The sequence below is a fragment of the Pseudoalteromonas ardens genome, from assembly GCF_030125445.1.
In the GTDB taxonomy this organism is placed as follows: Bacteria; Pseudomonadota; Gammaproteobacteria; order Enterobacterales; family Alteromonadaceae; genus Pseudoalteromonas; species Pseudoalteromonas ardens.
Map to the genome: position 1 here is coordinate 1 of NZ_JASJUV010000011.1, position 57,671 is coordinate 57,671.

Genomic DNA, 57,671 nt, shown 5'->3' on the forward strand with positions numbered 1-57,671 from the left:
CGTATACTTTTGCAAGTACGTTAGTGATTGCTGCAGTTAGGGTAGTTTTACCGTGGTCAACGTGGCCGATAGTACCAACGTTAACGTGCGGTTTCGAACGTTCAAACTTTTCTTTTGCCATTTTAAAAATTCCTATAAAGAAATTAAAGTCCAGCCCTAAGACCGGACCGAACTAAAATTACTTAACAGCGCGAGCTGCAATAATTGCGTCAGCAACGTTTTTCGCCGCTTCTGCGTACTTGGAAAATTCCATTGAGTACGAAGCTCGACCTTGTGTTGCAGAACGAAGATCAGTTGCATAACCAAACATTTCAGACAGTGGGACCTGAGCATTAACTTGCTTCAGACCACCAAATGAGTCGTCCATACCTTCGATTATGCCTCGACGACGGTTCAGGTCGCCAACGACATCACCCATGTTTGCTTCAGGGGTGGTGACTTCTACCTTCATAACGGGTTCAAGAATCACTGGCTGCGCATCAAGCGCGCCCTTCTTAAAGCCCATTGCGCCGGCAATCTTAAACGCCATCTCGTTTGAGTCAACATCATGGAATGAGCCATCAAACAAGGTAGCTTTCACACCCAGCATAGGATAACCAGCAAGAACACCTTGCTTCATCTGTTCCTGGATGCCTTTGTCAACCGCAGGAATGTATTCCTTAGGTACCACACCACCTACGATTTCATTAACGAATTCGTAAATTGGTGCGTCTTCATCAGCAACTTCCATAGGTTCGAGCTTCAACCAAACGTGACCATATTGGCCGCGTCCGCCTGATTGACGTACGAATTTACCTTCGGCTTCAACCGAACCGCGGATCGTTTCACGATAAGCAACTTGAGGCTTACCTACGTTACATTCAACACTGAATTCACGCTTCATACGATCTACGATGATATCCAGGTGGAGTTCACCCATACCTGAAATAATGGTTTGGCCTGATTCTTCGTCGGTTTCAACTCTGAAAGACGGGTCTTCCGCAGCCAGCTTACCTAGCGCGATACCCATTTTTTCTTGGTCAGCAACGGTCTTAGGCTCTACTGCAACTGAAATCACAGGCTCTGGAAATTCCATACGCTCTAACGTGATAACAGCTTCATGAGCACAAAGCGTGTCACCTGTGGTGACGTCCTTCATACCAATTGCAGCGGCAATGTCCCCGGCGCGAACTTCTTTGATCTCTTCACGCGAGTTAGAGTGCATCTGAACGATACGTCCAAAGCGCTCTTTTTTGCCTTTAACTGGGTTATAAACCGAGTCACCCTGACCTACTGTGCCGGAATAAACTCGGAAGAAGGTAAGCGTACCAACAAATGGGTCGGTGGCGATTTTGAACGCCAGAGCAGAAAACGGCGCATCATCGTCCGCGGGACGCGTTGCTTCGCTTTCATCATCCAGGATACCCTGGATCTCTTTAACCTCTGTTGGAGACGGCATGTATTCAATCACGGCATCAAGCACAGCCTGAACACCTTTGTTCTTGAATGCACTACCACAGCTCATTGGCACAATTTCATTGTTCAATGTACGCTGACGGATCGCGGCCTTAATTTCGGCCTCGCTCAGTTCACCTTCTTCAAGATATTTGTCCATTAGCTCTTCAGACGCTTCTGCGGCAGATTCGAGTAGCTCTGCGCGCCACTCTTCTGCCAGCTCCTGAAGCTCTGCCGGGATCTCTTCATAGTTGAACGTCATACCCTGGTCTTCAGCATTCCAGTTAATGGCTTTCATCTTGATGAGATCGATAACACCTTTAAATTCATCTTCAGCACCAATTGGTAACTGAATTGGCACAGGTGCAGCGCCAAGACGCTTTTTCACCTGATCCACAACGGCCAGAAAGTCTGCACCGGTACGGTCCATTTTGTTGACGAAAATCATGCGAGGTACTTCGTACTTGTTCGCCTGACGCCAAACGGTTTCCGTTTGTGGTTGTACACCTGATGAAGCACATAATACGACTACAGCGCCATCTAGTACACGTAATGAACGTTCTACTTCGATGGTGAAGTCTACGTGTCCGGGAGTATCGATGATGTTTATACGATGCTCATCAAACTGAGCATCCATCCCTTTCCAGAAACACGTGGTCGCAGCAGAAGTGATGGTAATACCACGCTCCTGCTCCTGCTCCATCCAGTCCATAGTTGCGGCACCATCATGCACCTCACCAATTTTGTGAGACAGGCCCGTGTAATAAAGTACACGTTCCGTAGTGGTGGTTTTCCCCGCATCTACGTGAGCACAAATACCGATATTACGGTAACGCTCAATAGGAGTTGTACGTGCCATATTATCCTCTTAAAGGTCTTGGGCAGATTACCAACGGTAGTGAGCGAATGCTTTGTTCGCTTCAGCCATACGGTGAACGTCTTCACGTTTCTTAACCGCAGTGCCTTTGTTGTCAGCAGCGTCGATCATCTCTTGAGCCAGACGAAGGCCCATTGACTTCTCGCCACGCTTACGTGCAGCTTCAACCAACCAACGCATACCTAGTGCGTTGCGACGAACTGGACGTACTTCAACTGGTACCTGGTACGTAGAACCACCAACACGGCGAGATTTAACCTCAACCTGTGGACGTACGTTCTCAAGTGCAGACTCGAAGATTTCTAGGTGCGACTTGCCTGATTTTTCAGCAGCCACGTCTAGCGCACCATATACGATTTTTTCAGCAGTAGACTTCTTACCGTCAAGCATTACTACGTTAACGAATTTAGCAAGAAGCTCTGATCCGAACTTCGGATCTGGAAGAATTTTACGTTGACCTATTACGCGTCTTCTAGGCATTTTCTTTCTCCGGTATCTTCAGGTTCGTCTTACTACGACGAATTCCCAAAACAAAATATATAAATTAAAACTTAAGTGCTTGGCCTTACTAACGGAGAACCATTAGCCCTTAGGACGTTTTGCACCGTACTTAGAACGACCTTGTTTACGGTCATTTACGCCAGCACAGTCCAGCGCGCCACGTACTGTGTGGAAACGCACACCTGGTAAGTCTTTAACACGACCACCACGGATTAGGATAACACTGTGCTCTTGCAAGTTGTGGCCTTCACCACCAATGTAAGATGTTACTTCGAAGCCGTTCGTTAGACGAACACGCGCTACTTTACGTAGTGCAGAGTTTGGCTTCTTAGGTGTAGTTGTATATACACGAGTACATACACCACGCTTTTGAGGACAAGCTTTAAGAGCAGCTGAGTTGCTCTTAGTAACCTTGCTGCGACGTGGCTTACGTACTAGCTGGTTAATAGTTGCCATTAAATAGCTCCTGAATTAATAAAAATTACTACTGAAAAAATCAAATTTCGCCAATTTAAGCGTTCTGTTATTCGAACGAATAAATGGGTGGCGGAATTTTAATGAGCAAAGTTTAACCTGTCAACCAAAACAACTAAAAAGGCAGCGTTAAAGCTGCCTTTTTATTGCAATTGACGTGTTTTTCGTCAATTTTAGTCTTGGCCACCAAGCAAGTCTGCATTTAGTGCGTCTGTCAGTGCCTGAGATGCTTCTTCAGCACTTACAGTTTGCTCTTCAACTGCAGCTTCATTTTGCTTACGACGGTTGATGCGATCTAAGTGGTAAGAGAAACCGGTACCCGCTGGGATCAGACGACCCACGATAACGTTTTCTTTCAGACCACGAAGCTCATCACTCTTACCATTTACTGCGGCTTCAGTCAGGACACGTGTCGTCTCCTGGAACGAGGCTGCAGAGATGAAAGACTCTGTTGCCAGTGAGGCTTTAGTAATACCCATCAGCTGAATTTCGAACTTCGCTGGGATCTTACCTTGTTTCTCTAGCTCACGGTTTGCGATATTAACGCGCGCCACTTCGGCTTGTTCGCCTGCCAGGAACTCACTGTCACCACCATCAAGGATGATACATTTACGTAGCATCTGACGAATGATGGTTTCGATGTGCTTGTCGTTAATCTTTACACCCTGTAGACGATATACTTCTTGTACTTCGTTTACGATGTAGTTAGATACGTCAGTCACACCACGCAGACGTAAGATGTCGTGCGGAGATTCAGGACCATCGGCGATAACTTCACCTTTTGATACCTGCTCACCCTCGAACACGTTCAGCTGACGCCATTTCGGGATCATTTCTTCGTATGCATCACCCTCTTCCGGTGTAATCACCAGGCGCTTCTTACCTTTGGTTTCTTTACCAAAGCTAACGGTACCTGTGATTTCTGCCAGGATTGCTGGATCTTTCGGCTTACGCGCTTCAAACAAGTCAGCAACTCGAGGTAGACCACCCGTGATATCACGAGTCTTCGAACCTTCTTGCGGAATACGTGCCAGAACGTCACCCGGCTGTGCCGTTGCACCATCTGTGATTTCGATGGTGGTAAACGAAGGCAGACGAATTTCCTGCAGGCCACGCTCTTCATTTTCAATGATCAGCTTAGGCTCTTTTGCATTCACCTTAGCAAGGTCTTTAACAACCACACGCGTCAGACCAGTTAGCTCATCTGTTTGTGCTTCAGTGTTAGAATCGTCGATGTCGCTGAACGATACTTTAGACTCGTGCTCGATGATGATTGGGTGACTATGCGGGTCCCAGGTCGCGACAATGTCGTTACCTTTCACTTCTGCACCATCACTCACTGACAATACGGCACCGTAAGGCACTTTATAGCGCTCTTTCTCACGGCCTTGTTCGTCAATAACCGTAATTTCGGTTGAACGTGAGGTGATCACGATCTTGCCGTCGGTATTGATTACGAACTTCGCATTGTGCAGCTTCATGCTACCGTTGTTCTTAACCTGAACGCTGTTTTCTGCAGACGCTCGAGATGCCGCACCACCGATGTGGAAGGTACGCATCGTAAGCTGTGTACCCGGCTCACCGATTGACTGTGCCGCGATAACACCGACAGACTCACCCGCGTTAATGATGTGGCCACGTGCAAGGTCACGACCGTAACACTTAGCACACACACCAAAGTCGTTTTCACAGGTGATAACTGAACGTACTTTTACTTCGTCCACTGAGTGCTCTTCTAACAGGTCACACAGCTTCTCATCAAGCATCACGTTGCGTTCAACCAGCACTTCGTCAGTGCCAGGGATAACCACGTCTTCTGCTACAACACGACCTAATACACGCTCACGCAATGGCTCTACAACGTCACCACCTTCAATCAGCGGCTTCATCACAGTCCCTTCAAGGGTACCACAATCTGTTTCGTTGATGACCAAGTCTTGTGCAACGTCTACCAGACGACGAGTCAGGTAACCAGAGTTCGCTGTCTTAAGTGCGGTATCCGCTAGACCTTTACGCGCACCGTGCGTCGAGATGAAGTACTGTAGTACGTTCAGACCTTCACGGAAGTTTGCTGTAATAGGTGTTTCGATGATTGAACCATCCGGACGTGCCATCAGACCACGCATACCGGCTAGCTGACGGATCTGAGCAGCACTACCACGTGCGCCCGAGTCGGCCATCATGAATACTGAGTTGAAAGAATCTTGCTCTTCTTCTTCACCCTGCGCATTCACAACCGTGTCTTTCGACAAGTTCGCCATCATCTCGCGTGATAAGTTTTCATTAACACGTGACCAGATATCGATAACTTTGTTGTATTTCTCACCCGCAGTTACAAGACCAGACTGGAATTGCTGGTTAATTTCTGTAACTTCAGCTTCTGCCGCTTCGATGATGCCCGTTTTAGTTGGTGGGATTTCCATATCGTTGATACCGATAGAAACACCCGACTTCATCGCGTAGTGGAAACCGGTGTACATCACCTGGTCAGCAAAGATAACGGTATCTTTCAGACCCAGACGACGATAACACTCGTTCAACAGGCCAGAGATCTGCTTTTTACCTAGCGCACGGTTGATTAGTTCAAACGGCAGGCCAGTCGGCATGATCAAAGACAGGATGGCACGACCTACCGTGGTTTCAACCACTTCAGTCACGTCTTTGCGTTCGCCTGTTTCGCCATCAATGTGTACTTCTGCAATACGTACTTTTACGCGTGCGTGTAGTTCTGCAGCGCCAGTACGGTATGCTTTTTCAGCTTCTTTCGCATCTTTGAAGACAATGCCTTCACCTTTTGCATTGATGCGGTCACGCGTCATGTAGTACAGACCCAATACAACGTCCTGTGAAGGTACGATGATTGGCTCACCGTTCGCAGGAGACAGGATGTTGTTGGTCGACATCATTAGCGCACGTGCTTCAAGCTGTGCTTCCAGTGTCAACGGTACGTGTACCGCCATTTGGTCACCATCGAAGTCAGCGTTATACGCCGCACACACTAGCGGGTGCAGGTGGATTGCTTTACCTTCGATTAGTACCGGTTCAAACGCCTGGATACCTAGTCTGTGAAGTGTTGGTGCACGGTTCAGTAGAACCGGGTGCTCACGGATCACTTCGTCAAGTACGTCCCAAACCTCTGGTACTTCGCGCTCTACCATCTTCTTCGCAGCTTTGATGGTAGTCGCCATGCCGCGGCGCTCTAGTTTGCCGTAGATGAATGGCTTGAATAGCTCAAGTGCCATTTTCTTAGGCAGACCACACTGATGTAGTTTCAGTGTAGGACCAACTGTGATTACAGAACGGCCAGAGTAGTCTACACGCTTACCTAGCAGGTTTTGACGGAAACGACCTTGCTTACCTTTGATCATGTCTGCAAGCGACTTCAGAGGACGCTTGTTAGAACCAGTGATCGCACGGCCACGACGACCGTTATCTAATAGTGCATCCACCGCTTCTTGCAACATACGCTTTTCGTTACGTACGATGATGTCTGGTGCCGCTAGGTCAAGTAGACGCTTAAGACGGTTGTTACGGTTGATAACACGACGGTATAAATCGTTCAGATCAGATGTCGCAAAACGACCACCATCCAGTGGTACAAGTGGACGTAGATCAGGTGGCAGAACTGGTAGTACGCTCATTACCATCCACTCAGGGTTGTTACCTGACTGGTGGAATGCTTCCATCAACTTAAGACGCTTAGTAATTTTCTTACGCTTAGTTTCAGAGTTGATAGTCGGCAGCTCTTCACGCATTTCAGCGATTAGCTGACCCAGGTCCAAATCACGTAGCAGATCAAGTACCGCTTCGGCACCCATCTTCGCTTCGAATTCATCACCGTGCTCTTCCAGTGCATCAAGGTACTCTTCTTCACCTAATAGCTGACCACGCTCAAGCGTTGTCATGCCAGGTTCAGTTACTACGAATGATTCGAAGTAAAGTACACGCTCGATATCACGAAGCGTCATGTCCAGCATCAGGCCGATACGAGACGGCAATGATTTAAGGAACCAAATGTGTGCAACTGGACTAGCCAGCTCAATGTGACCCATGCGGTCACGGCGTACTTTAGTCAGTGTAACTTCAACGCCACACTTCTCACAGATCACACCACGGTGCTTTAAGCGCTTGTACTTACCACACAAACACTCATAATCTTTTACTGGGCCGAAGATACGGGCACAGAATAAGCCGTCACGCTCAGGCTTGAAAGTACGGTAGTTAATTGTCTCAGGTTTCTTTACCTCACCGTAAGACCATGAACGCACCATGTCCGGCGAAGCAAGACCAATACGAATTGCATCGAATTCTTCGGTCTTATTTTGTTGCTTCAGAAACTTAAGTAAGTCTTTCACCTTAGCTCTCCTGTCGGAGTTAATCTTGAGGGCAAGCCTGGGCTCGCCCCTTCATTCTTTTCAGTCCGGTCTGGGCCACTTATGTGGCCCGGCGGATCAACTTTCTTCCAATTCGATGTTGATACCCAGCGAGCGGATCTCTTTCAACAATACGTTGAATGATTCCGGCATGCCCGGTTCCATCTTATGGTTGCCGTCTACGATGTTCTTATACATCTTAGTACGGCCGTTTACGTCATCCGACTTAACTGTCAACATTTCCTGTAGCGTGTAGGCAGCACCGTATGCTTCAAGTGCCCATACCTCCATCTCACCGAAACGCTGACCACCGAACTGTGCCTTACCACCCAGCGGCTGCTGAGTAACCAGGCTGTAAGAACCGGTAGAACGTGCGTGCATCTTGTCATCAACAAGGTGGTTCAGTTTCAGCATGTACATGTAGCCAACTGTTACCTGACGCTCAAATGCATCACCAGTACGACCATCATATAGCGTTACCTGACCACTTCTTGGATAACCACCCAGCTCTAGCATGTCTTTGATTTCAGCTTCGCGTGCACCGTCAAATGCTGGCGTTGCGATTGGCAGACCACCTTTCAGGTTGTGTGCCAGACGACGGATCTCATCATCAGAGAAGTTAGCAATATCAACTTTCTGACGGCAATCACCGATTTCGTAGGCTTGCTTGATGAAATCGCGCATTTCGTGCAGTTCACGTTGCTCTTTCATCATGTCTTCAATGCGCTCACCGATACCGCGTGCAGCAAGACCCATGTGAGTTTCAAGGATCTGACCGATGTTCATCCGCGATGGTACACCCAGCGGGTTCAGAACGATGTCTACCGTACGACCTTTTTCATCGTAAGGCATGTCTTCAACAGGCACGATAGTAGAGATAACACCCTTGTTACCGTGACGACCAGCCATCTTATCACCCGGTTGGATGCGACGCTTAACAGCCAGGTAAACCTTAACGATCTTCAGTACGCCCGGCGCCAGATCATCACCTTGGGTGATCTTGCGACGTTTGTTTTCAAACTTCTTATCGTATTCTGCTTTCAGCTCGTCGTACTGCGCAGCCAGTTGCTCTAGTTCAGCTTGCTGCTCTTCGTCAGCCAGGCTTTGCGTTAGTAGCTTTTCAGCGTTCAGATCTGCGATCTTGTCTTCGCTCAAACCAGCACGTACCAACAGATCACGCGCACGAGTCAGAATACCACCTTCAAGGATACGGAACTCTTCGTTGAAGTCTTTCTTCGCTTCGCGAAGCTGCATGTCTTCAACTTCCAGTGCACGCTTGTCTTTCTCTACGCCATCACGGGTAAAGACCTGAACGTCGATAACCGTACCAGATACAGAGTTAGGTACACGTAGCGAGCTGTCTTTCACGTCAGACGCTTTTTCACCGAAAATCGCACGTAGTAGCTTTTCTTCAGGCGTCAGCTGCGTTTCACCTTTCGGCGTTACTTTACCAACCAGGATATCGCCGCCTTTTACTTCAGCACCGATGTATACAACACCTGATTCGTCCAGCTTGCCTAGCGCAGACTCACCAACATTCGGGATATCCGCTGTGATCTCTTCTGGACCAAGCTTAGTATCACGAGCAATACACTGGAGTTCCTGGATGTGGATCGTAGTTAGACGATCTTCCTGAACTACACGCTCTGAAAGTAGGATTGAATCCTCGAAGTTGTAACCATTCCACGGCATGAATGCCACGCGCAGGTTTTGACCAAGAGCCAGGTCGCCCAGGTCAGTCGAAGGACCATCCGCCAGAACGTCACCACGGACAACCGGCTCACCAACCATACAAGTTGGTTTTTGGTTGATACAGGTGTTCTGGTTAGAACGGGTGTATTTCGTCAGGTTGTAGATGTCGATACCCGCTTCACCAGGTACGCGCTCTTCTTCGTTCACGTTTACAACGATACGGCTTGCATCAGCATACTTCACCACACCGCCACGCTTAGCAACAATGGTTACACCAGAGTCTTTTGCCAGCGTACGTTCAATACCTGTACCTACCAGCGGCTTGTCTGCGCGCAGTGTTGGTACAGCCTGACGTTGCATGTTCGATCCCATCAATGCACGGTTCGCATCATCGTGTTCAAGGAATGGGATAAGTGCCGCTGCCACAGAGATAACCTGCTGTGGAGATACATCCATATACTGGATGCTGTCGCTTGGCATAAAGGTTGATTCACCTTTATAACGACATGGGATCAGTTCTTCTGCAAACTGGTTTTCTTCAGTCAGGTTAGTGTTCGCCTGTGCGATTACGAACTGACCTTCTTCAATTGCAGACAGGTAATCAACGTCATCCGTTACAACGCCATCAACCACTTTACGATATGGTGTTTCAAGGAAACCATAATCGTTGGTACGTGCGTACGTAGACAATGAGTTGATCAGACCGATGTTTGGACCTTCAGGCGTTTCGATTGGACAAACACGACCGTAGTGCGTTACGTGTACGTCTCGAACCTCGAAGCCAGCACGCTCACGAGTCAGACCACCCGGACCAAGTGCAGAAATACGACGCTTATGCGTTACTTCTGACAGCGGGTTGTTCTGGTCCATGAACTGAGACAGCTGTGAAGAACCAAAGAATTCTTTAACGGCAGCAGAAATTGGCTTAGCGTTGATCAGATCCTGAGGCATTACATTGTCCAGATCACCCAAGCTCAAACGCTCACGTACAGCACGTTCAACACGTACTAAACCAACGCGGAACTGGTTTTCTGCCATTTCACCTACAGAACGGATACGACGGTTACCTAAGTGGTCGATATCGTCCACATCGCCTTTACCGTTACGGATGTCGATCAACACCTTCATCACGCTAACAATGTCTTCTTTGCTCAGCGTGCCAGGACCTGTGTCAGTATCATAACCAACACGGCTGTTGAACTTCATACGACCAACCGTTGACAAGTCATAACGCTCGTCAGAGAAGAACAGATTGTCGAATAAGGCTTCTGCTGCTTCTTTTGTTGGTGGCTCACCCGGGCGCATCATGCGGTAGATTTCTACCAGTGCTTCCAGACGGTTTGCCGTGCTGTCGATGCGAACGGTTTCTGACATGTAAGCACCGCTGTCTACATCATTGATGTACAGGGTGTCGATTTTTGTGTGACCTGCTTTAACCAGCTCGGCCATCAACTCTAGAGACAGCTCAGCATTCGCTTCAGCAATGATCTCGCCAGTTGATTCATCGATGTAGTTTCTCGCAACCACGCGACCAATGATGTACTCATGCGGTACTTCTAACTGGTCAATGCCCTTTTTCTCGATTGTTTTTATATGACGGGCTGTGATACGGCGACCCTGCTCAACCAGGACTTCACCGTCTGCATCTTTGATATCAAAAGCAGCGGTTTCACCACGTAGTCGAGATGGTACCAATTCCATCATCACTTTGCCGTTAGTCACTTCGAACGCAGTCGTTTCGAAGAACATACCTAGAATTTCTTCTGTTGAGAATTCAAGGGCACGTAGAATGATTGACGCAGGCAGTTTACGACGACGGTCGATACGTACAAACAGGTTATCTTTTACATCGAATTCAAAGTCTAACCACGAACCACGGTAAGGGATCACGCGTGCGTTATATAGTACTTTACCCGACGAGTGTGATTTACCACGGTCGTTATCAAAGAATACACCAGGTGAACGGTGTAGCTGAGAAACGATAACACGTTCAGTACCATTGATAACAAAAGTACCTGTGTCAGTCATGAGCGGGATTTCGCCCATGTAAACTTCTTGCTCTTTAATGTCTTTAACTGTGCCTGGTGCTTCTTTGTCCATTAGCACAAGACGAAGTTTTACGCGAAGTGGAGCAGAAAAAGTCACACCGCGAATTTGACATTCTTTTACATCGAATACTGGCTCTCCAATACGGTAGCTAACGTATTGAAGCTCAGAATTGCCCGAGTAGCTTTTGATCGGGAACACAGAACGGAATGCCGCTTCCAGTCCGGTATCACCATCCGCGTCCGGTGTAATGAACTTTTTGAACGATTCCAACTGCGTTTGCAAAAGGAAAGGTATGTCCAAAACTTGTGGACGTTTACCAAAATCCTTACGGATACGTTTCTTTTCAGAATAAGAGTAAGCCATGGGGTTCCTCAGCTTGCTGATCTTTGACCCAACCTGTTCATGGAGAACAGACTTCATTGGCATCTAAGCCATGATAACAACATCTAATTGTCGTCCTATGAGTCACTCACTTTCAAAATACTTCTAACAGATTGAAAAATAAGAAAAACATAGGAATTTATTGCGCAACAGGAAAGCGTCGCTCTATAGCGCAAAAGGGCCGGTGATTAAATAATCACCAGCCCTTGCCTGATTGCTCAGGCAGCGAACCTAGCAAATGCCAGATTACTTGATCTCAACTTCAGCACCAGCTTCTTCAAGATCTTTCTTAAGTGCTTCAGCTTCTTCTTTAGAAACAGCTTCTTTGATTGGCGCAGGAGCAGACTCAACAAGAGCTTTTGCTTCTTTAAGGCCAAGACCAGTTGCACCACGTACAGCTTTGATAGCAGCAACTTTGTTACCGCCAGCGCCAGCTAGGATTACGTCGAACTCAGTCTTCTCTTCAGCAGCTTCAGCAGGACCAGCAGCAACAACAGCAGCAGCTGCAGTTACACCGAATTTTTCTTCCATTGCTTCAACTAGTTCAACAACTTCCATTACTGACATTTCAGCAATCGCGTCAAGGATTTGGTCTTTAGTTACAGACATTTTAAGTTTCCTAATTAATCACGAACCATGGGGTTCTAAAAATTTATTTGTGAAAGTAAGAAGCGTGCTATTAAGCAGCTGCTTCAGCTTTCTGAACACGTACAGCTTCAATTGTTTTACACAATTTACCAGCTGACGCTTCTTTCATAGCGCTCATTAGGCGTGCAACAGCTTCGTCGTAAGTAGGCAGCTTAGCTAGCATGTCTACGTCTACAACATTGCCTTCAAATGCAGCCGCTTTCAGTTCGAACAACTCGTTCTTCTTCGCGAAATCAGCGAAGATACGAGCTGCAGCACCTGGATGCTCTGAAGAGAAAGCGATTAGGCTTGGGCCCACTAGCGATTCGTTAAGGCACTCATAGTCAGTACCTTCTACAGCGCGCTTAGCTAGGGTGTTACGGACAACTTTCATCCATACGCCTGCTTCACGAGCTTCTTTACGAAGTGCAGTGATCGCATCTACTGTTACACCACGAGAATCTGCAACAACTGCAGACAGAGCACCTTTGGCAGCTTCGTTGACTTCAGCAACAATTGCTTTTTTGTCTTGAAGATTTAAAGCCATGGGTGTTACTCCTGGTTATGATGGGAACATGTCCCAGTTCTACTTTACTCATCGTCTTACGACTTTGAGCTGCTTTTTACGGCGAGAACCAGAAGATTAGGAAAATCTAGCTGGGATTCACACCGTCTACGTAGGGAATTAAGTAACTAGGTTACACCTACGGTCTTGGACGGAAACGCAATTTATCGGATCATTGTAGACTATAAAGTCTGCAAAGTGCCGAAATTATGCGCTTCAACCCGAATTCTTTGCTTCGTTTAGAGCTTAGCTCTCAACGAAAGGGCGCAAAATTATAGTCTAATTTTTACGCCATGTAAACGCTTATCTCTAAATTAAGCCACTTGCGTGTTTAGAGTAGCTTGGTCTACAGCAACACCCGCGCCCATAGTCGTTGAGATGCTTACTTTCTTCACGTAAGTACCTTTTGCTTGTGAAGGCTTAGCCTTCTTAAGCGCAACGATAAGTGCTTCCAGGTTTTCCTGAAGCTGGTTCGCGTCGAAATCAACCTTACCGATAGTGGTGTGGATGATGCCGTTTTTGTCGTTACGGTAGCGAACCTGACCCGCTTTCGCGTTTTTAACTGCTTCTGCAACGTTAGGTGTAACAGTACCAGTCTTAGGGTTAGGCATAAGGCCACGTGGACCTAGGATTTGACCTAGTTGACCAACAACGCGCATTGCATCCGGAGAAGCAACAACTACGTCGAAGTTCATTTCGCCTTTCTTAACCTGTTCAGCAAGGTCTTCCATGCCTACCAGATCAGCGCCAGCTTCTTTTGCTGCGTCAGCGTTTGCACCTTGAGTGAATACCGCTACGCGTACTTCACGACCAGTACCGTGAGGTAGTACAGTTGCACCACGTACGTTTTGGTCAGATTTACGAGCATCGATACCCAGGTTTACAGCAACGTCTACACTTTCAACGAACTTAGCAGTAGCCAGTTCTTTAAGAAGAGCAACAGCTTCGTTGATTTCGTATTCTTTAGTAACATCCACTTTTTCGCGGATAGTACGCATACGCTTAGTTAATTTAGCCATTCTCAATTACCCCTCTACGTTCAAGCCCATTGCACGTGCAGAACCTGCGATCGTGCGTACAGCTGCGTCCATATCAGCAGCAGTAAGATCCGGACGTTTAGTCTCAACGATCTCTTCAAGCTGAGCGCGAGTAACAGTACCCACTTTCTCAGTGTTAGGACGGCCAGAACCAGACTTGATACCAGCTGCTTTCTTAAGAAGGTAAGAAGCAGGTGGAGTTTTCATGTCGAAAGTGAAAGAACGGTCGTTGTAAACAGAAATGATTACAGGAACCGGTGCGCCTTTCTCGATAGACTCTGTACGTGCGTTGAACGCTTTACAGAATTCCATGATGTTTACACCGTGTTGACCTAGTGCAGGACCTACTGGAGGACTAGGATTAGCCATACCAGCAGCAACTTGTAGCTTGATTAAAGCTTCAACTTTTTTAGCCATGATAATACCTCGTTATGTGGGTCTTAGCCTTGTGCGCGCGAGGACGCGTACTCAGACGGCTTCCCAATTAAAAAACTGTCTTTTTGTGCGTCATAGTAATGACATACAAAAAGGCCGCTGATTATAGATTAACCAGCGGCCTTTGGCAATAACTTTTGCTGTTTTAAACAACAAAATTACTTATCTTGTTCAACCTGTCCAAATTCCAGGTCAACCGGCGTAGAACGGCCGAAGATCAGCACTGACACTTTCAGGCGGCTCTTCTCGTAATCCACCTCTTCTACAACACCATTAAAGTCCGCAAATGGACCATCGATAACACGGACCACTTCGCCAGGCTCGAACAAGGTTGCCGGCTTAGGTGCTTCTGCATTTTCCTGCAGACGGTTAAGGATCCGATCTGCTTCTTTTTTGCTAATTGGTGCTGGACGATCTGACGTACCACCCACAAAGCCCATCACGCGTGGTGTGCTGTTCACCAGGTGCCAGGATGCATCATCCATCACCATTTCAACTAACACATAGCCCGGGAAGAATTTACGTTCAGACTTACGTTTTTGTCCGGCACGCATTTCCACAACTTCTTCAGTTGGGACCAGTACTTCACCGAAGTAGTCTTCCAGACCTTCGATTTTAATGTGCTCAAGAATAGTTTGAGCGACGCGCTTTTCAAAACCTGAAAACGCCTGAATTACGTACCAACGTAATTTCTTTTCTTTGTTCTCATCCGACATGGGATCAGATCTCCAATCCAGTTAAAACGCTAACCTGTTACGAGGCCAAACCGGTTAAATAGCCAACTGCACGAAACAGAATGCCATCTAATCCCCACAGGATCAGTGCCATTACTACTGTTGCAGCCATTACGATAAAGGTCGTGTGTGTTGTTTCCTGACGCGTTGGCCAAACTACCTTGCGAACCTCAATTCTAGACTCTTTGGCAAAAGCGATAAAGGTACGCCCTTTCTCAGTTGTTGCGGCAATACCCAATGCTGCACCCACAGCGACCACAACGCCAATTGCGCGCGTCAATACTGAGATATCAGCATACATGTAGTTACCAACAACTGCGCCAGCCAGTAAAACGACTGCCAACATCCACTTTACCGTGTCCATCGAGCTAGACGGGTTTTCAACATTAGTGCTCATAATTTATTTTTACCTTAAATACAGACACAACAACCCTGCATAAAAACAGGGTTAATCCATTTCAATCCAAATTTACAAATAAGCGGTGATGATAAGACCCATTATTTTAGATTTGGACTGATTATAAGAGTGGCAGGGGCGGCAGGACTCGAACCCGCAACCATCGGTTTTGGAGACCGCTGTTCTACCAATTGGAACTACGCCCCTGCAAAGTGGATGCCCATTATACTGACGAACAAACTGAAAACAAGAGTAAAAGATGCGCAAAGCGGTATTTGTGCCAATTTCAGCCAGGCGAAACCCATACTGGGGCTCGCTGTGGAGAAGTTTCTCAGTTAATACAAGCGCAGAGGATCGCCATAGAAGAAGTCACACAACAGCCATATCTGCTCGAAAGGGTGTGAATCTGGCACCACCAGGTGCGCTAGTACACTTTCAAAATCAGCCCGATGCCACATCGGACTGGCATTGCGGATCAACAGCCAGACGCGCTGAGAGTGGTAATGTTTGCCCGCCTTTTGTTTAAGTAGGCGAGCAAGGCCTGTAGCCAACCGCTGTGCACTCGAAGCCTGTGCCATCAAAGCCAGTTCGCGCTGCATGGTGAGTGATAAAGGACGGCCAAGCACGGCCATGGCTTCCGTTTCACTGGCATAAAGATGTGCCACTTCTATATCCAGGCGCGACTGTGCCAGGTAACAGCTGACATCAGGTTTGGCAGGTTGGTTATGCCAGATGTGACGCATCGGCGTGTGAGTCAGCCGCTCATAACTGCGCATGAACAATTTGGCAGCGCCATGCTCCAGCTGCAGTTTTTCCCGCTCACTGTCACGTACTACTGCCTGCTCATGTTTCACACTACTCTCCGCTAGTCTGCACTGTCCAGCTGCCGATGGACATCTTGCAACAAGCTCGACGCGCCAAACCGAAAATGCTCGGCGGTAAGCCAGTTATCACCCATTACTTCTTTTGCAAGTTGTAAGTAATCACTTGCTTGCTCAACACTTTTAACCCCACCGGCGGCTTTAAAGCCAACCGCTTTACCCGACATATGGATCTGCTCCAGCATGACTCTGGTTGCCTCCAGTGTGGCGTTTACCGGCACCTTACCGGTACTGGTTTTGATGAAGTCGGCACCGGCCAGAATCGCGACATCGCTGGCCTGCGCGATTTGTTGCATATTTTCAAGGGCGCCGGACTCAATGATCACTTTCAACTTAGCCTGAGTGCCACACAACTGTTTGCTTGAGCGTACATATTGCCAAGGCGTATCCGGATCACCCGCCTGTAACTGCTGATAAGGCATCACCAGATCAATTTCATCGGCTCCGGCCTGCAACGCCTCTTTTGTTTGTGTCAGCACCTGTTGCAATGAATGCTTGCCACATGGAAAGTTGGTCACAGTTGCCACCTTTACCTCAGTCCAGCCTCGACGACTTAATTCCTGTTTGCACAGCGCGACAAACTGGGGATACACACATACGGCTGCGGGTAGCCCTAATTCGGGACGAATGCTGTCTAACAACGCAATGATGCTGGCCTCGTTATCTTGCTCGTTTAACGACGTCAGATCCATTAATCCAAGCACCTCGCGTGCGACGGCTTGCATTTTCATATTGGTTTCCTTTTAACTGCACCCTGCCTTCTGGACAAGCTGCATCATATGAGTCGGACCTCAACGTTAGCTGCTTGCCCTAGCTGACCACAGGACATTTGTCCGCATCTTTATAGAGGTACATCGGTCTGATGTGACCAAGCAACCCCTGCCATCTGGCCAAAAATCAGCAAACATAACGCTTCACTGAGAAGTCAACATGCCCACCAAACGCTAAATTGTGGAAATTATAACTCATAACCAATAGCTATAACTGTGAACAAGTGTGTGCTATCACGCTAAACCCCTTGATATATATGAGGTAAGCCTTTTCGCTTCGTTTGATATAACTTTTAGTTATAAAAACTGGGTTTAAGTTATTTTTTCCCTGCCAGTACGCGGGATATTCTGCCACTCTAGAAAAAGCCAGAGTTGGCTTATATCAAGTTTTACGATGTTTAAGGGGCAACAGCGTGCAGTACTTACCTATCTTTACCAAGTTGGACAACAAACCCGTGCTGGTCGTCGGCGGCGGTGAAGTTGCACTGAGAAAGATCCGCGCGCTGCTGAAAGCGCGCGCCGATGTAACTGTACTGGCCCCTGAATTCTGCAACGAACTCATACAGTTGTCTGAAGAAGGCGAGCTGCATCTGAAGACAGCCTACTTTAGCGCCGACGCCGTTGACAGCATGGCACTGGTTATTGCTGCCACCGACAACGATGACGTCAACGCACAGGTGCGAGATGCTGCGGATGCGCGCAATATTTTCGTCAATGTCGTTGATGACCAGCCAAAGTGTAGCTTTATTTTCCCGTCTATCGTTGACCGCAATCCAATTACGATTGCGATTTCCAGTGCCGGTACAGCGCCTGTATTGGCGCGCCGTTTAAGAGAAAAGCTCGAAACCCTGATCCCACAACATATCGGCCCACTGGCTGAACTGGTTGGCGGATTCAGAGACAAGGTCAAAGGCCGTTTTAAGCATTTTGCGGATCGCCGTCAATTCTGGGAGCGGGTATTCGACTCTCATGTCGTCAGTAAAGTACAAAGCGGAGACACACAAGGTGCACAACAGCAGCTACATGACATGCTGGACGACACCGCAGAGCCACAAGGCGAAGTCTATGTCGTAGGCGCGGGCCCGGGCGATCCGGAACTACTGACGCTCAAAGCGCTGCAATTGATGCAACAAGCTGATGTTGTGGTGTATGACTACCTGGTGTCTGATGAAATTATGGAACTGGTCAGACGCGATGCCGACCTCATCTGTGTCGGTAAACGTGCCGGACACCACAGTGTTAAACAAGAAGACACCAATCAGATGTTGGTTGAGCTGGCCCAGCAGGGTAAAAAGGTGTGCCGTATCAAAGGCGGCGACCCGTTTATTTATGGCCGGGGTGGCGAAGAAGTACAGGTACTGGCTGCGGCTAACATCCGCTATCAGATAGTCCCGGGCATCACAGCTGCTGCGGGATGCAGTGCCTATGCAGGTATTCCGCTAACACACCGTGACCACGCCCAGGCGATTCAGTTTGTTACTGGACACTGTAAAAAAGAGGGCCAGGAGCTGGACTGGCAGTCGCTGGCCAAACCGAATCAAACTCTGGCCATTTATATGGGAGTCATTAAGTCTCCGCATATTCAGGCCCAACTACTGGCCCATGGCCGCAGTGAACACACGCCGGTAGCCATCGTCGAAAATGGCACCCGCAAGTCGCAGCGTGTTGTGACTACTGAGCTTGGCCAGCTGGCAGCGCAAATCGAAGCCAATAATATCCAGTCACCGGCATTGCTGATCATTGGCGAGGTCGCTGCATTGCATCAGGAACTGGCCTGGTTTGGTAAAACAGAACAAATTGCAAGTTACGCTCAGCCGCTCGCTAAGATCGCCTGACGCATGAACCACTTTATTTTTAGTATTTAAGTAGGACGACGACAATGGCTTTAACTCACCTTCAGCAACTTGAGGCTGAAAGTATAAAGATTATTCGCGAAGTCGCTGCTGAGTTTGAAAACCCAGTGATGCTTTACTCCATCGGTAAAGACTCATCGGTACTCCTTCACTTAGCACGTAAAGCGTTTTTCCCGGCAAAGATCCCTTTCCCTCTGCTGCATGTAGACACGGACTGGAAATTCCGCGAGATGATTGAGTTTCGAGATCGTCTGGCCAAAGAATATAACTTTGACCTGATAGTGCATAAAAACCCGGAAGGGTTAGAGATGGGCGTTGGTCCATTCACTCACGGCTCAGCCAAGCACACTGACATCATGAAAACCCAGGGCCTTAAACAGGCATTAAACAAGTACGGCTTCGATGCCGCATTTGGTGGGGCGCGCCGTGATGAAGAGAAATCGCGCGCGAAAGAGCGAGTCTACTCTTTCCGCGACAAACACCATCGCTGGGACCCGAAAAATCAGCGCCCTGAGCTGTGGAATACCTACAACGGTCAGGTAAACCCGGGCGAAAGTATCCGTGTATTCCCGCTGTCAAACTGGACTGAGCTGGATATCTGGCAATACATCTATCAGGAAAACATCGAGATCGTACCGTTGTATCTGGCAGAGAAACGTCCTGTGGTTGAGCGTGATGGTACGTTAATCATGGTTGACGACGAGCGCATGCCGCTGGCGGAAGGTGAAGTGCCTGAGATGAAGTCGGTACGTTTCCGTACACTGGGCTGCTACCCGCTGACTGGTGCAGTTGAGTCAGAAGCAAACACCCTGACCGGGATCATCGAAGAAATGTTGTTATCGACCTCTTCAGAGCGTGAAGGCCGGGTCATCGACCATGATTCATCCGGGTCAATGGAGAAGAAAAAACGTGAGGGGTATTTCTAATGTCTACCGCAAATGAAGTAAAAGAACTGGGGATCGAAACCTACTTATCACGCCAACAGGACAAAAGCCTGTTGCGCATGATGACCTGCGGCAGTGTAGACGACGGTAAATCCACCCTGATCGGCCGTTTGCTGCACGACAGCCACCAAATCTATGAAGATCAGCTGGCAGCGCTGCACAAAGACAATGAAAAAGTCGGTAACGCTGGTGAAGAACTGGATCTTGCGTTGCTGGTTGATGGTTTGCAGGCAGAACGAGAGCAAGGGATCACCATTGATGTGGCGTATCGCTATTTCTCAACTGCGAAGCGTAAATTCATCATCGCCGATACACCGGGACACGAACAGTATACTCGCAACATGGTAACGGGTGCTTCCACCAGTGATCTGGCAATTATTCTGGTAGATGCCCGCTATGGTGTACAGATCCAGACCAAACGCCACAGCTTCATCTGTGACTCTCTGGGTATCAAGCAATTTGTTGTGGCCATCAACAAAATGGACATCGTTGACTTTGATGAAGCCGTGTTCGAGAAAATTAAAGCCGATTATCTGAAGTTTGCTGAGCAACTGGACGTTAATGACATCAAGTTTGTGCCTATTTCGGCTCTGAAAGGTGACAACGTTGTTACTCGCTCTGAGCACACGCCTTACTACACCGATCAGCCACTGATGGCGCTACTAGAAGACTCTCCGGCTGCTGAACCAAACAGTGCATTTGAAGCCCGTTTCCCTGTGCAGTATGTAGTACGCCCTAATCTGGACTTCCGTGGTTTTCAGGGCACGTTGACTTCTGGCGCGCTAACTGTTGGTCAGGCGGTTAAGATTTTACCTTCGGGTAAAACCAGCACCATCAAAGAACTGGTGACGTTCGACGGTAACCTAGAGCAAGCTGAAACCGGTCAGGCACTGACCATCACTTTGAATGACGAAGTGGATGTCAGTCGTGGTGATGTGATTGTCCCGGCAGACTCATCGACTAAGGCAACCAACCTGGTCCAGGCCAAGCTGGTATGGATGCACGAGGCGCCTCTGGTGCTGGGCAAAACGTACAACTTCAAGCTGGGCGCGAAGAGTACGGCTGCCATCGTGAAGCAGATTGACCACACGATTGACGTCAACACCCTGGAGCATGGCCAAGCCGACAGCCTGCAACTGAATGAGATTGCCATTGTCACGCTGGAGCTGACGGAAACCATTGCTGCCGATGTATATCGTGATAACCACGAAACGGGTGCCTTTATCCTGATTGACCGTCTGAGCAACCTGACCGTAGGCGCAGGCATGATCGATGCCATTTTGGATGAGCAAGTCAGTGAAAAGCAACAGTTCAGCGAATTTGAACTGGAGTTGAATGCGCTGGTTCGCAAGCACTTCCCACACTGGCAAGCGCTTGATTTAAGCAAGCTGAAATAACGGCTGTATGCCTGTTAACGGGAGTTATCTATGCTGCTAGAGCAGATCATCTTAACAGGCATCATGCTCGTGCTGGTCGCGTGTCTTTTTGGCACGCGGCTTAACCCGGCCTGGTTATTTGTTGGCGCCATCAGCAGCGCTTACCTGACTGGGCTCATCGATCTGGAAACCATGCTGGTCAATTATGCGAACCCTTCGCTGATCACACTGGTTTTACTAGTCCTGGTGTCTATCGCCATCGAGAAAACCACCCTGGTACAATACCTGGCACGTTCACTAGCCAACGGCTCGCTGGCACGCTCGGTCATGAAGCTGGGGTTATCCACGGCCTTTTTGTCGTCTTTTACCAACAACACCGCCGTGGTGGCGTCTTTGATCAGCACCATCAAAGACAGTAAAACCCATTCACCATCTAAGCTATTGTTGCCACTGTCCTATACCGCTATCCTGGGTGGGACGCTGACCCTGATCGGCACGTCAACCAATTTAATTGTCAATGGTTTCGCCATTGAAGCCGGTATGGCACCGTTGGGCTTTTTTGACTTTACACTGGTCGGTATTGGCGCGCTGGGTGTGGGCCTGGTTACCATCATTTTATTACTGAAGTTTTTGCCCGATCACGGCCGTAAAGAAGAAGAGGTTGTGCCTTTTTACCTGGAAGGGAAAGTCACCTCGGGCTCTAAACTGATTGGCCGGACAGTTGAAGAAAACGGCTTGCGTGATCTGCGTGATTTATTCCTCGCGGAGATCATCCGCGGCGAGCGCCGCATTTGTGCGGTCACACCACAACAAGAAATACAACTAGGTGATGTACTGTTGTTTGTTGGCGACATCAAGTCTGTACCTTTATTGCGCCGCTTCGATGGCTTACAAGTGGTGCATGACAAACATGAAAAAGATGCCGAACACCTGGTGGAAGTCGTGATCAGTCAGTCGTCTAAGTTTTTAGGCAAAACACTCAAAGAGATCCGCTTTCGCGAACAGTTTCATGCCGCGGTGATTGCCATTCGTCGTGGTCATGACCGCCTGCCCGGAGGCCTGGGTCAGGTCAAACTACAGGCCGGGGATTCTTTAATCCTCGCCCCTGGTGGAGATTTTTATCAGCTACCGGATCTAAAACGCGAATTTGTTTATATATCTGGCCTGGACCTGCAAACCCATTTAACGCAGCCACAATCGAATAAAGTAATGGCTGCCTTTGTTGCCGTGCTCGGCCTGGGTATCTTCGATGTTGTGCCTTTAGTCAAAGGCCTGATGGTTTTATTACTTGGACTGGTGCTGTTTGGCTCCATCAAAGTCAGCGAAATGAAACGTCGTTTTCCCATTGAGCTGCTCGCCATTGTAGGCAGTGCCATTGGCTTAGCCAAGCTGATGATAGACACAGGGTTAGCAGGGCAGATTTCCGATGCGCTGTTTTATGTCCTGGGCGACTTTGGTCCATATGGTGCCTTTATCGCCATTTTTGTGATGACGGTGGTGTTCACTGAATTGATCACCAACAATGCGGCCGCCGCGCTGTCATTTCCTGTGGCATACGCGCTCGCGATTGGTTTTGGTGTGAACCCACTACCCTTTGTAATGGCAGTCGCCTTTGGCGCATCAGCCAGTTTTATTTCCCCTTTTGGCTATCAGACTAATCTGATGGTATACAGTGCAGGCAATTACCGGATCAAAGACTATGTGACCGTCGGCCTGCCGCTCTCAATCATTTACTCGATCACTGTGCTGACGCTGATCCCGTTAGTTTTCCCGTTTTAGTGGATAGGAATTATGGATACGAATATTGTCTGGCATAACTATGCCGTGAATAAAACACATCGCAGCGAACAAAAAGGCCACCGTCCGGTTATTTTGTGGTTTACTGGCTATTCTGGCTCGGGTAAAAGCACCGTTGCCAACGCACTGGAGAGTGCCCTGCAGCAACTGGGTGCCCACACTTATTTACTCGATGGTGACAATGTGCGTCATGGTCTGTGTAAAGACCTCGGATTCAGCGATGAAGATAGAGTCGAAAACATTCGTCGCGTGGGTGAATTGAGTAAACTCATGGTCGATGCCGGACTGATCGTCCTCACCGCCTTTATCTCACCCTTCCAGGCTGAGCGCGACATGGTTCGTGATCTGGTTGAAGACGCCGAGTTTATTGAGGTGTATCTGGATACACCGCTGGAGGTGTGTGAACAACGCGATCCAAAAGGGTTATATAAAAAAGCCCGTGCCGGCGAGATCAAACACTTTACCGGCATCGACTCTGACTATGAGCCACCAAAAAACCCGGAGATCCGCATTAATACCGGTGAAAATAGTCTGGACCAATCGGTGCAACAGCTGGTAGCGTATCTACAACAGCGCGAGATAATCCATCTGTAGTACCAAGGAAAAACCATGAACGACACCGACTTACTCGAGGAGATAGTGAATCTGGCACGACGCGCCGGAGAGAAGATCCTCACTATCTATGCCAAAGACTTTAACGTTGAGTACAAAGACGACAAAAGCCCGGTGACCGACGCCGACTTAGCCGCTAATGACGTGATCACAGCGGGTCTGAAAGCCCTTACTCCAGATTTACCCATCCTCAGCGAGGAAAGCGCAGAGATCAGCTGGCAGGAGCGCCAGACCTGGCAACGCTACTGGCTGGTCGACCCCATCGACGGCACCAAGGAATTTATTAAGAAAAACGGTGAGTTCACGGTCAACATTGCCTTAATTGAAAATGGCGAACCCGTCATGGGCGTGGTCCATGCACCGGCACTGAACGTGAGTTACTTCGCCGCTAACAGCATCGGCGCTTTTAAAGAGTGTGACGAAGCACGCATTGAGCTGAAAGTCACCCGTAAAGACAACCAGGGCACCATCCAGGTGGTTGGCTCACGCTCTCACCCATCGCCTGATTTAGCTGAATATCTCACACAGTTTGACGATGTGAACATGGTGCCAAAAGGCAGTTCATTAAAACTATGTCTGGTCGCTGAAAGTGCTGCTGATGTCTACCCGCGTTTAGGCCCAACCAGTGAGTGGGATACCGGTGCAGGACACGCAGTAGCGAAGATCGCTGGTGCAACCGTTACCCAGCTGGATGGCAGCCCACTGCTATACAATCAAAAAGAGTCCTATCTGAATCCCTATTTTGTGGTTTCACGACTCAACTAATCTCTGAGCCTTACCCAGTCGGGTAAGGCTTCTCTCTTATGTCCGTCACCATAAGGAAATACCATGTCACACACTACGATCAATTTTGCCGAAAAGCTGGCGCTATTTTCAGAGCACTGGAGCCCTAAAGTCATTGCTGAAATGAACGACTATCAGTTCAAACTGGTAAAACTTCAGGGGGAATTTGTCTGGCACGATCACCCCGACACCGACGAAGTGTTCATCGTGCTATCCGGCGAGATGCAGATTGCCTTTCGGGACCGCACAGAGCATCTGAAAGAAGGTGACATGCTGGTTGTGCCCAAGGGCGCAGAGCACAAACCCTACGCCGAGCATGAATGTCAGGTACTGATTGTCGAACCCAAAGGAGTCGTCAACACCGGAGATGCCGACAGCTCACTCACCGCACAAAACGATGTCTGGATCTAACTCACAGATGTAAAGCGCACGAACCGAATAAAGAAACAGGCTTAGCACACTAGTTTGGCTTTTTATTAAGCAATTGAATCAGATATGTGCGACTTTTTCCTCTTTTGCTAGTGACAAGCCTGTTAAAAATTTTTATACTGCCAGCGCTTTTTAGGTCTCTGCTAAAAAGCGCGAAAAAATAGCCCTATAGCTCAGTTGGGCGAAACAAGACCGAAGCATCGCTTCGCAGCTTGTTGAGGTGGAGGCAGGACGCCGACAGGACCTCGCTTCATGGATGAATTTATTGAGCACTACAATCTGAAAATGGCCCTATAGCTCAGTTGGTTAGAGCACCCGACTCATAATCGGTAGGTCCCTGGTTCAAGTCCAGGTGGGGCCACCATTTTTCCTCCGAGATTGTACTTCGTAATAAACTTCAATCTTTTTTGATACTCAAATAATTTACGTTACAACCAAAAACCATAGCGCCCTAACCTGGTTCCAAGTATGCTAATACCATTGCATAGCAAAGGACTTTCATCATGCCTAATCAAATGTTTACCGATGTCGAACTGCGTATCATGTCCATTCACGTTAAATCGCTGGGCCTGGTAGACAAGTTACTCAGTGAGCGCAAGTTTGAGATCAAAGTGTTCAGTGCAGTAAGCGACGGGGTCGCGGATCATGCATTTAATATGGAACTCAATGTAATGCCAGTCAGTGAAGGCGGCACCATCAGCTTTGGCCCTGCTGGTTATACGATTTATCGTAACCGGGCTGGTCAGATCCCGCGTTTTCTGGATGCGCATATTGCCGTATTGGAAGATGACAGTGACATCCGCAGTACGGCTAAGCTCATGGCAAAAGTCAGAAAAACCACGGCATTTGGCGAGCTCACCCGTACTGTAGCAGCTGCGGCGGCCAATCCCTTGTTTGCTGTTGGGATGAATGTCGCGGAAAGCCTGATGGATATTTCTATTGATGTGCTAAAAGAGAACCAGGATGACCTGTGGTTGCGCCGCTTTTTTAGCTTTAATTACAATATCGAAGGCTATGAGGGCGTCGCCGAGTTTGAGTCAGACGAAGTGCAGATCACACTGCAACTCTTTACCGGGTAACGCCCTTCACTATCAGGCCTTTACAGCAATCACCGTACCCTGAGTGAGTGGCTCCAGTTTAGCCGATGGCAACGAAAACACCGCGTGTGGTGTGCCAGCCGCAGCCCATATCGTCTCGTATTGCAGCAAGTCCTCGTCAATATAAGTAATTGGCTTGCTCAGGTGTCCGGTGGGGGGAATACCGCCAATGGCAAACCCGGTTACCTCACGGGTAAATTCAGCGTCGGCTTTTACCAGCTTTTCTCCCAGATGTTTTGCCACTATCTTTTCTTTTACCCGGTTGCTGCCACTGACTAATAGCAACACCGGTTTTCCGCTTTCTTTGCCTTTAAAAATCAGTGATTTTACAATTTGCCCCAGTTCACACCCTATGGTGTGTGCCGACTCTTCCGCCGTGCGCGTACTGCCGGGCAATTCCAGTACCCTGAATTCACATCCCGCAGATTTTATCGAATCCTGAACCCGTTGAGCACTTTTACTCAATGTCTCTGTATCTTGGCTGATCATGACCGCTCCTTGTTTTAGTCTGAATTAATGTCTTTTTCACCCTAGCTAAAAAACATCAATCAGGCCAAACACATTGCATGATTTGATGATGATTTTCTTTCATCTGGCCCAACGGCTCTCTTTTTTCTCTTTGCTCCAAAATAACAACGAGGAATCAGTACTTTTCAACTACACTTATGTTTAGAAGGCTTTTTACGCGAGGTCCGGATTGGACAAGGGACAGCCCAAAATCGACTACTCAGTCACAGGGCCATGTGATAACACAAAAGAGAGATAGCCGAGTGACCAAACTGTACTCCATTGACCTCAAGCTATGGCTGACACTCAGTGCTTTTTTATTTGCCGCCCTATTGGCAGTCGCTTTGGTACAAGTGCATCACGACACCCAGCAAGAAAGCTTACTGGCGATCACAGACGCGACGTTAAAACGAGACCTTTCCTCGCTCAACCTAACCACCCAGCAACACCTCTCTCACAATGAACTAAATGAAATCCGTAATACCCTGATCGCTTATCAACAAGGTCAGCACTACAACCAACTGGCGCTGGTCGATGCACAAGGCATTGTTCTGTATAGCAGCACAGAAGGTTATGAGGGTCAGCACTATAGTGATACACCCTTAAAACTCAAGCCAGAAGCACTCAGCCAACGGCTCAGTCCGCCTTATCTGATGGTGGAATACATCAAGCACAAACACCTGTTTCAGGCCTACAGTACTTATGAACAACAAAGCGCCGTGGCGACGGGCACGCCATTGCCAGCCCTCATCTATGCCGAATATTCCATTGCCACTCAGACGCAACAGTTGTTGGAATACACGCGGATGAAAACGCTGTCTATTCTGGCTATCGCGGCATTGTTAACCGCACTTGTGCTGTATTTCACCCGGCTGTTTATCCACCGCCCGGTCTCTCAACTGGTTGCGCTCAGTGAACGACTGAGCAGCTTTGATTTTAGTGAAGCGCTTGAAACACGAGGCGCAGGAGAATTTAAACACCTGGCGGACAATCTCAATCGAATGGCACATAGCCTGCAAACCGGCTGGCAACAGACACTTCAGGCGGAAGCTGAAGCCAGACGCAAAACAGCAATACTGGAGGGCATTTTCTCGGCCCTCCCTGACTTGTTTTTTATCATAGATAAGCAAGGCACTATATTAGAGTATCATAGTGGGCAAACCGACGACTTGTACGTGCCAGAAGCCCAATTTTTGGGGCATAAAATTGAAGAGTTTTTACCCGCACGAACCTCCCGACACTTTACTCGTGCTATCCAAAGCATAGAGCAACCTGGGCAGCTAACACAGCTTGAGTACACCTTGCCCTTTGACGACGGCAATCGTCACTTTGAAGCACGTCTCAGTGCCCTGCCCGGCTCCGATTCGCTGGTCATTGCGGTACGCAATATCACCGATAAAAAGCGTCAGGAAGAAATCATTCTTCATCATGCCTTCTACGACACACTGACAGACTTGCCCAATCGCTTTTTAGTTCTCGATCGTCTCCAGCAACTGATCCACGATGCCAGACGGGACAAATCACTGGTTGGCATTGGCTTTATTGACTTAGATGACTTTAAAAAAGTCAATGACTCGATGGGGCATGAAGTCGGTGATAAAGTTCTGATCCACTCGGCGCAGCGACTCAAATCGGCACTGAGAGAAAAAGACACTGTGGCCCGCTTAGGGGGCGATGAGTTCATCATTTTACTGGGCGATTTAAAAACCAATGCTGATATCCACCCGATTGCAACCAAACTGGTTAAACTCTTTCATGCCCCATTTGACATTGACGGTCGCGCTTTTAATATTTCGCTGAGTCTGGGGATCGCGATTTTCCCTCAAGACGCCGACACCCCTAACGACCTGCTGCGTAAAGCAGACTCAGCCATGTATAACGCAAAGCAACAAGGTCGCAATACCTATTGCTTGTTTACTGAAAGCATGAGTAATACGCTGCAGCGACGGCTGATGCTTGAAGAAAGTATGCAAGGCGCGCTGGAGCGTGGGGAATTTGAAGTCTACTACCAGCCCCAGCTTGACCTGCAGGCACGTAAAGTCGTCGGCGCTGAGGCATTATTACGCTGGCACAGTGAAACCCTGGGACCAATCTCACCTGCTGAGTTTATTCCATTGGCGGAGCAAACCGGCTTTATTATTGATTTGGGTAAATTTGTTCTAAATTCTGCAGCCAGTACGTTACAGCAGATACATACGCAGTTTAATACGTCATTGCGTCTGGCGGTCAACTTATCACCCCGCCAGTTTAACGATCCGGAACTGCTCAGCCATGTGGAACACCTGATAGCACACTGTGCCTTGCAACCCGGCACCCTGGAACTGGAAATCACCGAAGGCTTACTATTAAGCGGTGACAGTACAATTAAGGCAACCCTTACTACCCTTCAAAAAATGGGGGTTTTGATCTCAATGGATGATTTTGGTACTGGCTATTCTTCGTTGAACTATCTGCGCCAATACCCATTTGATGTATTGAAAATTGACCAGAGCTTCATTGCCGATATGCATGCAGGCAACGAATCAGCATATCTGGTGAAAAATATCATTACCATGGCACATGGCCTGGGGCTCAAAGTGATTGCAGAAGGCATAGAAGATCACGAGCAGCTAAACCGCCTGGTAGAATTTAATTGTAACATTGGACAGGGCTATCTGATCGGCCAGCCGATGCCTGAAGCAGCATTTCAGGATTGGCTTGAACACAACTTTACCCGTCCTGAGAATATAATGAATAAATCCCTGTCGATACAAGACTATTAAAAAGAATATGTTAGTATTGCATGGCAGTGTAAGGATTTAGAACATGAATATAGAACAACTGGTAAGTAAAGCTAAGCAAGTTTGTGACAATCGGGGTGCACGTTTTACCCCTATCCGAGAGAAAGTTTTTCGCTTACTCGCTGCCAAACAAGGTGGCGTGGGCGCCTATGACCTGTTGGAAGAGCTCAAGCTGACCGAGTCCGGGGCTAAGCCAGCAACTGTGTATCGCGCATTGGATTTTCTCTCAGAATTGGGGTTTATTCACAAGATTGAAAGCACAAATGCGTTTATGTTGTGCCATCACTTCGATTGTATTCACCCTGTGCAATTATTGATCTGCGATTCCTGTGGTCACGTACAGGAGCTGCATTCCAATTCCATTTCGCATGAACTGAATAACCTGGCTGCCGAGCATGGCTTTCTTGTAAAAGCACAAACGATTGAAGCGCACGGGCGTTGTGGAAAATGTAATGAGTAGTGCAGCATAGTAAAAAGCCCACTACACTTAAACCAGCGTCCGATACAATGTAGGAACCTAGGGAAGAAGCATATGAATGTAGAATTCATCAACCCTTTTTTATCGTCTCTGATGAATGTACTGGCCACCATGGCACAAACAGAACTAACGCCTGGCAAGCCTAAGATTAAAAAAGATGAGGTGGCACGCGGCGACGTGTCCGGGTTGATTGGCATGGTGGGCCCGCAGACCAAAGGCTCCTTTTCTATCAGCTTTGATGAAGGTCTGGCTCTGACCATTATGGAAAGAATGCTGGGTGAACGCCCGGAAAAGATCAATGAAGAAGTCACAGATATGGTTGGCGAAATCACCAACATGGTCACAGGTGGCGCCAAAAATTTACTGGGCGAGAAAGGCTATGAGTTTGATATGGCCACTCCAATCGTGGTGTCCGGGCCAGGTCACACCATCACCCACAAATGTGAAGGTCCAAAGATCATCATGCCGTTCACATCAGATGACGGCAACGCCAACATAGAGGTGAGCTTCGATAAGCTATGAGCTGGCATCAAACACACATCACACTCAGGCCGCGTCAACGCGGCTTTCATTTGATTGATGACGAGGTCCTGACCCAACTGCCACAGCTGGGTTACTACAAAGTAGGCTTGCTACATTTGTTTATCCAGCATACCTCTGCCAGCCTCACCATCAATGAAAATGCCGACCCCACCGTACGCATGGATATGGAGAGTCACTTCAACCACTTTGTGCCCGAGCGGCAGAGTTACTATCGCCATGATTACGAGGGAGATGATGATATGCCAGCTCATATTAAGTCGAGTACACTGGGCTGTGAGGTCACTATTCCGGTCAGTCAGGGACGCCTGCAGTTAGGCACCTGGCAGGGGATCTATCTCGGGGAACACAGAGACCATGCAGGTAGTCGCGCTATCGTCGCCACCTTGCACGGTCAGTTATTGGAATAGACAATCCGTTCAGTCTGGTTCAGCAAGGTAATCATAACTTACCCGCGGTGTGATATTGCATAGCAATTCATAGGGGATAGTACCTGCGCACGCTGCCACCTCTTCAACAGGCAGCGCAGGGCCCCACATTTCAACCTCGTCACCAACACTAATGCCATCCGGGTTACAGCCTATGTCCACCGTGATCATATCCATAGAGACGGCACCAACAATGCCATAGCGCTTACCTCTTATGACTACGGGTGTCCCATCCCTCGCATTGCGCGGATAACCATCCCCGTAACCCATAGCCACAATTGCCAACTGAGTTTGTTGCTTACTGTGCCAGCGACCACCGTACCCAACCTTCTCTCCAGCTGCCAGTGATTTAACGGCAATCACCCGAGTTTTCAGGCGCATCACAGGCTTCAGTCCGTGCTCAGTACCAACCTGGTTAATCATAGGTGAAACGCCATACATCATCAAACCGGGCCGGATCCAGTCACCATGTGACTGTGGCCAGCCTATAACACCGGCTGAGTTAGCCAGACACTTAGCTTCCGGTTTACTCTGTACCAGGCGCTCAAACGCGGCAATCTGAACCTGTGTTTGTGTGCTGTGAACATCATCCGCACAGGAGAAATGTGTCATCAGCTTAATCTTGGGGTCAACGTTGTCGCAGGCTTTGAGACGCTGATAAAATGCCTCGAACTGCTCGGGCTCAATACCCAGACGGTGCATACCTGTGTCTATTTTTAGCCAAACCGACAATCGCGCGTCCAGTTGACTGGTTTCAATGGCCCGCAGCTGGTTTTCATCATGAATAATGGCTTCAAAGTTATTGGCGATAAGAATAGGCAAATCGGCACGGTTGAAGAAGCCTTCAAGTAACACGATTGGTTTAGTCAGGCCACCGGCACGTAAAGCCAACGCTTCATCAATACGTGCGACCGCAAAGGCATCTGCATCATTGAGGTGCTGTGCAATTTTAACCAGACCATGCCCATAGGCATTGGCCTTAAGCACAGCCATAACCCGTGTACCAGGTGCCAGTACCTTAATCTGTTTTAAATTATAGCTTAAAGCCGTGAGGTTAATTTCGGCGGTTGCCAGGCGCATACATACTCCTAATTCGGGCTGCCGATTTAGTCACAAAGGACGAATATCTTAGTATTCGTCATCCACTGCAGGACCGGCATAATTGTCGAACCGAGAGAATTGCCCCTGGAAGGTTAACCTAACCTTACCAATCGGACCATTACGCTGTTTACCGATAATAATTTCTGCAACGCCTTTTTCCGGACTGTCGTCGTTATACACTTCATCACGGTAGATAAACATGATTAAGTCGGCATCCTGCTCGATAGACCCCGATTCACGTAAGTCTGAGTTAACAGGGCGCTTATCCGCCCGCTGCTCCAGCGTACGGTTAAGCTGCGACAGGGCTATCACCGGGCACTGAAGCTCTTTTGCCAATGCCTTAAGTGAACGAGATATCTCGGCGATTTCTAAGGTCCGGTTATCCGATAAACTGGGGACTCGCATCAACTGCAAGTAGTCAACCATGATCATGCTGATCCCGCCATGATCCCGCGCAATCCGCCTCGCTCGTGAGCGCACATCGGTCGGAGTCAGGCCTGAGGCGTCATCGATGTACATCTGCCCCTTTTCCATTAGCAAGCCCATGGTGGAGGACAGGCGTGCCCAGTCGTCATCATCCAACTGACCCGTCCTGACCTTAGTCTGGTTAATGCGTCCCAGTGAGGCCAGCATCCTCATCATGATCTGCTCTGAGGGCATCTCCAGCGAGTAAATAAGCACAGGCTTGTCTTGTGTCATCGCCGCATGCTCAGCCAGGTTCATCGCAAAGGTGGTTTTACCCATCGACGGACGTGCCGCGACTATGATCAGGTCTGACGGTTGCAGACCGGCGGTCATCTGGTCAAGATCAGAGTAGCCCGTGCTCACCCCAGTTACACCATCCTGCGGCGACTGGTAAAGCTCTTCGATCTTATCCACGGTTTTTTCCAGAATGCTGTGAATACTCTGCGGACCTTCGGTACTCTTAGTGCGTTGCTCAGCGATTTTGAATACTTTACTTTCCGCCAGGTCCAGTAATTCGTGGCTGTCGCGTCCTTCCGGGTTGAAACCCGCCTCGGCGATTTCATTGGCAACCGTGATCATCTCACGGACCACCGCACGCTCACGGACAATGCTGGCATAAGCATCTATGTTCGCCGCACTGGGGGTATTTTTCGCAATCTCAGCCAGATACGCAAAGCCACCCACAGTTTCTAACTGGTTATTCTTCTCAAGGTTTTCCGAAATAGTGATAAGGTCAATCGGCTGACTGGCTTCAACCAGCTTGGTCATTGCCTCAAATATCAACTTATGGGTGCGGGTATAAAAGTCCTGCGCAACGACCAGCTCTGCAACCCTATCAAACGCCTGATTATCAAGCATAAGTCCACCAAGTACAGACTGTTCAGCCTCGATGGAGTGGGGAGGGACTTTTAGGGTATCGACTTGTTGATCAGGTTTCGCCATATCACTACAAACACTAAGGGAAAGACCTGTTATTGTATACGTAATTGGGGTGGAAATGAATCTTGATTATCGCTCTAATGTAGGCCGAAGGAGGCGCATTGCGCGCCCCCATCACTGCATTACAGTTTCTTCAATGCAATGCGTCCACTGACAGTATCGATTTCCACATCCACGTCACCATCTTTGACTACAAATTCCAATTCCCGGGATGGGCCATATTTGGCTTTTTTCTCTTTGTCTGTTGAAAGCTCATTGATGATCCGTCCACCTGCATGGGCATCAATGTCAAAGCGTGCAGACAGCTCTGTCGGGAAGTAAAAGTCAACATCGCCACTGACCGACTCAAACCGAATATTCGCGCTTTTTTCGAGCGCTCTCAGACGCACGCTAATTTCACCATTCACGGTACTCATGCGTAAGTCTTTAAGGCTGGCAATATCAAAATCAACTTCTCCATTGACGTTTTCAACACGAATATCAGTGGCCTGAGTCACACTCTCAATGCCGCCATTGACCGCATTGAAACGCAACTTGCCATTTGATGCCATATCTTCGATATCACCATTGACCGTTTCATAACGAATATTGCCAGATAACTTTTTGCCTTCAATGTCACCATTCACGGTTTCCAGTTCAACCTTGCCGCTGAGCTCATTGGCCTCAATGTCCCCGTTGACTGTAGTGACGGCCACTCCAGCCTCAAAATGACTGACATCCACGTCAACACTCACCCCTTCAAAGTTAAGCTCACTTTGCTTTGGCATATAAATGGTCAACCGAGAGCCATCTCGCTGGTTGTTCCAACTCTTGCTACGGCGTGGCATTTTAACGATAAACTCGGTCACACTGCCCTGCGTTTCCAGCGTGTAGCCTTCAGCCAGTTCATCCAGTTCACCACTGACCTGAAAGCTTGGCTTATCCCATGATTTAATTGTCACTTTACCACGCTGGCTTTCAATAACGACTTTGCCATCCAGCGGTATTTCTATCTGTTCGTCAATCTTGTCACCCGCCAGGGCAAACAGCGGCAGCGTAGCCAGTCCAAAAATGATTGCTTTCATGCTTCTCTCCTAAATCTGTTGCCACTGGGGCTGATGTACCTTAGTGATTAAATCTAACTGTTGCTGGTAAACCTGTGCCAGCATCTTGAGCAGAGCTGCGTTGTCCGGATCTTTCATCAGTGCCAGCTTAATCGCCTGCTCTGCTTCCTCCAGTTCCTGCAATGGCCCTTGCCAGTCTTTCGTCAAGGCAGGCTGTGCCTCATACTGAACCAATAATGTCTGTTTTTTCTGCTCAAAAAAAGCGCTCATATGGGTCATAGTATCTTGCCTGGGCTGTGTCATAATGACCTGCCAGCTCAGTAAACCAGCCGAAACACAGGCAGCGACCCCCGCCAATTTTATCCAGGGGCTGCGTGATGGAGCCACGGTGCTGGATACATTGATGGCTTTTTCAATACCCTGCCACAAATCTCTTCGTGGTTCAGGCAGCTGATCCTGATCTTGCTGCCGCGGCAGTTGTTGCTTCAGAAACTGCTCAAATGTTGGTTTACTCATTGTCATACCACTCCTGTAACAATTTCCTGGCCCGGTGAAACTGCGATTTACTTGAGCCTACCGCCATATTCAACATATTAGCGACTTCTTCATGGCGGTACCCTTCTACCGCGTGCAACACAAACACCAGACGCGCTCGCTCCGGCAAACGTAAGATCAGTTTGTCAAGCCCGTTGAGCGATTGGCATTGCATTATCTCGGCGTGTTCCATCCCACTGTCTTCGAGGCTAACCACCTTTTGCAGCCAATTTTTTTGTTTACGTAAATAACTGATCGCGACATTCGATGTGACACTGTGTAGCCAGGTAGTAAACTTTGACTGGCCCTGAAACTGAGCAATTTTGTGCCAAAGCTGTACAAACACCTCCTGTGTCGCATCTTCCGCATGTGCCTGATCAGCGAGCAAACGTAAACACAGTCCATACACCCTGCGATAACACTGCTGATAGAGCTGTTCAAACGCCGCTTGCTCGCCCTGCTGAGCACGCTGCACTAACAGCTCAATCGTATCTGGGTTAAATGCCTCTTTGGCATTGATTATCATAGAGTATTCCTTCGCTTGCGAGTCATCATCGTGACATATCAGGTGCTATAAAGAAAGTAACCCAATGGTGCGATGTTTGGAGGATAAGACGAGCGTGGGACAACAAAAGGTTTAAACAGGCGAGAAAAAATTTTTCTAAACAGCTATTAGAAGGGTTACTCTTCGTCTTCATCGGGTGTCTGGTACTCGTCACCAGACTCAAAACGCCACCCCATAAACTCCAGTTTTGCCGGCGTGATCACGCCACCGTTACCAAGATTGAAGTTTTTCAGCGCTTCATCAAAGTGCACACCACTGCCGCCCGTTGCATCTATGGTTGCGCCACGAATGGTGCCATAAAACTGGCCACTGCCGCGCATAGCAATGCTGGTCACCGGCGCATATATGACAGCGTACATTGAACTGGCGCCCCGCATTGTGATGCCATTCTGGCCAGAGTAGGATGAGAAGATGCTCAGGCTTGGAAAACCACTACCAGTCAACCCTTCCTGCTCTGTAAGCACTACTCCACTGGCGCCAAATTCCACTTTGCCGGTGACAAAAATGGCCAGGCTGCTGCCTGCTTTGATGGTGATACTGGTGTGGCCCGTCATTTTGAGGTCGCCATCAACCAGCCAAATCACGTCCCCACCTTCTATGGTAATGGTGCCATCACTGGTGAGCTTCATGTTTTTCATGCCAAAGACATATTCGCTGCTGGTATTACTCTGGCCATGATTTTGCGTCAGATGCTGAAACAAATAGATGTCCGCAGGGCTCGAAGACCATGTACCGCTGCCACCCCGTATATAACGGCCTTCACTTGGCGTGAAGACATAGTCGGTCTGTGCACCAACCGTAAAATCCGCATAATTGTTATTACTGTCGATGACGGAAGGCATATTAAGCGGTAAAGCCAGCGGATCACATTCTTTGTCAGGGTCATTAGGGTCATAATCTGGCGAGCTTGGATCATAAACACGCACCGCTTCAACCTCAGGGTTCACGTTGAAACGATCTGCTGAATAATGGAGCCCATCCTGAACATGACTACTCTGGAAGCTGCCCGTTCCCCCATACATGATATCTAGCTCGGCCCGATTTTGATTGAGGATCTCAGCACCCCACTTCATGCTCACATCTCCGTTTGCACGCAGTACTCCGGTTATCTGACCACCATTGTGTTTGACAAACCCCTGAGTGAGCACATCTCCGTCAACCCGCACCCCACTGCCCGCAGAAATGTCGATCCCGGTATTCGATTGCACAGTGCCAACGACAGGCGAAGACCCTTTGAGATACAAGATGCCTGATGCTTTTACATCGCCCATTATGGGTGAATGACCATTCAGCACCACATCGGCATCACCAATCACAGTATTTACATCACCATTGCTGGTACGCGTGTCTTCATAACTGCCCACAGTGGAGTCATAGCTATCAACCAGGCCACTACCAGCCAGATTAACCCCTTTACATCCAGTTACCGCATTTTGAAACACCGAACTGCGTTCGGCTGGCGTGTATTTAAAGTAAGAGACCATACGCGCATGCGCCTGATCATCATAACGCTGACCCAAGCTGGCAATCGACACTTCGTCTCCGTTGACTGACAACTGTGCGTTATAGCTTGTCCCATCCAGCTCGCCCGTACCCAGCTTTGATCCAACCTGCTGTACTGCTTGCTCAAGTGTCAGATTGGCGTTATTGGTGATAGCAGCTTTAAGTGCCTGACCCCGCTCTATGACCCCTTTTTCGGCCAGGAGACGGGCATTGAGGTCTTTTTGATAATTACCACTCAGACGCTCCTGTACCAAGGTATCTTTAAATGCAGCAAACACAACGACGCTGGCCACTGAACTCAGTAGCATAACTTTAATCAGGGTAAATCCACGTTGTCTTGTACTCTGCATCTTCATAGTGTCACCAATTGGCCGTCGCCAGCACTTGCTGGCTCGCAGCTACGTCTATTTGGATCCCCGCTGCATACTGCACTGGAATGCCCACGGGCGTTACCGTGATCGACGTGATCAAGCCGTTGACGGAAAAGCTCAAGGCATTTACACCGCGCAATAAACGTTGAGCAGGCAAGTTATCCGAGCTGATATCACACAACAAATAACCATCAAGCAAGGAAAAAGTTTCTGTATAAGTGACCGCAGGTACACTGCCATCACAGGCCGGCGTATTTGCTACTTGCGTGACTTCTAACGCGCTACCATTGAGTCTGACCTGGGGCGTAGAGGCTGTTTGCTTAATGCTTCGGGTCATAAGCTGGCTGGTGTAACGGATCACTTCCTGCGCTTGTGCCAATTCCTGGTTAACAGCAATGGTGCTGCGAATGGTCGAATAGGCCACTGCAATACCACCGAGCATAAACAGCCCTATCGATAATGCTATCAAAAGCTCAAGCAGGGTAAATCCGCGGCAGTTCATCAAACGATTCATAAGCAAACATTAACAAAGCTGGCATGCAAGGAAATTTGATCCACCCCCGTATCTGTCATACGTTCGTCATGCCAGCTGACTGACACACTCATATCAAGGCTAAATGTGTCGGGTAGCGTCAACGTGAAACGCGGATCATTCGGGTACAATCCTGCCGCTGTCGGATTCGTACCTGGGTTCAGGCTGGTATTGACACTTTGGTAATGGCAAATATCCGGCCAGATCCGCTCTATTGCATTCTGGCCATGGATCAGGGCAATGGTGTAGTTAAAGCTATTCTGTGCAAACTGCATGGCTTTTATCTGCGCCGCAGCAAGCCCCAGCAAGGCAATGGCTGCGATGACCATAGACACCATGACTTCCAGCAATGAAAAACCTTTTACTACGCGCAATTATCTGTCGCCTTACCCAACCAACTTTGCCCACTATGTAGAATGCACAAACGCACATCATCCGTTGCCGCATCGTTATCTGAAATCAGAATGTTACTAAATGCACTCAACTCACCACTTGAACGTAATGTTCTGTCGACCAGGTTCACCGCCACTTGGTTATGATCAATCGTAAAACGCTTTAGAGTCACTTCCTGGCCTTGCTCAACCACCTTCATGACCCAGTCGCTGTTTTCCAACTCCAGCTTTACCGGCACTTCTCGTTTTACCGCTTCACTGCGCGCAAAACGATAAAAACTACTTAACTCGTTTGCCGTGGTATTAACCCGGTCTTGTTTAATCTGACCTATTAAAGACGGTGCTGCAACCATAGCCAGAATAGCAATAATCGCCAACACCACCAACAATTCAATAAGCGTTACACCGCGCTGAGTATGTTTACCAACAGTCATTCAGGTTACCTCCCTGATTGCCCAAATGGTCTAAAGTCAGCACGCCACATACGTCTCTGTTCTGGCTCTCATCGGCCACTGGTGTCGCTCTTAAAATATAGCCCATATTGCGAAAATCACCGTTCGCACCTTGTGGCTTATTACGCGCCTCGTAGCTGAACGTGTAGTACTCTGCAGCAGGCAGACCCTCGAACGTTGCAGTATTAGGATAACCACCATTGCGGGAATAAATGCGCTCCAACGTGGCACTGGTTTGCAACAACAAGTGTTGTGCATCCAGTCGTCTGCTTTCACGCACATACTCGCTGTAGTTTGGCAATGCCACACTAGCCAGGATGGCAACGATCGCAATGGCGATCAGCAGCTCTATCAAAGTAAATCCACGCATTCTGGAGGTCTTAAGCATATTGGGTTTCCCACCTAAATGATAACGCTGTCATAAATCATTGAGTAGACTGTATGACATTTAACCAATAAAAAAAAGTGCCTGTAATAAAAACAGTTAACTAAAATATCACAAAACAGAATTAGCTAAAACAGGAACACGCTTACAGTCTATAACAGCCGGGCTTTTTACCCTAGAACAACCGTGAGGTCAGACCATTAGATTTTAGCTTCAATTGTTCCCGTAATGACTATAAGCCGTTTACGAGCGCCGTTGTTTTGATTTGGATTAATTTTCCGACTTGTGTTGTAAACCTTCCATGATGATCCCGATAATCATCAGATCCACACACTGAAAATTGGAGTTGTTATTGTCTTTCAGAGATTGGGAATACAACCGCGCACAGATGCGCGCGGTTGGGGCTTAATAAAATTAAGCTTCAGCGATCACGATTACTTTGATAGCTGTTGTCACGTCAGTGTGAAGCTGGATAGTTACGTCGAACTCACCTGTCTCACGGATAGTACCGGTAGGCAGACGAACTTCTGACTTAGCAACTTCAAGACCTACTGCAGTGATAGCGTCGGCGATATCGCGAGTACCGATAGAACCGAATAGCTTACCTTCGTCACCCGCTTTAGAAACCAGAGTCACTTCAGCAAGTGCTTCTAGTTTTTCAGCGCGCGCTTGTGCAGCAGTTAGCTCTTCAGCGATTTTCGCTTCAAGCTCAGCACGACGTGCTTCGAAAGTTTCGATGTTAGCTTTAGTTGCAGGAACTGCCTTGCCCTTAGGGAAAAGGAAGTTACGTGCGAAACCAGATTTAACTGAAACCTGGTCACCTAGGCCACCTAGGTTTGCGATCTTGTCTAGTAGAATAACTTGCATGTCTCTACACCTTTTAAAAACTGTTAATCAGCTGCTTACTTGTGTAAGTCAGTGTACGGAAGAAGGGCTAGGTAGCGAGCACGCTTGATAGCAGTTGCTAGCTGACGCTGGTATTTAGCGCTAGTACCTGTGATACGGCTAGGTACGATTTTGCCACTTTCAGTTACATAGTTTTTAAGAGTAGCCAGATCTTTGTAATCGATTTGTTGTACGCCTTCCGCTTTGAAACGGCAGAACTTACGACGTCTGAAATAACGTGCCATGAGTAAATTTCCTCAATTAATTCTTTCGATATGTTGTGCATGTAATACAAGTTGACTCAAGCCACTGCGACTTTCGTGTCGGTTTAAAAAACCGCGTACCTGTAAGGTCTGCCCAACGTATAAATGCTCTAGTTGAGTCCGGAACTGCTGTCCGCTGGCAACCACCTGAATACGCACATAACTGTTACGATTTAGGTCGGCTTCTATCTGCATCGATTTATGTTCTAAAACAAAAATACAATGCGCGATGCCCGCGGGGCTTTGACTGTACTTAGGTGGCTTACAGACCGTGCCAGATAATACCAGCTGGTTTGTATACAGTTCAGACTGAGTGCTCACCAAACTACCAGGTCAATTCCGAATCAATAACGATTAAGCAGTTGCTGCTTCTTTTTTCTCTTCTTTAGCAAGAGGAGACGCTTCAGTTACAGCGTTCTTAGTACGCATAACCAGGTTACGAAGCACTGCATCGTTGTAGCGGAAAGAAGTTTCAAGCTCGCTGATTACTTCAGTAGGTGCTTCAACGTTCAACAGAACATAGTGTGCTTTGTGAAGCTTTTCGATTGGGTAAGCCAGTTGACGACGGCCCCAGTCTTCTAGACGGTGGATTTTACCGCCAGCTTCTGTGATGGCACCAGTATAACGCTCGATCATACCAGGTACTTGCTCACTTTGGTCTGGGTGAACCATGAATACGATTTCGTAATGACGCATGGATATTCCTTACGGTTAATATAGCCTTGTCCCGTTTCGGCCAGTCGGGGTAAGGCAAGGAACTAAAGTTAGTTAGGCCGAAAGAGCGCGTATTTTACGTGTCGTGCTAAAAATAAGCAATCAGTTTATCGCTGAAAATTGGTGGAATAAGATTTAAAGTTGAGTGAGTAAGTCAGAATGAAAAAATAAGGATAAAATGAAGGTCGAAAACAAGAGGAAGTTGGAGCGGCACACGAGGTTCGAACTCGTGACCTCGACCTTGGCAAGGTCGCGCTCTACCAGCTGAGCTAGTGCCGCATTCCATAATTGCTCGATTGTTTTAAACGCTGGTGCGCGACGGGTCGCGTCTAACGTTTTAGCAGCTGAGCTAGTGCCGCTTCATAGAAAGTATCTAGTTTATACACCTGAAGAAGTGTTGGAGCGGCACACGAGGTTCGAACTCGTGACCTCGACCTTGGCAAGGTCGCGCTCTACCAGCTGAGCTAGTGCCGCATTCCTGATTACTCATGTTTCAAACGCTGGAGCGCGAAGGTTCGCGTCTAACGTTTTAGCAGCTGAGCTAGTACTGCTTCATAAAAAGTATCTGGTTTATACACCTGAAGAAGTGTTGGAGCGGCACACGAGGTTCGAACTCGTGACCTCGACCTTGGCAAGGTCGCGCTCTACCAGCTGAGCTAGTGCCGCATCACGGGGTATGGAAATATAATCCAATACAAACTCGTTATTTAGTCAGTTGAGTAAACTGATTATAGATTGGAGCGGCACACGAGGTTCGAACTCGTGACCTCGACCTTGGCAAGGTCGCGCTCTACCAGCTGAGCTAGTGCCGCTTCATAGTTTGCTCTATTATTTCAAACGCTAGTGCGCGACTGGTCGCGTCTAACGTTTTAGCAGCAGAGCTAGTGCCGCATCACGCACAAGCAACAAACAATGTTTGCCGTCTTGAGCGGGGCAGGATTCTACAAGATAGAAAAAGCATTGCAAGTACTTTTTCTAAATTTTTTAAAGATTGAAGAATTTTTGCTGATAGACCTTCAACTCCATAATGGAGTCTTTAATGTCGTCCAGAGCCAGATGAGAACTCTTTTTGTGGATCCCGTTTAACAGCTCAGGCTTCCAGCGACGTGCCAGCTCTTTAATCGTGCTAACGTCCAGGTTGCGGTAGTGGAAGTATTCTTCCAGCTCAGGCATGTATTTATTGAGGAAACGACGGTCCTGACCAATCGAATTACCACACATAGGCGATTTGCCCGGCGGTACCCATTGCTTCAGGAAGTCCAAGGTTTGTTTGATTGCATCAGATTCAGAATGAGAACTGGCCTTACAACGCGCAGTCAGGCCTGAGCGGCCATGCTGGTTTGTGCACCATTCATCCATATTATCAAGTAATTCATCACTTTGATGGATAGCAATTACAGGTCCCTCAGCCAGTACATTAAGATCACAGTCTGTGATCACAGTGGCAATTTCGAGGATCCTATCTGTTTTAGGTTCCAGACCCGTCATTTCTAAGTCGAGCCAGATCAGGTTTGATTCATGAAAAGACATACACTACCTAACGGTACTTTCCTTTAGATCCAATGCAATTAGATATATCATATTAGCTTCATCACTCGACCAAAAGCTTTTTTTTACAAAGCGGGGCAATTTATTGAGTTATAGTCCATGATTGGCCTGTATACCACTCGATAGCAATAAATCGTGTCGCGAGTTTATTAGATATGGCAAAACGCAAAAAACTCAGTAAGGGCCAATCCAGACGGATCAGTGCCAATCACCAAAAACGCTTGCATAAAGCGAAACAACAATCCGACACTCAGGTAAGCTGGCAAACAGACAATCTGGGCCCCACAGAACCTGCCGTGGTGATCAGCCGCTTTGGGCAACATGCCGATGTCGAGTGCGAAAATGGCGACGTGCTACGCTGCAATATCCGCCGTACCGTCACCAGTTTAGTGTGTGGTGACGAAGTGATTTTCCGTCGCGCCAAAGTGAGCGAAGGCGATTTGGCCGGCGTCATAGAAGCCGTCGAGCCTCGACGCTCTCAGCTGACCCGTCCGGATTTTTATGATGGGGTTAAGGTGGTGGCAGCCAACATAGATCAGATTTTAATGGTGTCCGCCGTGGTGCCTGAATTTACCCCACAGATCATTGACCGTTACCTGGTCGCCTGTGAAGACATGGGTATTGAACCAATTCTGTTACTCAACAAGGTTGACCTGCTCGATGACGAAGGCCTCGACTATGTCGATGAAGTCTTGGATATCTATCGCGACTTAGGTTACCGCGTCTTACTGGTCAGTAACAAGACTGGCGAAGGGATCGATGAACTCAAAGCCCTGCTGACAGAAAAGAATAATATCTTCGTTGGTCAGTCTGGGGTCGGGAAGTCAACGCTGGTCAATACGGTATTGCCTGATGCAGCCATCCTGACCCAGGAAGTATCCGAAAACAGTGGCCTGGGTCAGCACACCACAACCGTCTCTAAACTACATCACTTACCCAGTGGCGGTAACCTGATCGACAGCCCGGGGATCCGTGAGTTTGGTCTGTGGCATCTCGAAGTAGAGCGCGTGACCTGGTGCTTTAAAGAGTTCCGTGAGTTTATCGGTGGCTGCCGTTTTCGAGACTGCAAACACCTCAACGATCCCGGTTGCCTGATCCTGGAAGCGGTTGACGAAGGCAAAATAAGCGAACTGCGCTTCGACAGCTATCACCGCATTCTGGAGTCAATGGCAGATGGCCGTGCAGGTGCGCGCGCGCCAAGAGTTTGATACTATCTTCAAAATTTTTTCAGGAATAATAAAAGTGAACTTGGATAAACTAAAAATTGCCCTGCAATATGCTTTACCCAAACATGCCGTATCACGTTTGGTGGGAAAACTGGCAGCAGCCGAAGCGGGTGCACTGACAACCACCTTAATTAAACTGTTTATCAAACAATACAAGATAAACATGAGTGAAGCGCTGCATGAAGATCCAGCTCACTATAAAACCTTTAATGAATTCTTTACCCGCCCGCTGAAACCGGGGATCCGTCCGCTTGCTGAAGAAGCCAGCATCGTGGCACACCCGGTTGACGGCGCCATCAGCCAGCTGGGCGATGTAGTAGATGGTCAGATCATTCAGGCCAAAGGCCATGACTACAGCCTGCAAACCCTGTTGGGTGGCAAAGAGTCAGATGTAGCGCCGTATCTGGGTGGTAAATTTGCCACCATTTACCTGGCACCCAAAGACTATCACCGTATTCATATGCCCCTTGATGGTACGCTGAAAAAGATGATCTACGTGCCTGGCGACCTGTTCTCAGTTAACCCTTTGACGGCACAAAACGTCCCGAACCTGTTTGCACGTAACGAGCGCGTTGTGGCTATTTTCGACACTGAAATAGGTCCCCTTGCCATGGTATTGGTGGGCGCAACCATAGTAGCCAGCATTGAAACCATCTGGGCTGGTACTGTGACCCCACCCGCAGGCAAAGACGTCTTCAGCTGGGATTACCCGACCGAGGGTGACAACGCCGTTAAGCTGAAAAAAGGCGACGAAATGGGCCGCTTTAAGCTGGGCTCAACGGTGATCCTGGCCTGGGGAGAAGATAAAGCCGATTTCCTGGCAAACCAGTTACCAGAGACCGTTACCCGAATGGGTACGCCATTCGCGACCATTCGTGAATAAACCCACCCAGATAAGACACTAAAACAGCCCGCGCATGCGGGCTTTTTTGTGTCAGAGTGCCATGGTATAGCGCTTCGTTGAGCGTTACGGGCACCCAATCAGTGTACACACAGACCAGACGCACGAACCTGCGGGGCCTGTGTGGCAAGGCGCAAGGACTGAAACCCCACCAGCCACTTTAGGGGTTTCCTGTGGGTTTATCTCACGTCTTTGCGAGCTTAATTGTTTGAGATTTTTTTTAGAGAGTGTGATTTTCATAATGTTTCCTTATTGATGAATAAATCGACAATACGAAAACACAGTAACATGACAGCATTAGCAGCACACAGTACAGGTAGGATCTTTTTCCAATGTAAATTGCCTCTGCTGTAAACTTAACGCATCAACTACTATCATTTCGCTCGCCTTGTCTGGTACACCAGAGACAATCAAACTGACCGCTTTCATCGCCTGCATAGAGCCAATCATGCCAAGTAAAGGACTGACGACCCCGGCATTCTGACAATTTAATTCGGTAGACGTTGGCGATTCAGGGAAGACGCAATGATAGCAAGGAGACGATGCTCTGAAGTCAAATGATATAAACTGTCCCTGAGTGCCCAACGCTGCGCCAGAGATAAGCACTTTACGTTCACGCAGACAATACTGATTCAGTAAGTAGCGCGTGGCGAAGTTATCGCTGCAATCAAGGATCCAGTCACTGTCTTGCAGTACCGTGTCTATGTTGCTCGTGTCGAGTTTTAATGACAGCGGAATAAGTGATATTTGATTATTCAGACTCGTTAAGACTTTCCCTGCTGCTTTTGCTTTTGACTGGCCAATGTGATTGATCTTATACAAAATCTGCCTTTGTAAATTCGACAGCTCAACTGCATCATCATCACAAAAGGTCAACTGACCAACACCGCTTGCCGCTAAATAAAACAACGCAGGGCTTCCCAGGCCACCACACCCTATCACGGCCACCCGGGCATCTTTGAGCCGGATCTGGCCAGCTTCAGATACCGCATTGAGCAGTAAATGGCGGCTATACCTCAGCCGCTCTTTGTCACTGAGTTCTGTACTCATGATTCGCCAGTGGCCCGCTTCAGGTCAATAATCGCTTGCCTGTGATCACTGGCCTCGGTAATGGCACGTACCACAGCAACACTCCCGACACCCGTTGCAGCGACCTGAGGAGCACGAGTCAGGTCGATCCCCCCAATAGCCACCGTGGGGTAAGTCTCACGCATCAGGGGCACAAAATGTCTGAGTTTCTCCAGCCCCTGGATTTGACCTGTCATGTCTTTGGTCGTGGTCGGGTATATCGCCCCAAACGCCAGGTAGCTCGGCCGGTAGTTATGAGCGCGTAGCATTTCGTAAAAGCCATGTGTTGATACCCCAAGACGTAAACCCGCCTGTTGAATGGCAACCAGATTAGCCGAATCCAAATCTTCCTGACCAAGATGGACACCATAAGCCCCATGGCGAATAGCCAGTTCCCAATGGTCGTTTATAAAGACCCGGCCCTGATACTTTTCCCCCAGTGTGATAGCACACTGGATGTCTTCTTCAAGCGTAGCCTCGTCAGCTTGCTTGATTCTGAGTTGCACCGTTTTCACGCCCTCAGCCAGGCACTTTTCCACCCAGTCTACAGAATCAACAACAGCATAGAGCCCCAACTCTTCTCCCACCGGCGCAAAACCCGCAGCAAAGTTAAACTCTTCGCTAACCGCAAACTCCAGCTCATCGCCCAGCCAGCTACCCGCTTCTATGACCTGTGGAAAATCGCTGATCTGCTCAGGGAATCCAGCATGGGCCAGTGGCCCCCTGCCCTCACCAAATCGCTGTGCCACTTTCAGCCCCTGATTGATATAGGCTTTGGCCAGAATAAAGGCATCTTTGATAGGGTAGCCTTTCGCCAGACACGCGGCGACAGAGGATGCAAAGCTACAACCAGTGCCATGACTGTGTGGTGTTTGTATTGCCTCATTGCCAAGCCAATACTCTTCGCCTTCGCTCCAGCAATAATCGATACAGTAACCATTAGGATAATCCCAGTGACCACCTTTAATAATCACCGATTTCACCCCCAGATCCCTCAGTTTACGGGCAGCGTCTCTGACTGCGTCTGGGCCAATCAGATATACCCCAGTCAGTACCTGTGTTTCCTGCGTATTGGGCGTGATCACGTCAACCAGCGGCAAGAGGTACTTTTTCAGCGCGTCCAGGGTATCTTCTTCGGTCAGCGCATCGCCACTGGATGCAATCGCAACAGGATCAAAAACCACCACAGGCGGTCTTTCCCAGCGGCTTTTGTACTGTGCCAGATGCTCTGCAACCAACTGGATCTGCGTACTATTAGCCAGCATGCCAATCTTAATCACAGTCGCTTTTAAATCAGCTTCAAGCGCCAGTAACTGAGATTCCAGTACCTCACTGGACACCGCGTTAATTTCCTCTACCGCGAGGCTATTTTGCGCCGTCAGTGCGGTTACGGCCGTGCAGGTTTGCACACCAAAGCTGTGCATAGCTTTCACATCAGCCTGTATGCCTGCTCCCCCACCCGAGTCCGACCCTGCAATGGTCCATACCAGTTCAGCCACAATTACTCCTACTTATTCTGTTGAACATGGGCGCATTATTAAATGTGATGCGCCACACAGTCTTCACGACACGTAAACGTGTGTTTAATTCTGATGCCAAAAAGGCATACCCATAGTTGGGGTAGAAGGCGCCGCCACCTCTTTCTCAGGCATCGCTTGCGCCACATAGGCAGCACGCCCGGCAACAACCGCGTGATGAAAGGCGCTGGCCATAGTCACCGGACACCCGGCACCCGCAATGGCCGAATTTAACAATACCGCGTCATAACCCAGCTCCAGCGCCTGAACGGCATGAGATGGCAAACCCAGCCCTGCATCGACAATCAGGGTATGATTAGGCAAACGCTCTCGAATAGTTTGCAAATTATAGGGATTGAGTAAACCTTTACCAGTACCTATGGGAGCCCCCCAGGGCATCAGGACTTCACAGCCCAGATCCGCCAGACGCTGACACACCACTAAGTCATCGGTGCAGTAGGGCAACACTTTAAACCCTTGCTTTATTAAAATCTCGGTTGCTTCGAGCAACGCGATCGGATCTGGCTGTAAGTTGTATTCATCCCCGATGAGTTCCAACTTTATCCAGTCAGTGGCAAACACTTCGCGACACATTTGCGCCAGTGTCACCACCTCTTTAACACTGTGACACCCGGCGGTATTGGGTAATACCCGCAAGCCAGTATCCTTGATCAATTGCCAGAAATCATCCCCGGCAGACACAGAATTTTGTCGCCGTAAAGAAACTGTCACGATTTGTGCCTGAGAAGCCAGCAAACTTTGCTGCATCACTTCCGGCGAGGGATAAAGTGCAGAGCCTATCAACAATCGGCTGTCAAACTGCTCTCCATAAACCGTGAAAGGTGTATCAGTCTGCATCATCAGCCTCCCTGAATCGGCGATAACAACTCAATGCTATCACCTTCTTGCAATCGCTGCTCCGCCAGCCCGCTGCGCGGTACAAACTGGCCATTGAGCGCAACCGCGTATGGCGCTTTCGCCCCCTGTGCTTCAATTACCTCTAACAGTGAGTGTGGCTGCGACAACGTGAGTGCCTGACCATTGTAACTAATATTCATAATACCCCTTGTTGTAACGCTTGTTTCACCACCGCAGGTGCCAGCAAAAAGCCGTGTCGATACAGACCATTAATTCGGATCACATTGTCTGTAACACTGATTTGTGGGCGATTGTCTTTATATGCCGGGCGTAACCCTGCACGTAATGACATCACGCGTCCCTCGGCAAAACCGCTGTGCACCGTATAAGCCGCCGATAACAACTCCAACGTCGAACGCACTGTGATATCGCCCCGATCCTGAGACTCAATTTCGGTGGCACCTATCACAAATTCATGGTTTGGCTTAGGTGCAATATAGAGAGGATAACGCGGATGCATAAGACGCACTGGGCGTTGTAAGTTCACCTCAGGCGCATGAATGCGTGCAACTTCACCCCGCACGCCACGCAACCCTGGACTCTGTGCTTTTGCGTCTAACCCGCGGCAATCGATGATCCAGTCAAACGCGTCACCATTCACACGACCCTGTTCGATCTGTGCATCAGCCCCTTCATGAAAGCACACGCCCATTTTCTGTAATGTACTGAGGCTCGCTGCAAAGAATGCCAGATTATCGAGTTGACCTTCACAAGGTAAATACAACCCCTGATGAAATCGACCGGCTAACTCAGGCTCTAACGCACCAATGCCGCGGCCATCCAGGCTTTGTGCCTGATGACCAGCCAGAGGCTTAAGGCGACGCTGAAAACTCAGTAAATCACCCCTGTCTTGCTGATGCGCAACAATCACGGTCCCTTGCTGCTGAAAAAAGACCGGTGTCTCAAGTTTGGCCAGTAACTCCGGCCATAAGACCATCGCTTCTAAGCCCAGCTCCGCCAGATCTTGCTCACAAATCACAGATTCAGCCATAGGTGCGAGCATAGCCGCAGCTAAAGTCCCAACGCTGGAAGGCGCCGAGACCGGGTCACGTTCAAAGATACTCAGGTGATAGTGTTCGGCCAACATCAGGGCAGTCACCCGACCGATCAGGCCAAAACCGACGATGGCAACACGCGGTTTATTTGTCTGGGACATCTTGCCTCCATGCGGACCCAGTTGGGCCCGCCGTCTTCAATCACAGTGCTTTATGGTATAGCTCTGAGCCCGTCTCTTTGAACTCGCGTGATTTATTTTTCATTTCGGCTTCCACGTCGATCATTTTTATCGCGATGGCTTCGCCTGCGTTGTTTGGATCTATGCCCTCAGCTTCCAGCTGCTTAGCATAGTCACGTACATCCTGGGTGATCTTCATTGAGCAAAACTTAGGACCACACATAGAGCAGAAATGTGCGACTTTACCCGATTCCTGCGGCAGTGTTTCATCGTGATAAGACAACGCGCGTTCCGGGTCCAGACTCAGATTGAACTGATCGTGCCAGCGGAACTCAAAGCGTGCTTTAGACAAAGCATTGTCGCGAATTTGTGCGCCAGGGTGACCTTTGGCCAGATCGGCCGCATGCGCCGCAATCTTGTAAGTGATCAGACCCTCTTTCACGTCTTCTTTATTTGGCAGACCCAGATGTTCCTTCGGCGTCACGTAACACAGCATCGCCGTACCGTACCAGGCAATTTGTGCCGCACCAATACCCGATGTGAAATGATCATAACCCGGTGCAATATCTGTAGTCAGTGGGCCAAGCGTGTAAAAAGGCGCTTCATGACAGTGCTTTAATTGCTCATCCATGTTTTCTTTGATCAGGTGCATAGGGACATGGCCCGGACCTTCAATGAACACTTGTACGTCGTGTTTCCAGGCGATCGTTGTCAACTCACCTAAGGTACGTAACTCAGACAGTTGCGCTTCGTCATTGGCGTCTGCAATTGACCCCGGACGCAAACCATCACCTAAAGAGAAACAGACATCGTACTGTTTCATGATTTCACAAATGTCTTCGAAGTGTGTGTACAGGAAGTTTTCTTTATGGTGCGCCAGACACCATTTCGCCATGATAGACCCACCACGTGACACGATACCTGTGACACGCTTAGCCGTCATGGGCACATAGCGTAGCAGTACACCTGCGTGGATTGTGAAGTAGTCCACGCCCTGCTCTGCCTGCTCAATCAGAGTATCGCGGAAAATCTCCCAGGTCAGATCTTCAGCCACGCCATTCACTTTTTCAAGCGCCTGGTAAATCGGTACCGTACCGATCGGCACAGGAGAGTTACGCACTACCCACTCACGGGTTTCATGAATATAACGTCCAGTAGACAGGTCCATCACCGTATCTGCACCCCAGCGTGTTGACCACACCAGCTTTTCCACTTCTTCTTCAATAGAAGAAGTCACCGACGAGTTACCTATGTTGGCATTTACCTTCACCAGGAAGTTACGACCCACAATCATTGGCTCTGTTTCAGGGTGATTGATGTTGTTTGGCAAGATGGCGCGACCACGAGCGATCTCAGAGCGGACAAACTCCGGGGTAATGAAATCCGGGATCTCCGCACCAAAAGACTGACCTTTGTGCTGCTGTGCCAGTAACTCTTCACGGATCTTGGCACGCCCCATATTTTCACGGATCGCCACATATTCCATTTCCGGGGTCACAATGCCACGACGCGCATAGTGCATTTGCGTAACGTTTTGCCCGGGTTTAGCACGGCGTATTTTAGGCAAGTTTTCAAAACGAATGTGATCTAACCCTTCGTCTGCCATACGCTGCTGAGAAAATTGCGAAGTGACCGATTCCAGCACCTCTGTATCATCCCGGTCTAAAATCCACTGTTCGCGGAATTTCGGTAACCCCGTGCGCACGTCCAGCTTGAACTCAGGATCGGTATAAGGGCCCGATGTATCGTAGACACGAACCGGCTCATTTTGCTCATAAATCGGATCTTCTTCAGTGCCACCAATAAAAGAATCGCTTAGGGTAATCTCACGCATTCCGACGCGTACACCCGCCTGCTCGCCATCAACATAGACTTTTTCAGAATTGGGAAAGGGTTGTCCGGTAAGATTATAAATAAAGTCCGACGCGGCCTCGCGCGACTCACGACGTGATAACTTGCTACTGTTGTTTGACATGACATGCCTCATTATTAAGTTAAGGTGTCTTGTCAGAACTCCACAAAGGGAGCGAGAAGGGTCCAAACCAAACTCACAGCAGTGAATACTGTGTGCTGGTTTCATTCAGTGGAGCATGTTGGCACAGGCACAACATGGCTGGCAACCTAGATATCTTGCGATATACCAACTTAGGTAGCTTGTTCCCTACGCAGGCATTAACCTGATCAGGTCCACGGATCCCGCAATACTGCGATCTCAGCCCAAATGGGCACTCCGACAAGTAACGAACTGTGAAAAAGTGTACTGAATCGCGCCTAGTTAGTCAAAGGCTCTGCGTCCAGCGCTTTAAATTGCCAGATCTTCTGGCCTTGCATATGTAGCTTGCTATTTTGGATGGTAACGGTCACGCCCTGCTGTAACATCTCCAGAAACTGCATTTCTTGCGTATCCAGCGCATCGCCACATGACTTGCGAGTCATGCCTAACTGAGCCAATTTGAGCACATCAGACTCCATGTTGCCCTCAGCAAAAAACCGATTACAACCCGCAAATCCAACCACCTGTAAAGCATCGAGAAATTCGATTTCGATAGCAGTAGCATCTGCAACACTACGTCCATCAACCTGAGTTAACTGCCAGTGAGAGTGCTTAAGCTGTTCCCTGGTTACCTTCCCTGTACTGGAACATGCCATCAATATTACGCACATTAGGCATAAAAGAATGGAAATTTTCATGGTAAACCAACCGCTTAAAATATGATTAATATTATAACGTCAGGCGGTATGGAAAAGGCAGTAAAAATCTGTAATTTTCTGCCTTTTTAGTAAAAAAATCAGCCGAAAAGCTGATCAATTTCCTGAGGTAGGAACGGACGACCGCGTTCATTCACCGATGTACCAGTAACAACGGCATCCAGCATGAGTTTATCGTCTTGGGTACGGATAATGCGCTGAACAAATGCGAACTTCAGTTTACTGACGCGCAATGTTTCGACTTCTACGTAAAAAGCATCGCCTGGCTTCAACGAGTCTTTATAATTCATTTCAGAGCGGATCACCACCAGATTGATTTTTTGCTCAGCCAGCGCGGCGAAATCGATACCATTGGCTATCAAAAACTCATGCCTGGCGTGTTCCAGATAATTAAAATAAACACTGTTATTCACAATGCCCTGTAAGTCACATTCATAATCCCTGACTTTGAAATCAAGCTTAAATGTCATGGCTTTTCCTCTTCACTAAGTTGCCGAATTTATAACACATATTAACTGTTAACTGGTCGGGCTTTTGCTACACTGTGCGCAATCAAAAATGGAACAAGATAAGACATGAAGCTTAAACTTTCTCTGCTTAGCACCAGCCTGTTGGCTGCCCTGTCATACCAAGCCGTGGCTGACGAATCACGCACTGCTGCGCCCCTTGAAACCATTGAAGTCACCGGCGACTTCCAAACAGAATCCCTGCAAACGCTGAGTGCCAGTGCAAGCGTGATGGGTGAAGTAGAAATGACCCACCGCGGTGCCAGTTACCTCGATGAGCTACTGAACAGCACAGCCAATGTTAACTTTACTGCTGGGGCATCACGTGGCCGCTTTGTACAGATCCGCGGAGTGGGCCTGCGCTCTCAGTTTGTCGACCCAATCACCCCCAGTGTTGGCATGCTGGTCGATGGTATTAATTACTCTGGCCTGGGTGGCAGTGCTCTGCTATTCGACATTGACCAGGTCACCCTATATCGCGGCCCGCAGGGCACCCGCTTTGGTGCCGATGCAATGGGCGGGATCATCGATCTTCAATCTCATGCACCCACTCAAGATACTGCTCTTAAACTGCGCGTCGGCGCAGGGAATTATAACAGCTACGAAGCGGGCCTGGCTGCGGGTACCGGATTAACGGACAACACGGCCGCCCGTGTCAGTCTGTATCAGCGTGGCTCTGACGGGTATGTCGATAACCTGTATCTGAATAAGCCGACTCAGGATCAACAGGAACGACTGGCACGTTTTAAACTGAACAGCCAGCTTACAGACACACTGACTGTGAGCCTGGCTGTGCACCACATTGATATTGATAACGGCTATGATGGATTCACTTTGGATAATACGCGTAATAGCGTAGCCAACCAGCCAGGTAAAGACACACAAAACAGTGATGCCTTTGCACTCAGTGCACTGTACACCGGACTGAGCGCCTTTGATGTAGAAGTCCAGGGTACGGGGTTACAAGCGGATACTGAGTATAGCTACGATGAGGATTGGACTTGCCATGATGCAACCCAACCTCAGCTGTGCGCCGCCGGGTTACACCCAGATCACTATGTCAGCTTCGACAAGTACCTGCGCGATCATGAACGCGGCAGTCTGGAAGTGAAGCTCAAAGACAAACAAGGCGACTGGGTTGTAGGTGCCTACGCGCAGCGTCGTGACGTTGACCTGACTCGCCAGTACACTTGGTTAAACACTGATTTTCGCTCCAGCTATGATGTATCCAGCCAGGCGCTATTTGGCCAGAAAGTCACGCATCTGAATGAACAGACTCGCTTGATCACCGGGCTACGAGTTGAGCGCTATGACAGTGAGTACACAGATACTAACGGCTTCACCATAGATCAGGATGAGACTATGATGGGCGGTAAGCTGGCTCTGGAGTATCAGGTGGTACCACGTACCATGATCTACACCAGCCTGAGCCGCGGCTATAAAGTCGGTGGTGCCAATGGCGAAGCTCTGGCAAAAGCGAAAGACGAAGGGTTCAATATCCCCGCTTCAGCGTTCTCCTTTGAACCCGAATACCTGTGGAATGCTGAATTCGGTGTGAAAGGCCAATCTGAAGATAAAAAGCACACACTTGCCGTCACTGCCTTCTATATGGAACGCGAAGATATGCAGCTTAAGCAATGGCAAATTGATGGTGTGCAATTTGCGGGCTTCATCAGTAATGCAGGTAAAGGTGAGAACTACGGTCTGGAAATCGAAGGCCAGCGTCTGATCACAGATCGGCTGACGCTAAACTACAGTCTGGGTTATCTCGATACTAAAATTGAGGACTTTATCACCACATCAGGTGATAACGTCGACGGTCGTGAGCAAGCACAGGCACCCAAATATCAATATGCGTTCGCAGCAGACTACAGCATTCTGGAAAACCTGGTGGTCACACTGGGCCTGGAAGGGAAAGATGACTATTTCTTCTCGGACAGCCACAATGAGCAGGCTCCGAGCCAAAACCTGATCAATGCCAGTGTAAGTTATTATGGTGAACAATGGTCATTGACTGCCTGGGGACGTAATCTGGCCGATCGCGACGTGCCCGTCAGAGGATTTTACTTTGGTAATGATCCACGTGATGGCTACACGGCGCAAAACTATGTTCAGTACGGTGAGCCTCGGGTATTTGGCCTGACATTCACATACGATCTGTAAGCCTAATAAAAAAGGCGCTCGATGAGCGCCTTTTTTATATTCCAAACGAATAATATCAAGTCATTATTCCGGCAGGTTACGACCGTAAAATACTTCCTGTATTTCTCTATTCAGACGCTCACGGATCTGCTCTTCTTCTTCAGTATTCAGGTCATCCGTTGTGATGCCGAATAAATAGGTATTCAGATCGGTTTCTTTTAGCATCATCTTGGTGTGGAACAGGTTTTCCTGATACACATTCACATCCACCATGTGATATGCCTCTTTGGTGTCTTCCGTCATATAATTCTGGATAGAGTGGATCGCATGATCTATGTAGTGTTTTACGCCGTTCACGTCACGTGTAAAACCACGTACACGATAATCTATGGTCACGACATCTGATTCCAGCTTATGGATCAGGAAGTTGAGCGCCTTCAGCGGAGAAATAATGCCACAGGTCGATACTTCGATATCAGCACGGAATGTACAAATACCATCATGCGGGTGTGCTTCAGGATAGGTGTGTACACAGATATGACTTTTATCCAGGTGCGCAACAACCGAATCCGGTAACGGACCAGGCGCTTCATTGCTGTCGAATGTCTGTTGTTCTACTGGCTCTTCTGATACCAGAATGGTGACACTCGCCCCCTGAGGATCATAATCCTGACGCGCAATATTCAGTACATTGGCACCAATGATATCGACAACATCGCGCAGAATGTCGGTCAGACGGTCAGCACTGTACTGTTCATCGATGTATTCCAGATATTCTTTTCGCTGCTGCTCGGTCTTTGCATAGCAAATATCATAGATACTAAAGCTTAAACTCTTAGTTAAGTTGTTAAAGCCATGGAGTTTAATTTTATCAAAGGGCTTGTTCACGATAGACCCACCTTAAAACGTGAAAATCTGCGCTGCAGAAATAAAAGTTCGCGGATTTTATACGAAAATAGCGTCTCGAAAAAGCACTATTTTGCGCTGTTTTCAACCACCTCATGGCTATGGGTAATTTCTACTGCTTTTTCAAGCATTAAGGCCACAGAACAGTACTTCTCGGCAGACAATTGTACGGCCCGTGCCAGGTGCTTTTCAGACACATTATTGCCAGTCACTACAAAGTGTAGATTGATCTTTGTAAATACTCTAGGTGCGCTCTCAGCGCGCTCTGCCGTCAGTTCCACAGTGACATCACTGACATCCTGTTTGGCTTTTTTCAGGATACTCACCACATCCACGGATGAGCAGCAACCTGCTGACATCAACACCATTTCCATCGGGCTAGGTGCAGCACTGTCAGCACCTGTATCAAAAACCACATTATGACCAGAATGAGATCGCCCAATAAAGGTATCGCCGTCAACCCACTTCACACTTGCTTGCATGTTTATTATTCCTCTAGTTCCTAAAACTAATAACACCGCCATGAGGCGGTGTTATCTTTAATTCCTGACAGCCAAAACAGCGTCAGTTAATTGCATTATCGAACAGGTTCTTCACTAACCCGGCAAATTCTTCAATAAATTCTCGTTGTTCTTCGGTTACGCGTTGCTCAGTGACGCTGGAGAGTACTTCCTGCAAATCATACACGATGCCGTCAACTTCTCTGACAATCAGGCTACGTTGTTCGGTCGTCAATCCGGTCTGTTGCTCACAGAGGCGGATCACGTGCTCAGCAATCACATCTTCTATTAACTCCAACACCTTAGGTGCATTGGCTTTCACCACACCCGGCTTCTCAAACAAGGCTAAGTGTTGCGTTAGGTACATGACTAACTCATCGTATCCTTGTTTATCTAAAACCATATATTGCCCACCTGAATGTATCAATGACATCTCCTATTGATTTAAGCAGAAACTAGTTTTGATTGCTACTTTTGATATTTGCTGACCAACAAAAAAGCAGCCAAGTTTTACGCAAGGCTGCTTTTTCCAATACTAAAGGGTGAGAATCTAACGGTAATCCACCTTAATAATAAAGGGGAGTCTCACCATTTAGGATTTTACTCGATTGTCAGGCCCGGACTCAAGGTACCTGGCAAAGTTACTTTGTCCAGTTCTACCGAAGCCACAGGGTATGCACAGTAGTCTGCTGCATAGTAGGCACTTGCTCTGTGGTTACCAGATGCACCGATACCACCAAACGGAGCTGCACTCGAAGCACCTGTGATAGGGCGGTTCCAGTTAACAATACCAGCACGGCTGCGACGCAAGAAGTGCTCGTAATCCGCCTGATTGTCACCCAGTAAACCGGCAGACAGACCAAAGCTGGTGTCGTTGGCCTTTTCAATCGCCGCATCAAAGTCGTTGTAACGGAAAACCTTCAGCAATGGACCAAAGTGCTCATCATCGGGGAAGTCAGTCACTTTGCTACATTCAATGATGCCTGGGGTTACAAAACCTGTGCCTTCTGTATGTGTCAGCTCAAGCAAAATTTCACCACCAAGCTCAACCAGCTGTTGCTGTGCTGCAACCATACCAGCAGCGGCGTTGTTAGAGATCATAGAGCCCATGAACGGCTGATCTTCAGCATCATAGTTACCAATCTTAATCGCTTTAGTCGCTTTAAGCAGTTGCGCCAGGATCACATCACCCTGCTCACCTTCAGGCAGGAACAGTTTACGTGCACAAGTACAACGCTGACCACTTGAGATAAATGCCGACTGGATGATGTCATGTACGGCCGCTTTGGTATCTGCGACATCTTTAACGATCAGTGGGTTGTTACCGCCCATTTCCAACGCCAGAATTTTGCCAGGCTGACCAGCATACTGTTCGTGTAACAGGTGACCAGTACGAGAAGACCCAGTGAAGAACAGGCCATCGATGCCTTTGTGCGACGCCAATGCTTTACCCGTTTCAACTTCACCCTGTACCAAATTAACCACACCGTTTGGCAGACCCGCCTGCTCCCATAGCTTCAATGTCAGCTCTGCAACATAAGGCGTCAGTTCTGATGGCTTG

General features: G+C 48.5%; 57 protein-coding genes, 6 tRNA genes and 1 riboswitch (1 of these 64 running past the window's edge). Of the genes, 16 read left to right on the forward strand and 47 right to left on the reverse strand.

Annotated features, from left to right (window positions below; genetic code table 11):
* The 15 genes from QNM19_RS22545 to deoC form a co-directional block, all read right to left on the reverse strand.
* On the reverse strand, positions 1-121 hold a 121-nt coding region (locus QNM19_RS22545), incomplete at its 3' end, for a GTP-binding protein (protein WP_284023005.1).
* A 57-nt stretch (positions 122-178) separates the two neighbouring features.
* Positions 179-2,293: an elongation factor G gene (fusA, locus tag QNM19_RS22550; RefSeq protein ID WP_284027244.1), complete on the reverse strand. Its 2,115-nt coding sequence runs from the start codon at positions 2,291-2,293 to the stop codon at positions 179-181.
* A 27-nt stretch (positions 2,294-2,320) separates the two neighbouring features.
* Positions 2,321-2,791 (reverse strand): 30S ribosomal protein S7, encoded by a 471-nt coding sequence (rpsG, locus tag QNM19_RS22555; protein WP_010387307.1) that lies wholly within the window; start codon positions 2,789-2,791, stop codon positions 2,321-2,323.
* Between the two features lie 102 nt (positions 2,792-2,893).
* On the reverse strand, positions 2,894-3,268 hold the full coding sequence (rpsL, locus tag QNM19_RS22560) for a 30S ribosomal protein S12 (RefSeq protein ID WP_010387308.1): 375 nt from the start codon (positions 3,266-3,268) through the stop codon (positions 2,894-2,896).
* Positions 3,269-3,459: 191 nt separating this feature from the next.
* On the reverse strand, positions 3,460-7,641 hold the full coding sequence (gene rpoC / locus QNM19_RS22565) for a DNA-directed RNA polymerase subunit beta' (protein ID WP_010387310.1): 4,182 nt from the start codon (positions 7,639-7,641) through the stop codon (positions 3,460-3,462).
* A 96-nt stretch (positions 7,642-7,737) separates the two neighbouring features.
* Positions 7,738-11,763 (reverse strand): DNA-directed RNA polymerase subunit beta, encoded by a 4,026-nt coding sequence (gene rpoB, locus QNM19_RS22570; RefSeq protein ID WP_010387312.1) that lies wholly within the window; start codon positions 11,761-11,763, stop codon positions 7,738-7,740.
* Between the two features lie 264 nt (positions 11,764-12,027).
* Entirely contained in the window at positions 12,028-12,390 is a 363-nt protein-coding gene (gene rplL, locus QNM19_RS22575; RefSeq protein WP_023400585.1) for a 50S ribosomal protein L7/L12, read from the reverse strand.
* A 70-nt stretch (positions 12,391-12,460) separates the two neighbouring features.
* Complete coding sequence (gene rplJ / locus QNM19_RS22580) at positions 12,461-12,955, reverse strand: 50S ribosomal protein L10 (RefSeq protein ID WP_010387318.1); 495 nt, start codon at positions 12,953-12,955, stop codon at positions 12,461-12,463.
* Positions 12,956-13,287: 332 nt separating this feature from the next.
* Positions 13,288-13,992 (reverse strand): 50S ribosomal protein L1, encoded by a 705-nt coding sequence (rplA, locus tag QNM19_RS22585; protein WP_010387319.1) that lies wholly within the window; start codon positions 13,990-13,992, stop codon positions 13,288-13,290.
* Between the two features lie 6 nt (positions 13,993-13,998).
* Complete coding sequence (rplK, locus tag QNM19_RS22590; protein ID WP_010387320.1) at positions 13,999-14,427, reverse strand: 50S ribosomal protein L11; 429 nt, start codon at positions 14,425-14,427, stop codon at positions 13,999-14,001.
* Positions 14,428-14,603: 176 nt separating this feature from the next.
* The gene (nusG, locus tag QNM19_RS22595) at positions 14,604-15,161 is read right to left on the reverse strand and encodes a transcription termination/antitermination protein NusG (RefSeq protein ID WP_010387321.1); all 558 of its coding nucleotides are present in this window, start codon (positions 15,159-15,161) and stop codon (positions 14,604-14,606) included.
* A gap of 37 nt (positions 15,162-15,198) precedes the next feature.
* Complete coding sequence (secE, locus tag QNM19_RS22600) at positions 15,199-15,576, reverse strand: preprotein translocase subunit SecE (RefSeq protein WP_010387322.1); 378 nt, start codon at positions 15,574-15,576, stop codon at positions 15,199-15,201.
* A gap of 130 nt (positions 15,577-15,706) precedes the next feature.
* Positions 15,707-15,783 (reverse strand) — tRNA-Trp (locus tag QNM19_RS22605).
* Positions 15,784-15,911: 128 nt separating this feature from the next.
* The gene (locus QNM19_RS22610; protein ID WP_049866123.1) at positions 15,912-16,352 is read right to left on the reverse strand and encodes a hypothetical protein; all 441 of its coding nucleotides are present in this window, start codon (positions 16,350-16,352) and stop codon (positions 15,912-15,914) included.
* An 89-nt stretch (positions 16,353-16,441) separates the two neighbouring features.
* Positions 16,442-17,188: a deoxyribose-phosphate aldolase gene (gene deoC, locus QNM19_RS22615; RefSeq protein WP_049865869.1), complete on the reverse strand. Its 747-nt coding sequence runs from the start codon at positions 17,186-17,188 to the stop codon at positions 16,442-16,444.
* A gap of 452 nt (positions 17,189-17,640) precedes the next feature.
* Here deoC and cysG point away from each other — a divergent pair, with 452 nt between their 5' ends.
* From cysG to QNM19_RS22660, 9 genes are all read left to right on the forward strand, one after another.
* On the forward strand, positions 17,641-19,062 hold the full coding sequence (gene cysG, locus QNM19_RS22620) for a siroheme synthase CysG (protein ID WP_049865870.1): 1,422 nt from the start codon (positions 17,641-17,643) through the stop codon (positions 19,060-19,062).
* 44 nt (positions 19,063-19,106) lie between these two features.
* A complete protein-coding gene (gene cysD / locus QNM19_RS22625) occupies positions 19,107-20,006 on the forward strand; it encodes a sulfate adenylyltransferase subunit CysD (RefSeq protein WP_010387327.1) in 900 nt (299 codons plus the stop codon).
* A complete protein-coding gene (gene cysN / locus QNM19_RS22630) occupies positions 20,006-21,421 on the forward strand; it encodes a sulfate adenylyltransferase subunit CysN (protein ID WP_049865871.1) in 1,416 nt (471 codons plus the stop codon). The genes cysD and cysN overlap by 1 nt, the downstream gene beginning before the upstream one ends.
* Positions 21,422-21,454: 33 nt before the next feature.
* Positions 21,455-23,179: an SLC13 family permease gene (locus tag QNM19_RS22635; protein ID WP_082225555.1), complete on the forward strand. Its 1,725-nt coding sequence runs from the start codon at positions 21,455-21,457 to the stop codon at positions 23,177-23,179.
* A 12-nt stretch (positions 23,180-23,191) separates the two neighbouring features.
* A complete protein-coding gene (gene cysC, locus QNM19_RS22640) occupies positions 23,192-23,791 on the forward strand; it encodes an adenylyl-sulfate kinase (protein WP_049865873.1) in 600 nt (199 codons plus the stop codon).
* A gap of 15 nt (positions 23,792-23,806) precedes the next feature.
* Positions 23,807-24,574 (forward strand): 3'(2'),5'-bisphosphate nucleotidase CysQ, encoded by a 768-nt coding sequence (gene cysQ, locus QNM19_RS22645; RefSeq protein ID WP_049865874.1) that lies wholly within the window; start codon positions 23,807-23,809, stop codon positions 24,572-24,574.
* Positions 24,575-24,637: 63 nt separating this feature from the next.
* On the forward strand, positions 24,638-25,003 hold the full coding sequence (locus tag QNM19_RS22650) for a cupin domain-containing protein (RefSeq protein WP_049865875.1): 366 nt from the start codon (positions 24,638-24,640) through the stop codon (positions 25,001-25,003).
* Between the two features lie 305 nt (positions 25,004-25,308).
* Positions 25,309-25,385, forward strand: a tRNA-Ile gene (locus QNM19_RS22655).
* Between the two features lie 139 nt (positions 25,386-25,524).
* Positions 25,525-26,100, forward strand: a complete 576-nt coding sequence (locus tag QNM19_RS22660) for a hypothetical protein (RefSeq protein WP_049865212.1) — start codon at positions 25,525-25,527, stop codon at positions 26,098-26,100.
* 12 nt (positions 26,101-26,112) lie between these two features.
* On the opposite strand, the gene QNM19_RS22665 is transcribed toward QNM19_RS22660, so the two are convergent.
* Positions 26,113-26,607 (reverse strand): YbaK/EbsC family protein, encoded by a 495-nt coding sequence (locus tag QNM19_RS22665; RefSeq protein WP_049865211.1) that lies wholly within the window; start codon positions 26,605-26,607, stop codon positions 26,113-26,115.
* A gap of 281 nt (positions 26,608-26,888) precedes the next feature.
* Here QNM19_RS22665 and QNM19_RS22670 point away from each other — a divergent pair, with 281 nt between their 5' ends.
* From QNM19_RS22670 to QNM19_RS22685, 4 genes are all read left to right on the forward strand, one after another.
* Positions 26,889-29,387 (forward strand): putative bifunctional diguanylate cyclase/phosphodiesterase, encoded by a 2,499-nt coding sequence (locus QNM19_RS22670; protein ID WP_284027245.1) that lies wholly within the window; start codon positions 26,889-26,891, stop codon positions 29,385-29,387.
* A gap of 43 nt (positions 29,388-29,430) precedes the next feature.
* The gene (locus QNM19_RS22675) at positions 29,431-29,865 is read left to right on the forward strand and encodes a transcriptional repressor (protein WP_010386279.1); all 435 of its coding nucleotides are present in this window, start codon (positions 29,431-29,433) and stop codon (positions 29,863-29,865) included.
* 72 nt (positions 29,866-29,937) lie between these two features.
* Positions 29,938-30,405 (forward strand): chemotaxis protein CheX, encoded by a 468-nt coding sequence (locus QNM19_RS22680; protein WP_010386278.1) that lies wholly within the window; start codon positions 29,938-29,940, stop codon positions 30,403-30,405.
* Positions 30,402-30,833: a secondary thiamine-phosphate synthase enzyme YjbQ gene (locus QNM19_RS22685; RefSeq protein WP_010386277.1), complete on the forward strand. Its 432-nt coding sequence runs from the start codon at positions 30,402-30,404 to the stop codon at positions 30,831-30,833. The genes QNM19_RS22680 and QNM19_RS22685 overlap by 4 nt, the downstream gene beginning before the upstream one ends.
* A 9-nt stretch (positions 30,834-30,842) precedes the next feature.
* Here QNM19_RS22685 and alr read toward each other — a convergent pair whose 3' ends face one another.
* The 19 genes from alr to orn all read right to left on the reverse strand — a co-directional run bounded on the left by alr (position 30,843) and on the right by orn (position 42,525).
* Positions 30,843-31,931, reverse strand: coding sequence for an alanine racemase (gene alr, locus QNM19_RS22690; RefSeq protein ID WP_049865208.1), 1,089 nt, complete (start codon positions 31,929-31,931; stop codon positions 30,843-30,845).
* 48 nt (positions 31,932-31,979) lie between these two features.
* The gene (gene dnaB, locus QNM19_RS22695; protein ID WP_049865207.1) at positions 31,980-33,359 is read right to left on the reverse strand and encodes a replicative DNA helicase; all 1,380 of its coding nucleotides are present in this window, start codon (positions 33,357-33,359) and stop codon (positions 31,980-31,982) included.
* Positions 33,360-33,478: 119 nt separating this feature from the next.
* The gene (locus QNM19_RS22700) at positions 33,479-34,420 is read right to left on the reverse strand and encodes a DUF4097 family beta strand repeat-containing protein (protein ID WP_284027246.1); all 942 of its coding nucleotides are present in this window, start codon (positions 34,418-34,420) and stop codon (positions 33,479-33,481) included.
* Positions 34,421-34,429: 9 nt separating this feature from the next.
* Entirely contained in the window at positions 34,430-34,915 is a 486-nt protein-coding gene (locus QNM19_RS22705; RefSeq protein ID WP_049865206.1) for a hypothetical protein, read from the reverse strand.
* Positions 34,908-35,459, reverse strand: a complete 552-nt coding sequence (locus QNM19_RS22710) for an RNA polymerase sigma factor (protein WP_010386271.1) — start codon at positions 35,457-35,459, stop codon at positions 34,908-34,910. The genes QNM19_RS22705 and QNM19_RS22710 overlap by 8 nt, the downstream gene beginning before the upstream one ends.
* Before the next feature lie 155 nt (positions 35,460-35,614).
* A complete protein-coding gene (locus tag QNM19_RS22715; RefSeq protein WP_284027247.1) occupies positions 35,615-37,357 on the reverse strand; it encodes a DUF7305 domain-containing protein in 1,743 nt (580 codons plus the stop codon).
* Between the two features lie 4 nt (positions 37,358-37,361).
* Complete coding sequence (locus tag QNM19_RS22720) at positions 37,362-37,886, reverse strand: PilW family protein (RefSeq protein ID WP_049865205.1); 525 nt, start codon at positions 37,884-37,886, stop codon at positions 37,362-37,364.
* Complete coding sequence (locus QNM19_RS22725) at positions 37,883-38,278, reverse strand: type IV pilus modification PilV family protein (protein WP_049865204.1); 396 nt, start codon at positions 38,276-38,278, stop codon at positions 37,883-37,885. Before QNM19_RS22725 ends, QNM19_RS22720 begins: the two co-directional genes overlap by 4 nt.
* Complete coding sequence (locus QNM19_RS22730; protein WP_049865203.1) at positions 38,269-38,730, reverse strand: pilus assembly FimT family protein; 462 nt, start codon at positions 38,728-38,730, stop codon at positions 38,269-38,271. The genes QNM19_RS22725 and QNM19_RS22730 overlap by 10 nt, the downstream gene beginning before the upstream one ends.
* Positions 38,717-39,136, reverse strand: coding sequence for a type IV pilin protein (locus tag QNM19_RS22735; protein WP_049865202.1), 420 nt, complete (start codon positions 39,134-39,136; stop codon positions 38,717-38,719). The genes QNM19_RS22730 and QNM19_RS22735 overlap by 14 nt, the downstream gene beginning before the upstream one ends.
* 411 nt (positions 39,137-39,547) lie before the next feature.
* Positions 39,548-40,000 carry a 50S ribosomal protein L9 gene (rplI, locus tag QNM19_RS22740; RefSeq protein ID WP_010386264.1) on the reverse strand — a complete coding sequence of 151 codons (453 nt, stop codon included), beginning with the start codon at positions 39,998-40,000 and terminating at the stop codon, positions 39,548-39,550.
* Positions 40,001-40,035: 35 nt separating this feature from the next.
* Entirely contained in the window at positions 40,036-40,263 is a 228-nt protein-coding gene (gene rpsR / locus QNM19_RS22745) for a 30S ribosomal protein S18 (protein WP_010386263.1), read from the reverse strand.
* Positions 40,264-40,275: 12 nt separating this feature from the next.
* Entirely contained in the window at positions 40,276-40,605 is a 330-nt protein-coding gene (gene priB, locus QNM19_RS22750; RefSeq protein WP_049865201.1) for a primosomal replication protein N, read from the reverse strand.
* A gap of 30 nt (positions 40,606-40,635) precedes the next feature.
* The gene (rpsF, locus tag QNM19_RS22755; RefSeq protein WP_010386261.1) at positions 40,636-40,977 is read right to left on the reverse strand and encodes a 30S ribosomal protein S6; all 342 of its coding nucleotides are present in this window, start codon (positions 40,975-40,977) and stop codon (positions 40,636-40,638) included.
* A gap of 221 nt (positions 40,978-41,198) precedes the next feature.
* Positions 41,199-41,274, reverse strand: a tRNA-Gly gene (locus QNM19_RS22760).
* A gap of 119 nt (positions 41,275-41,393) precedes the next feature.
* A tRNA-Gly gene (locus QNM19_RS22765) sits at positions 41,394-41,469 on the reverse strand.
* Between the two features lie 116 nt (positions 41,470-41,585).
* Positions 41,586-41,661, reverse strand: a tRNA-Gly gene (locus QNM19_RS22770).
* 70 nt (positions 41,662-41,731) lie between these two features.
* A tRNA-Gly gene (locus QNM19_RS22775) sits at positions 41,732-41,807 on the reverse strand.
* A gap of 172 nt (positions 41,808-41,979) precedes the next feature.
* Positions 41,980-42,525 (reverse strand): oligoribonuclease, encoded by a 546-nt coding sequence (gene orn / locus QNM19_RS22780; protein WP_010386260.1) that lies wholly within the window; start codon positions 42,523-42,525, stop codon positions 41,980-41,982.
* Positions 42,526-42,698: 173 nt separating this feature from the next.
* Here orn and rsgA point away from each other — a divergent pair, with 173 nt between their 5' ends.
* Together rsgA and asd are read left to right on the forward strand one after the other, a co-directional pair.
* Complete coding sequence (gene rsgA, locus QNM19_RS22785; protein ID WP_058796943.1) at positions 42,699-43,751, forward strand: small ribosomal subunit biogenesis GTPase RsgA; 1,053 nt, start codon at positions 42,699-42,701, stop codon at positions 43,749-43,751.
* A gap of 34 nt (positions 43,752-43,785) precedes the next feature.
* On the forward strand, positions 43,786-44,652 hold the full coding sequence (gene asd, locus QNM19_RS22790; protein ID WP_284027248.1) for an archaetidylserine decarboxylase: 867 nt from the start codon (positions 43,786-43,788) through the stop codon (positions 44,650-44,652).
* Positions 44,653-44,967: 315 nt separating this feature from the next.
* On the opposite strand, the gene QNM19_RS22795 is transcribed toward asd, so the two are convergent.
* From QNM19_RS22795 to QNM19_RS22830, 8 genes are all read right to left on the reverse strand, one after another.
* Positions 44,968-45,720 (reverse strand): HesA/MoeB/ThiF family protein, encoded by a 753-nt coding sequence (locus QNM19_RS22795; protein ID WP_049864892.1) that lies wholly within the window; start codon positions 45,718-45,720, stop codon positions 44,968-44,970.
* The gene (thiE, locus tag QNM19_RS22800) at positions 45,717-47,237 is read right to left on the reverse strand and encodes a thiamine phosphate synthase (RefSeq protein WP_049864893.1); all 1,521 of its coding nucleotides are present in this window, start codon (positions 47,235-47,237) and stop codon (positions 45,717-45,719) included. The genes QNM19_RS22795 and thiE overlap by 4 nt, the downstream gene beginning before the upstream one ends.
* A gap of 84 nt (positions 47,238-47,321) precedes the next feature.
* Positions 47,322-48,113, reverse strand: coding sequence for a thiazole synthase (locus QNM19_RS22805; RefSeq protein ID WP_040644547.1), 792 nt, complete (start codon positions 48,111-48,113; stop codon positions 47,322-47,324).
* Positions 48,114-48,115: 2 nt separating this feature from the next.
* Positions 48,116-48,313, reverse strand: a complete 198-nt coding sequence (gene thiS / locus QNM19_RS22810; RefSeq protein ID WP_049864894.1) for a sulfur carrier protein ThiS — start codon at positions 48,311-48,313, stop codon at positions 48,116-48,118.
* Entirely contained in the window at positions 48,310-49,329 is a 1,020-nt protein-coding gene (locus tag QNM19_RS22815) for an FAD-dependent oxidoreductase (protein WP_049864895.1), read from the reverse strand. The genes thiS and QNM19_RS22815 overlap by 4 nt, the downstream gene beginning before the upstream one ends.
* A 40-nt stretch (positions 49,330-49,369) precedes the next feature.
* A complete protein-coding gene (gene thiC, locus QNM19_RS22820) occupies positions 49,370-51,322 on the reverse strand; it encodes a phosphomethylpyrimidine synthase ThiC (protein WP_049864897.1) in 1,953 nt (650 codons plus the stop codon).
* A gap of 166 nt (positions 51,323-51,488) precedes the next feature.
* Positions 51,489-51,590: riboswitch (TPP riboswitch) on the reverse strand.
* 28 nt (positions 51,591-51,618) lie between these two features.
* Positions 51,619-51,996: an META domain-containing protein gene (locus QNM19_RS22825; RefSeq protein WP_049864898.1), complete on the reverse strand. Its 378-nt coding sequence runs from the start codon at positions 51,994-51,996 to the stop codon at positions 51,619-51,621.
* 140 nt (positions 51,997-52,136) lie between these two features.
* On the reverse strand, positions 52,137-52,526 hold the full coding sequence (locus QNM19_RS22830; RefSeq protein WP_049864899.1) for an acyl-CoA thioesterase: 390 nt from the start codon (positions 52,524-52,526) through the stop codon (positions 52,137-52,139).
* A gap of 105 nt (positions 52,527-52,631) precedes the next feature.
* Here QNM19_RS22830 and QNM19_RS22835 point away from each other — a divergent pair, with 105 nt between their 5' ends.
* Entirely contained in the window at positions 52,632-54,725 is a 2,094-nt protein-coding gene (locus tag QNM19_RS22835) for a TonB-dependent receptor (protein ID WP_284027249.1), read from the forward strand.
* Positions 54,726-54,788: 63 nt separating this feature from the next.
* Here the strand turns inward: QNM19_RS22835 and speD are convergent, their stop codons facing one another.
* From speD to astD, 4 genes are all read right to left on the reverse strand, one after another.
* A complete protein-coding gene (gene speD / locus QNM19_RS22840; RefSeq protein ID WP_010386245.1) occupies positions 54,789-55,592 on the reverse strand; it encodes an adenosylmethionine decarboxylase in 804 nt (267 codons plus the stop codon).
* An 86-nt stretch (positions 55,593-55,678) separates the two neighbouring features.
* Positions 55,679-56,092: an OsmC family protein gene (locus QNM19_RS22845; protein WP_049864900.1), complete on the reverse strand. Its 414-nt coding sequence runs from the start codon at positions 56,090-56,092 to the stop codon at positions 55,679-55,681.
* 82 nt (positions 56,093-56,174) lie between these two features.
* The gene (locus QNM19_RS22850; RefSeq protein WP_010386242.1) at positions 56,175-56,513 is read right to left on the reverse strand and encodes a DUF3802 family protein; all 339 of its coding nucleotides are present in this window, start codon (positions 56,511-56,513) and stop codon (positions 56,175-56,177) included.
* A gap of 197 nt (positions 56,514-56,710) precedes the next feature.
* Positions 56,711-57,671 carry the 3' portion of a succinylglutamate-semialdehyde dehydrogenase gene (astD, locus tag QNM19_RS22855; RefSeq protein WP_049864901.1) on the reverse strand. 512 nt of this gene lie beyond the right edge of the window, so 961 of the gene's 1,473 nt are visible here — the last part of the coding sequence; its start codon lies off the right edge, out of view; its stop codon occupies positions 56,711-56,713.

Bases quoted from the DNA above. Each gene is read 5' to 3' on its own strand.
- rsgA (WP_058796943.1), top strand. From the start codon at position 42,699: ATGGCAAAACGCAAAAAACTCAGTAAGGGCCAATCCAGACGGATCAGT.
- QNM19_RS22720 (WP_049865205.1), bottom strand. From the start codon at position 37,886: ATGAATCGTTTGATGAACTGCCGCGGATTTACCCTGCTTGAGCTTTTG.
- secE (WP_010387322.1), bottom strand. From the start codon at position 15,576: ATGAGCACTAATGTTGAAAACCCGTCTAGCTCGATGGACACGGTAAAG.
- QNM19_RS22795 (WP_049864892.1), bottom strand. From the start codon at position 45,720: ATGAGTACAGAACTCAGTGACAAAGAGCGGCTGAGGTATAGCCGCCAT.
- QNM19_RS22730 (WP_049865203.1), bottom strand. From the start codon at position 38,730: ATGACTGTTGGTAAACATACTCAGCGCGGTGTAACGCTTATTGAATTG.
- QNM19_RS22845 (WP_049864900.1), bottom strand. From the start codon at position 56,092: ATGCAAGCAAGTGTGAAGTGGGTTGACGGCGATACCTTTATTGGGCGA.
- QNM19_RS22830 (WP_049864899.1), bottom strand. From the start codon at position 52,526: ATGACATTTAAGCTTGATTTCAAAGTCAGGGATTATGAATGTGACTTA.
- rplK (WP_010387320.1), bottom strand. From the start codon at position 14,427: ATGGCTAAAAAAGTTGAAGCTTTAATCAAGCTACAAGTTGCTGCTGGT.
- rplA (WP_010387319.1), bottom strand. From the start codon at position 13,992: ATGGCTAAATTAACTAAGCGTATGCGTACTATCCGCGAAAAAGTGGAT.
- QNM19_RS22835 (WP_284027249.1), top strand. From the start codon at position 52,632: ATGAAGCTTAAACTTTCTCTGCTTAGCACCAGCCTGTTGGCTGCCCTG.
- QNM19_RS22700 (WP_284027246.1), bottom strand. From the start codon at position 34,420: ATGAAAGCAATCATTTTTGGACTGGCTACGCTGCCGCTGTTTGCCCTG.
- thiC (WP_049864897.1), bottom strand. From the start codon at position 51,322: ATGTCAAACAACAGTAGCAAGTTATCACGTCGTGAGTCGCGCGAGGCC.
- QNM19_RS22850 (WP_010386242.1), bottom strand. From the start codon at position 56,513: ATGGTTTTAGATAAACAAGGATACGATGAGTTAGTCATGTACCTAACG.
- rpsF (WP_010386261.1), bottom strand. From the start codon at position 40,977: ATGCGTCATTACGAAATCGTATTCATGGTTCACCCAGACCAAAGTGAG.
- rplJ (WP_010387318.1), bottom strand. From the start codon at position 12,955: ATGGCTTTAAATCTTCAAGACAAAAAAGCAATTGTTGCTGAAGTCAAC.
- rpsG (WP_010387307.1), bottom strand. From the start codon at position 2,791: ATGCCTAGAAGACGCGTAATAGGTCAACGTAAAATTCTTCCAGATCCG.
- orn (WP_010386260.1), bottom strand. From the start codon at position 42,525: ATGTCTTTTCATGAATCAAACCTGATCTGGCTCGACTTAGAAATGACG.
- QNM19_RS22680 (WP_010386278.1), top strand. From the start codon at position 29,938: ATGAATGTAGAATTCATCAACCCTTTTTTATCGTCTCTGATGAATGTA.
- QNM19_RS22685 (WP_010386277.1), top strand. From the start codon at position 30,402: ATGAGCTGGCATCAAACACACATCACACTCAGGCCGCGTCAACGCGGC.
- QNM19_RS22665 (WP_049865211.1), bottom strand. From the start codon at position 26,607: ATGATCAGCCAAGATACAGAGACATTGAGTAAAAGTGCTCAACGGGTT.
- QNM19_RS22710 (WP_010386271.1), bottom strand. From the start codon at position 35,459: ATGATAATCAATGCCAAAGAGGCATTTAACCCAGATACGATTGAGCTG.
- QNM19_RS22705 (WP_049865206.1), bottom strand. From the start codon at position 34,915: ATGAGTAAACCAACATTTGAGCAGTTTCTGAAGCAACAACTGCCGCGG.
- alr (WP_049865208.1), bottom strand. From the start codon at position 31,931: ATGCGCCTGGCAACCGCCGAAATTAACCTCACGGCTTTAAGCTATAAT.
- rpoB (WP_010387312.1), bottom strand. From the start codon at position 11,763: ATGGCTTACTCTTATTCTGAAAAGAAACGTATCCGTAAGGATTTTGGT.
- QNM19_RS22815 (WP_049864895.1), bottom strand. From the start codon at position 49,329: ATGTCCCAGACAAATAAACCGCGTGTTGCCATCGTCGGTTTTGGCCTG.
- rpsL (WP_010387308.1), bottom strand. From the start codon at position 3,268: ATGGCAACTATTAACCAGCTAGTACGTAAGCCACGTCGCAGCAAGGTT.
- fusA (WP_284027244.1), bottom strand. From the start codon at position 2,293: ATGGCACGTACAACTCCTATTGAGCGTTACCGTAATATCGGTATTTGT.
- thiS (WP_049864894.1), bottom strand. From the start codon at position 48,313: ATGAATATTAGTTACAATGGTCAGGCACTCACGTTGTCGCAGCCACAC.
- dnaB (WP_049865207.1), bottom strand. From the start codon at position 33,359: ATGGCGAAACCTGATCAACAAGTCGATACCCTAAAAGTCCCTCCCCAC.
- nusG (WP_010387321.1), bottom strand. From the start codon at position 15,161: ATGTCGGATGAGAACAAAGAAAAGAAATTACGTTGGTACGTAATTCAG.
- rplL (WP_023400585.1), bottom strand. From the start codon at position 12,390: ATGTCTGTAACTAAAGACCAAATCCTTGACGCGATTGCTGAAATGTCA.
- QNM19_RS22735 (WP_049865202.1), bottom strand. From the start codon at position 39,136: ATGCTTAAGACCTCCAGAATGCGTGGATTTACTTTGATAGAGCTGCTG.
- QNM19_RS22675 (WP_010386279.1), top strand. From the start codon at position 29,431: ATGAATATAGAACAACTGGTAAGTAAAGCTAAGCAAGTTTGTGACAAT.
- cysN (WP_049865871.1), top strand. From the start codon at position 20,006: ATGTCTACCGCAAATGAAGTAAAAGAACTGGGGATCGAAACCTACTTA.
- cysQ (WP_049865874.1), top strand. From the start codon at position 23,807: ATGAACGACACCGACTTACTCGAGGAGATAGTGAATCTGGCACGACGC.
- QNM19_RS22660 (WP_049865212.1), top strand. From the start codon at position 25,525: ATGCCTAATCAAATGTTTACCGATGTCGAACTGCGTATCATGTCCATT.
- QNM19_RS22805 (WP_040644547.1), bottom strand. From the start codon at position 48,113: ATGCAGACTGATACACCTTTCACGGTTTATGGAGAGCAGTTTGACAGC.
- cysD (WP_010387327.1), top strand. From the start codon at position 19,107: ATGGCTTTAACTCACCTTCAGCAACTTGAGGCTGAAAGTATAAAGATT.
- QNM19_RS22650 (WP_049865875.1), top strand. From the start codon at position 24,638: ATGTCACACACTACGATCAATTTTGCCGAAAAGCTGGCGCTATTTTCA.
- deoC (WP_049865869.1), bottom strand. From the start codon at position 17,188: ATGAAAATGCAAGCCGTCGCACGCGAGGTGCTTGGATTAATGGATCTG.
- rplI (WP_010386264.1), bottom strand. From the start codon at position 40,000: ATGCAAGTTATTCTACTAGACAAGATCGCAAACCTAGGTGGCCTAGGT.
- QNM19_RS22825 (WP_049864898.1), bottom strand. From the start codon at position 51,996: ATGGCATGTTCCAGTACAGGGAAGGTAACCAGGGAACAGCTTAAGCAC.
- QNM19_RS22715 (WP_284027247.1), bottom strand. From the start codon at position 37,357: ATGAAGATGCAGAGTACAAGACAACGTGGATTTACCCTGATTAAAGTT.
- QNM19_RS22610 (WP_049866123.1), bottom strand. From the start codon at position 16,352: ATGCGCAGTTATGAGCGGCTGACTCACACGCCGATGCGTCACATCTGG.
- cysC (WP_049865873.1), top strand. From the start codon at position 23,192: ATGGATACGAATATTGTCTGGCATAACTATGCCGTGAATAAAACACAT.
- rpsR (WP_010386263.1), bottom strand. From the start codon at position 40,263: ATGGCACGTTATTTCAGACGTCGTAAGTTCTGCCGTTTCAAAGCGGAA.